General features: G+C 67.7%; 53 protein-coding genes and 2 pseudogenes. 18 read left to right on the forward strand and 37 right to left on the reverse strand.

Annotation, left to right across the window (positions count from 1 at the left end; translation table 11 throughout):
• Both FXF51_RS62215 and FXF51_RS49175 read right to left on the reverse strand, forming a co-directional pair.
• Positions 1–194: hypothetical protein (locus tag FXF51_RS62215; RefSeq protein WP_222871814.1), on the reverse strand; the 194-nt coding region annotated here is incomplete at its 3' end.
• A gap of 2 nt (positions 195–196) precedes the next feature.
• Positions 197–2005: a hypothetical protein gene (locus tag FXF51_RS49175; protein ID WP_148441736.1), complete on the reverse strand. Its 1809-nt coding sequence runs from the start codon at positions 2003–2005 to the stop codon at positions 197–199.
• Positions 2006–2342: 337 nt separating this feature from the next.
• On the opposite strand from FXF51_RS49175, the gene FXF51_RS49180 reads away from it, so the two are divergent.
• Complete coding sequence (locus FXF51_RS49180; protein WP_148441737.1) at positions 2343–5777, forward strand: ADP-ribosylglycohydrolase family protein; 3435 nt, start codon at positions 2343–2345, stop codon at positions 5775–5777.
• A complete protein-coding gene (locus FXF51_RS49185) occupies positions 5770–6573 on the forward strand; it encodes a carbohydrate kinase family protein (RefSeq protein WP_148441738.1) in 804 nt (267 codons plus the stop codon). Before FXF51_RS49180 ends, FXF51_RS49185 begins: the two co-directional genes overlap by 8 nt.
• Positions 6574–7346: 773 nt before the next feature.
• Here the strand turns inward: FXF51_RS49185 and FXF51_RS49190 are convergent.
• The 9 genes from FXF51_RS49190 to FXF51_RS49220 all read right to left on the reverse strand — a co-directional run bounded on the left by FXF51_RS49190 (position 7347) and on the right by FXF51_RS49220 (position 13346).
• Positions 7347–8321 carry a tyrosine-type recombinase/integrase gene (locus FXF51_RS49190; protein ID WP_262380378.1) on the reverse strand — a complete coding sequence of 325 codons (975 nt, stop codon included), beginning with the start codon at positions 8319–8321 and terminating at the stop codon, positions 7347–7349.
• Positions 8273–8710, reverse strand: a complete 438-nt coding sequence (locus tag FXF51_RS63210; RefSeq protein WP_262380379.1) for a hypothetical protein — start codon at positions 8708–8710, stop codon at positions 8273–8275. Before FXF51_RS63210 ends, FXF51_RS49190 begins: the two co-directional genes overlap by 49 nt.
• Positions 8707–8898, reverse strand: coding sequence for a helix-turn-helix transcriptional regulator (locus tag FXF51_RS49195; protein WP_148441739.1), 192 nt, complete (start codon positions 8896–8898; stop codon positions 8707–8709). The genes FXF51_RS63210 and FXF51_RS49195 overlap by 4 nt, the downstream gene beginning before the upstream one ends.
• On the reverse strand, positions 8895–10226 hold the full coding sequence (locus tag FXF51_RS49200) for a replication initiator (RefSeq protein ID WP_148441740.1): 1332 nt from the start codon (positions 10224–10226) through the stop codon (positions 8895–8897). Before FXF51_RS49200 ends, FXF51_RS49195 begins: the two co-directional genes overlap by 4 nt.
• Before the next feature lie 255 nt (positions 10227–10481).
• Positions 10482–10643, reverse strand: a complete 162-nt coding sequence (locus FXF51_RS61380; RefSeq protein ID WP_187414998.1) for a hypothetical protein — start codon at positions 10641–10643, stop codon at positions 10482–10484.
• 12 nt (positions 10644–10655) lie between these two features.
• The gene (locus FXF51_RS49205; protein ID WP_148441741.1) at positions 10656–10985 is read right to left on the reverse strand and encodes a hypothetical protein; all 330 of its coding nucleotides are present in this window, start codon (positions 10983–10985) and stop codon (positions 10656–10658) included.
• Positions 10986–10998: 13 nt separating this feature from the next.
• A complete protein-coding gene (locus FXF51_RS49210; RefSeq protein WP_148441742.1) occupies positions 10999–11646 on the reverse strand; it encodes a DUF2637 domain-containing protein in 648 nt (215 codons plus the stop codon).
• Between the two features lie 4 nt (positions 11647–11650).
• Complete coding sequence (locus tag FXF51_RS49215) at positions 11651–13021, reverse strand: FtsK/SpoIIIE domain-containing protein (RefSeq protein ID WP_262380380.1); 1371 nt, start codon at positions 13019–13021, stop codon at positions 11651–11653.
• Entirely contained in the window at positions 13014–13346 is a 333-nt protein-coding gene (locus tag FXF51_RS49220) for a hypothetical protein (RefSeq protein ID WP_148441743.1), read from the reverse strand. Before FXF51_RS49220 ends, FXF51_RS49215 begins: the two co-directional genes overlap by 8 nt.
• Before the next feature lie 145 nt (positions 13347–13491).
• Here FXF51_RS49220 and FXF51_RS49225 point away from each other — a divergent pair, with 145 nt between their 5' ends.
• Positions 13492–13878: a GntR family transcriptional regulator gene (locus FXF51_RS49225; protein WP_148441744.1), complete on the forward strand. Its 387-nt coding sequence runs from the start codon at positions 13492–13494 to the stop codon at positions 13876–13878.
• Between the two features lie 181 nt (positions 13879–14059).
• Here FXF51_RS49225 and FXF51_RS49230 read toward each other — a convergent pair whose 3' ends face one another.
• On the reverse strand, positions 14060–15274 hold the full coding sequence (locus tag FXF51_RS49230; protein WP_187414999.1) for a helix-turn-helix domain-containing protein: 1215 nt from the start codon (positions 15272–15274) through the stop codon (positions 14060–14062).
• A gap of 190 nt (positions 15275–15464) precedes the next feature.
• On the reverse strand, positions 15465–15752 hold the full coding sequence (locus tag FXF51_RS49235; protein ID WP_148441746.1) for a hypothetical protein: 288 nt from the start codon (positions 15750–15752) through the stop codon (positions 15465–15467).
• Between the two features lie 302 nt (positions 15753–16054).
• Here FXF51_RS49235 and FXF51_RS49240 point away from each other — a divergent pair, with 302 nt between their 5' ends.
• Together FXF51_RS49240 and FXF51_RS49245 are read left to right on the forward strand one after the other, a co-directional pair.
• The gene (locus tag FXF51_RS49240; protein ID WP_148441747.1) at positions 16055–16321 is read left to right on the forward strand and encodes a winged helix-turn-helix domain-containing protein; all 267 of its coding nucleotides are present in this window, start codon (positions 16055–16057) and stop codon (positions 16319–16321) included.
• Positions 16322–16374: 53 nt separating this feature from the next.
• Positions 16375–16838: pseudogene (locus FXF51_RS49245) on the forward strand (NUDIX domain-containing protein).
• Positions 16839–17102: 264 nt separating this feature from the next.
• Here the strand turns inward: FXF51_RS49245 and FXF51_RS49250 are convergent.
• The 5 genes from FXF51_RS49250 to FXF51_RS49275 all read right to left on the reverse strand — a co-directional run bounded on the left by FXF51_RS49250 (position 17103) and on the right by FXF51_RS49275 (position 26430).
• A complete protein-coding gene (locus FXF51_RS49250; protein WP_148441748.1) occupies positions 17103–18197 on the reverse strand; it encodes an ImmA/IrrE family metallo-endopeptidase in 1095 nt (364 codons plus the stop codon).
• A gap of 1108 nt (positions 18198–19305) precedes the next feature.
• Positions 19306–22245 (reverse strand): type I restriction endonuclease subunit R, encoded by a 2940-nt coding sequence (locus tag FXF51_RS49260; RefSeq protein ID WP_148441750.1) that lies wholly within the window; start codon positions 22243–22245, stop codon positions 19306–19308.
• Complete coding sequence (locus FXF51_RS49265) at positions 22242–23435, reverse strand: restriction endonuclease subunit S (protein WP_148441751.1); 1194 nt, start codon at positions 23433–23435, stop codon at positions 22242–22244. Before FXF51_RS49265 ends, FXF51_RS49260 begins: the two co-directional genes overlap by 4 nt.
• Positions 23432–24940, reverse strand: a complete 1509-nt coding sequence (locus FXF51_RS49270) for a class I SAM-dependent DNA methyltransferase (RefSeq protein ID WP_148441752.1) — start codon at positions 24938–24940, stop codon at positions 23432–23434. The genes FXF51_RS49265 and FXF51_RS49270 overlap by 4 nt, the downstream gene beginning before the upstream one ends.
• Positions 24937–26430 carry a type I restriction-modification system subunit M gene (locus tag FXF51_RS49275; RefSeq protein WP_148441753.1) on the reverse strand — a complete coding sequence of 498 codons (1494 nt, stop codon included), beginning with the start codon at positions 26428–26430 and terminating at the stop codon, positions 24937–24939. Before FXF51_RS49275 ends, FXF51_RS49270 begins: the two co-directional genes overlap by 4 nt.
• A gap of 197 nt (positions 26431–26627) precedes the next feature.
• Between FXF51_RS49275 and FXF51_RS49280 the strand changes: the two genes are divergently transcribed.
• Positions 26628–27713 carry an IS630 family transposase gene (locus FXF51_RS49280; protein WP_148441754.1) on the forward strand — a complete coding sequence of 362 codons (1086 nt, stop codon included), beginning with the start codon at positions 26628–26630 and terminating at the stop codon, positions 27711–27713.
• A gap of 672 nt (positions 27714–28385) precedes the next feature.
• On the forward strand, positions 28386–28955 hold the full coding sequence (locus FXF51_RS49285; protein WP_148441755.1) for a dihydrofolate reductase family protein: 570 nt from the start codon (positions 28386–28388) through the stop codon (positions 28953–28955).
• Here FXF51_RS49285 and FXF51_RS63215 read toward each other — a convergent pair.
• The gene (locus FXF51_RS63215) at positions 28924–29274 is read right to left on the reverse strand and encodes a serine hydrolase (protein WP_262380382.1); all 351 of its coding nucleotides are present in this window, start codon (positions 29272–29274) and stop codon (positions 28924–28926) included. The genes FXF51_RS49285 and FXF51_RS63215 overlap by 32 nt on opposite strands.
• A 422-nt stretch (positions 29275–29696) precedes the next feature.
• Here FXF51_RS63215 and FXF51_RS49295 point away from each other — a divergent pair, with 422 nt between their 5' ends.
• On the forward strand, positions 29697–30899 hold the full coding sequence (locus FXF51_RS49295; RefSeq protein WP_148441756.1) for a helix-turn-helix domain-containing protein: 1203 nt from the start codon (positions 29697–29699) through the stop codon (positions 30897–30899).
• 400 nt (positions 30900–31299) lie between these two features.
• On the opposite strand, the gene FXF51_RS49300 is transcribed toward FXF51_RS49295, so the two are convergent.
• Positions 31300–33288, reverse strand: a complete 1989-nt coding sequence (locus tag FXF51_RS49300) for a hypothetical protein (protein WP_148441757.1) — start codon at positions 33286–33288, stop codon at positions 31300–31302.
• A 223-nt stretch (positions 33289–33511) separates the two neighbouring features.
• On the opposite strand from FXF51_RS49300, the gene ppk2 reads away from it, so the two are divergent.
• On the forward strand, positions 33512–34339 hold the full coding sequence (ppk2, locus tag FXF51_RS49305) for a polyphosphate kinase 2 (protein ID WP_148441758.1): 828 nt from the start codon (positions 33512–33514) through the stop codon (positions 34337–34339).
• Between the two features lie 11 nt (positions 34340–34350).
• On the opposite strand, the gene FXF51_RS49310 is transcribed toward ppk2, so the two are convergent.
• Together FXF51_RS49310 and FXF51_RS49315 are read right to left on the reverse strand one after the other, a co-directional pair.
• Complete coding sequence (locus FXF51_RS49310; RefSeq protein WP_187415000.1) at positions 34351–36483, reverse strand: hypothetical protein; 2133 nt, start codon at positions 36481–36483, stop codon at positions 34351–34353.
• Positions 36484–36664: 181 nt separating this feature from the next.
• On the reverse strand, positions 36665–37009 hold the full coding sequence (locus tag FXF51_RS49315) for a hypothetical protein (protein WP_148441760.1): 345 nt from the start codon (positions 37007–37009) through the stop codon (positions 36665–36667).
• Positions 37010–37253: 244 nt separating this feature from the next.
• Between FXF51_RS49315 and FXF51_RS49320 the strand changes: the two genes are divergently transcribed.
• Complete coding sequence (locus FXF51_RS49320) at positions 37254–37817, forward strand: hypothetical protein (protein WP_148441761.1); 564 nt, start codon at positions 37254–37256, stop codon at positions 37815–37817.
• A gap of 58 nt (positions 37818–37875) precedes the next feature.
• On the opposite strand, the gene FXF51_RS49325 is transcribed toward FXF51_RS49320, so the two are convergent.
• Entirely contained in the window at positions 37876–38550 is a 675-nt protein-coding gene (locus FXF51_RS49325) for a DUF1851 domain-containing protein (RefSeq protein ID WP_148441762.1), read from the reverse strand.
• 129 nt (positions 38551–38679) lie between these two features.
• Between FXF51_RS49325 and FXF51_RS49330 the strand changes: the two genes are divergently transcribed.
• Together FXF51_RS49330 and FXF51_RS49335 are read left to right on the forward strand one after the other, a co-directional pair.
• The gene (locus FXF51_RS49330) at positions 38680–39702 is read left to right on the forward strand and encodes a hypothetical protein (protein WP_148441763.1); all 1023 of its coding nucleotides are present in this window, start codon (positions 38680–38682) and stop codon (positions 39700–39702) included.
• Positions 39703–39752: 50 nt separating this feature from the next.
• On the forward strand, positions 39753–40991 hold the full coding sequence (locus FXF51_RS49335) for a serine hydrolase domain-containing protein (protein WP_148441764.1): 1239 nt from the start codon (positions 39753–39755) through the stop codon (positions 40989–40991).
• A gap of 108 nt (positions 40992–41099) precedes the next feature.
• On the opposite strand, the gene FXF51_RS49340 is transcribed toward FXF51_RS49335, so the two are convergent.
• On the reverse strand, positions 41100–41849 hold the full coding sequence (locus FXF51_RS49340) for a DeoR/GlpR family DNA-binding transcription regulator (protein ID WP_148441765.1): 750 nt from the start codon (positions 41847–41849) through the stop codon (positions 41100–41102).
• A gap of 101 nt (positions 41850–41950) precedes the next feature.
• Here FXF51_RS49340 and FXF51_RS49345 point away from each other — a divergent pair, with 101 nt between their 5' ends.
• The gene (locus FXF51_RS49345) at positions 41951–42418 is read left to right on the forward strand and encodes a S26 family signal peptidase (protein ID WP_222871815.1); all 468 of its coding nucleotides are present in this window, start codon (positions 41951–41953) and stop codon (positions 42416–42418) included.
• Here FXF51_RS49345 and FXF51_RS49350 read toward each other — a convergent pair.
• From FXF51_RS49350 to FXF51_RS61385, 4 genes are read right to left on the reverse strand one after another with little or no spacing between them, the layout of a single operon-like run.
• The gene (locus FXF51_RS49350) at positions 42325–44217 is read right to left on the reverse strand and encodes an ABC transporter ATP-binding protein (protein ID WP_148441766.1); all 1893 of its coding nucleotides are present in this window, start codon (positions 44215–44217) and stop codon (positions 42325–42327) included. The genes FXF51_RS49345 and FXF51_RS49350 overlap by 94 nt on opposite strands.
• 5 nt (positions 44218–44222) lie before the next feature.
• Positions 44223–44759 (reverse strand): TlpA family protein disulfide reductase, encoded by a 537-nt coding sequence (locus tag FXF51_RS49355; RefSeq protein ID WP_148441767.1) that lies wholly within the window; start codon positions 44757–44759, stop codon positions 44223–44225.
• Between the two features lie 16 nt (positions 44760–44775).
• On the reverse strand, positions 44776–45333 hold the full coding sequence (locus FXF51_RS49360) for a MauE/DoxX family redox-associated membrane protein (RefSeq protein WP_148441768.1): 558 nt from the start codon (positions 45331–45333) through the stop codon (positions 44776–44778).
• Positions 45334–45358: 25 nt separating this feature from the next.
• The gene (locus tag FXF51_RS61385; RefSeq protein ID WP_187415001.1) at positions 45359–45499 is read right to left on the reverse strand and encodes a hypothetical protein; all 141 of its coding nucleotides are present in this window, start codon (positions 45497–45499) and stop codon (positions 45359–45361) included.
• A gap of 218 nt (positions 45500–45717) precedes the next feature.
• Here FXF51_RS61385 and FXF51_RS49365 point away from each other — a divergent pair, with 218 nt between their 5' ends.
• Both FXF51_RS49365 and FXF51_RS49370 read left to right on the forward strand, forming a co-directional pair.
• Positions 45718–46644: a helix-turn-helix transcriptional regulator gene (locus FXF51_RS49365; protein ID WP_148441769.1), complete on the forward strand. Its 927-nt coding sequence runs from the start codon at positions 45718–45720 to the stop codon at positions 46642–46644.
• Between the two features lie 30 nt (positions 46645–46674).
• Positions 46675–47157 (forward strand): hypothetical protein, encoded by a 483-nt coding sequence (locus FXF51_RS49370; protein ID WP_148441770.1) that lies wholly within the window; start codon positions 46675–46677, stop codon positions 47155–47157.
• Here the strand turns inward: FXF51_RS49370 and FXF51_RS49375 are convergent.
• Positions 47102–47536 carry a DUF6086 family protein gene (locus tag FXF51_RS49375; RefSeq protein WP_148441771.1) on the reverse strand — a complete coding sequence of 145 codons (435 nt, stop codon included), beginning with the start codon at positions 47534–47536 and terminating at the stop codon, positions 47102–47104. The two genes, FXF51_RS49370 and FXF51_RS49375, sit on opposite strands and share 56 nt — an antisense overlap.
• Before the next feature lie 76 nt (positions 47537–47612).
• Complete coding sequence (locus tag FXF51_RS49380) at positions 47613–48665, reverse strand: aldo/keto reductase (protein ID WP_148441772.1); 1053 nt, start codon at positions 48663–48665, stop codon at positions 47613–47615.
• A 49-nt stretch (positions 48666–48714) separates the two neighbouring features.
• On the opposite strand from FXF51_RS49380, the gene FXF51_RS49385 reads away from it, so the two are divergent.
• Positions 48715–49110 (forward strand): MerR family transcriptional regulator, encoded by a 396-nt coding sequence (locus tag FXF51_RS49385; protein WP_187415002.1) that lies wholly within the window; start codon positions 48715–48717, stop codon positions 49108–49110.
• Between the two features lie 2 nt (positions 49111–49112).
• Here the strand turns inward: FXF51_RS49385 and FXF51_RS49390 are convergent, their stop codons facing one another.
• Together FXF51_RS49390 and FXF51_RS49395 are read right to left on the reverse strand one after the other, a co-directional pair.
• Positions 49113–49862 (reverse strand): phosphotransferase family protein, encoded by a 750-nt coding sequence (locus FXF51_RS49390; RefSeq protein WP_148441773.1) that lies wholly within the window; start codon positions 49860–49862, stop codon positions 49113–49115.
• 42 nt (positions 49863–49904) lie between these two features.
• The gene (locus FXF51_RS49395; protein ID WP_262380389.1) at positions 49905–50471 is read right to left on the reverse strand and encodes a TetR/AcrR family transcriptional regulator; all 567 of its coding nucleotides are present in this window, start codon (positions 50469–50471) and stop codon (positions 49905–49907) included.
• 115 nt (positions 50472–50586) lie between these two features.
• Between FXF51_RS49395 and FXF51_RS49400 the strand changes: the two genes are divergently transcribed.
• Positions 50587–51144 carry a hypothetical protein gene (locus FXF51_RS49400; protein WP_148441775.1) on the forward strand — a complete coding sequence of 186 codons (558 nt, stop codon included), beginning with the start codon at positions 50587–50589 and terminating at the stop codon, positions 51142–51144.
• 17 nt (positions 51145–51161) lie between these two features.
• Here FXF51_RS49400 and FXF51_RS49405 read toward each other — a convergent pair whose 3' ends face one another.
• Together FXF51_RS49405 and FXF51_RS49410 are read right to left on the reverse strand one after the other, a co-directional pair.
• Entirely contained in the window at positions 51162–51548 is a 387-nt protein-coding gene (locus FXF51_RS49405) for a hypothetical protein (protein ID WP_262380390.1), read from the reverse strand.
• Complete coding sequence (locus FXF51_RS49410) at positions 51545–52489, reverse strand: haloalkane dehalogenase (protein ID WP_222871816.1); 945 nt, start codon at positions 52487–52489, stop codon at positions 51545–51547. The genes FXF51_RS49405 and FXF51_RS49410 overlap by 4 nt, the downstream gene beginning before the upstream one ends.
• A 142-nt stretch (positions 52490–52631) precedes the next feature.
• On the opposite strand from FXF51_RS49410, the gene FXF51_RS49415 reads away from it, so the two are divergent.
• Complete coding sequence (locus tag FXF51_RS49415; RefSeq protein WP_148441776.1) at positions 52632–53189, forward strand: dihydrofolate reductase family protein; 558 nt, start codon at positions 52632–52634, stop codon at positions 53187–53189.
• 71 nt (positions 53190–53260) lie between these two features.
• Here FXF51_RS49415 and FXF51_RS49420 read toward each other — a convergent pair whose 3' ends face one another.
• From FXF51_RS49420 to FXF51_RS63225, 3 genes and pseudogenes are all read right to left on the reverse strand, one after another.
• The gene (locus FXF51_RS49420) at positions 53261–54106 is read right to left on the reverse strand and encodes a YceI family protein (RefSeq protein ID WP_148441777.1); all 846 of its coding nucleotides are present in this window, start codon (positions 54104–54106) and stop codon (positions 53261–53263) included.
• A gap of 69 nt (positions 54107–54175) precedes the next feature.
• A complete protein-coding gene (locus FXF51_RS63220; RefSeq protein ID WP_262380397.1) occupies positions 54176–54829 on the reverse strand; it encodes a collagen binding domain-containing protein in 654 nt (217 codons plus the stop codon).
• 177 nt (positions 54830–55006) lie between these two features.
• A pseudogene (locus tag FXF51_RS63225) lies at positions 55007–56473 on the reverse strand (MFS transporter); the annotation flags it as partial.
• Positions 56474–56587 lie beyond the last annotated feature (114 nt).

Below are 56587 nucleotides of genomic sequence, written 5' to 3' on the forward strand. Positions count from 1 at the left end.
ATCTCACGCTTGAGATGAACGGCATCGGCAAGGTAACGGTCCGCAGAGGCCCCCTTCCAGAAAGGATCGCTATCGGCTGGCCGCGATGGAACACCATCGAAAGTTTTGGCAAGCCTCTTGGCGTAGCCAACAAAGGCCGAGGCGAGCATCTCCTTTTCTGTCGCCTCACGGAGCAGCTGTTCCCTGGCAGCCAAGATCAACCACCTCTTTCCTTCAAGGCGCTCGTCAGAGCGCCATGCATTCGGCCCAACGCGGCATCTCTCAATGTGTTGTGCTGGTCTGACGTCGGCGCGCCCTGCCCGTTAGCCTTCATTGAGTCGATCATCGCATCTACTTGCAGGTTCACAAGCTTCGTGGCAACCGTCTCCGCACTATCCGGTGTCTTTCCATCCAAGTAATCTGTGATGATTTTCTTCAACCTGTCCTTGATGCCATCGAGCATCAGGGCCTTGCCAGTGCCAGGGATCTTGCCATCAACGGGCACGAACTGATCGATGTAGTCGATCGGGATCAGGAGGTTTCCGGCGAGGCAGTCCGCATACTGGTCATCGCTCCACTCCGCGTGCGTTGATCCAGACAGCAGCAGGTTCGCCAGCGCTCCTGCCCGTGCGGAGTAGTTATAGAACGCGGCCGCACTGTAGTTGTCCGGGCCAAAGGGGTTGAAGCGGCCCATATCCATTTCCTGGACGTACTTCTTTCCCAGCGCCATCAGGGCGCTTGCCGCGGCGGGGTCTTGCATGATTGCGCCGAAGAAGCGGGCAGTCACTGCCGGATCGAGGGTGTTCCATGGAGCTCGCGGCGCCAGATAGGGGGGCGGTAAGGGTGGGTTGGCTACTCCGTCCGCTAGCGCCTGCTTGTACGCCTCCTGCGCTCTCTTGTCCGCCTGCCCGCGGGCGAGCTCGTCGAGGATGGGTCCCATGTGCTTGGCCAAGACTCGACTGATGGGCGAGTTGGGGAAAGTACCGATTTCGCCGCCTAGCCAGAGGGAGTGCTCGGCTCCAAGGCTGTTGATGACCGTGACCCAGGCGCGTTCCCGCACTTGATCCGTCCCAAATCCTGGCTTCAGCGCCCCGTCCAAGGCCTGTGCCAGGGCTTCTTCGTAAGCAGGGACGCCGCTCGACCTGATGGTGTAGGCGTCAAGCAGAACCCCGGATTCCTTCGGGTGCTCGGCCAGGAATCGCTGAAATGCCTCGGGATTCGCAGCGAATGCCTTGGCCAGGTTGTACAGGTTCCAGTTGGGGTCCGTGGGAAACCCGTCGGAGTTCGGTGGGCGATTCAGAAGGTCGGTCGCCACCCGCGTGAGGAACGTACTCGACTGCGGAGCCAGCTTGACGAGAGCCGTCAGTATGTCCGAGGGGGCAGTCTCGACCATCTTCTGCCATTCCGGTCCGAGCCGCCCCGAGCTTTCTGCGCTGGCGAAGGCCTTGGCGAGCAGTCCTGGCGCACCGGCCCCGGCCCGCCTGCTCGCCTCTGGCGTCAGACCTCTGCGATCCCCGCTGGCTTGTGTGTTCATCCAGTCGCGGAACAATTTCTGGAAGATCTTGGGGCCGAGTGCAGCCAGCAGAGCCGCAGCGTAGGCGGGATCATCGACGCGGCCTTTGAGCGCCGCCATGGCCTTCTCCACCTCAGTCCAGCTCTGCTGGGAGAGGTGTTCATCGTGGTGCTTGAGCGCCTCGGTGATCGCTACCGCGTCCTTCTTGGCCGCCAGCGCCGCCTCTGTCTGATTGCTGAAGGGCAGAGTGGCGGCCAGCATGCCCTTCTGCTGTGTCGGGACCATCCGTTTGAGGATGTCCACACGCCACTTGAGGTCCTGCTGCGACTCGTGGAAGAACGCCCAGGTACGGTGCATCGCAGCAACGCCCGCGCGGCCGGCCCAGTCGGCACCGGCTTCGGCAATCGCCGCTTCGAGTCCTGACCGTGTTCTGCCGAGGACATCTTTCCCGGTCTCCATCTGGCGGATCAGCTTGTCAGCGCCGAGGGGATCGATCCCGACGAACTCCCCCATAGACCCCTCCCAGAGGGCATGGCTTACATGGCGAAAGTCAAGCACGCCCTGATACGCGAGGTAAACGCGTTATACAATCTCATTAGCTATTTGAACCGCCAATATACGGTCAGATCGCACAAGTCTTCGCATGACCGAATTTCGATCCAGGAGTCGGCTCGCCACAGCTGCCGTACTTCCTCAGCAGACAAGGTAGAGGGACAGGTCACGTCGGTGTAGAACCGAGTACGGCAGCTGAGCCGAGCCTGTCCAGGGCGTGGCATGATCCACGCCAGCCGTCCCAATTCTCGTCATCGTTGGAGACTCACATGCGAATTACACCCTTGCAGAGCTGACTGTGCCGATCTTCGAGGAAGACCTAGCCAAGTCCGTGGTAGGCCTAGACCGCTCGCTCGATCTATTCGCGAATCGCTTCGAGCTGACCCGGCATATCATCTCGCTCGTAAATGAGGATCCACCCGCAGAAAAGATCCTTTACCTCCACGGGCTTGGCGGCAACGGCAAGTCGTTGCTGTTGCGGCACCTGGAGCAGCGTTGCTGTCTGCGGACGGGCCAGTGGGCGGCCGTTCGCGACGCCTCCGACTCATTGCTGCTGGAACGACTGACCGAGCATGGCGTGCAGGTGCCCGTGGCAAGGATCGACTTCGGAGCACGGCCGGCGGGTGAGAACCGCCCGCAGGAGGCGTTCTCGGGGCTGTTCATGCTCAAGCGGCAACTTGCCCGCTACGGCATCGCGACTCCTCGCTTCGACTTCGCCGCCATCACCTATCTCCACAAGCTCGGCTTCGACATCGCTCACCGGGTGCCCGAGCTGTTCCCGCGAGGAGAGGCCGGCATCGCGCTGGACATCGCCGACGCCATCATGACGCTGCCGGTTCTGCGCGTGGGACAGCAGCTGTTCCAAATGATCAATGTGCGGATGGACAAGGTCTTCACCAGGAGACGGATGCAGCGCCGTGTCCCCCAGGAGGACGCCGAGCAGATTCTCACCCTCGTACCCGAGCCGGATCTCCTGCACGAACTCCCCCGCCTGTTCGCCAAGGACCTGAACGACGCCGCGAGCGACCATCCGCGCATCGTGCTGCTCTTCGACACCCATGAGGCATTCTTCGGCGAGGCGATCGGAGACCCGGACAGCCTGATCCACGCTGACAAGCTGATGCGCGACGAGTGGCTGCGCTGCCTCCTGGGCCACCTCGACCTGAGCGCCGGGATCGTCACCATCCTGGCGGGCCGTACCCGTCCGCCGTGGTCAGCGGCACCCGTCTTCCCCATCCCCGAGCGATATCTGGATCTCCGCTTGGTCGGCCACCTGAGCAACACCGACGCTCACCACTACCTGAGCATGGCCGGCATCACCGAATCGCCCATGCGCGAAGCCCTGGTCGAGTACTCCTCCACCGCACCCGACGAAGTACACCCATACTTCCTGGGCCTGTGCGCGGACGTCGCTCTCGCCGCAGGGTCACGCCTCAACCCTGCGGACTTCACCAGCCTGGTGGACAAGGAACGCGACCTGGCCCACCGATTGCTGCAGTGGACGCCTGCCGAAGCCGAGTACGGGATCCTCGCGGTCAGCGCGTGCCGAGCCTTCACCGCCGAGACCTTCCGCCACCTGGGACAGAAGCTGGACTTTCCCTGCGACCGCAGCGCGTTCAGCAGACTGACGGCTTTCTCTTTCATCGCCCCGTTGCGCGGAGGCACAGCCAGTGGATCCGACGCCTACACCATGCACAACATCTTGCGCCGATCACTGCAGAACGTCCGCCCGGCCGAGCTACGCCGCGCGCATGAAGTCCTGGTCCAGCACTACGGCGAGCGCGAGGAGTTCACCGCCGAGATGGAGACGGCCTATCACTTGAGCCATCTCGACCCAGCGCAGGGCGTGGCGGCCTGGGTGGTGCTCATGGATCGCAGCCTCGCCACCGGCCGCTTCGACCAGTGTCGCGCTCTCGCCGGTCTGCTCAGCGAACTGCGCATCCGTCGTGACGAGGACCGGGGCCGCTGCCTGTACCGAGTTGCCCGCGCCTACCTCGGTCTGGGTCATTGGAACCAAGCCGAAGCCCTGCTGAATGAGCTACCTCAGGGGTCTGCGCATGCCGAGCTCGTACGCGCTGAAGTAGCTTTCTGCAGGGGCGACTTCGAACGAGCCGAGCACCTAGCACAGACAGCCTTGGCTCTCGCGGAGGGGGACGCACGGCAGGGGTTCCTGTTCCGGTTGGCCGAGATCGAGCTGTACCAGGGGCGGTTCTCGGATGGATGCCGACATGCCACCGAAGGCATGAACAGCACGGCCGACCAGGCTCCATGGCTCAAGCTCCTCGGCGAGATCGAATACTTCTCCGGCAACGTCAACCGGGCGGACACACTCATCAACCAGGCGCTACAGGAGGTCATCGCCCGTCCTGCTCACCTTAGGGATCAAGCGCTTCACGCCGGCCTATTGCAGGACGCCGCCCTGGTCGCCGAGGCTACCGGCGCTTGGCGCATCGCGTTGGACAGTCAGAACAAGGCGCTCGCCATCCGCAAAGCCTCGGAGGACGCTCGCGGAATCGCCCAGTCCATGCATGGGCTGGGCAAGGCTCAGTGCGGCCTCGGGCTGCTGAAAGAGGCCGCTCACAGCCTTGCAGAAGCAGGTCGGATGGCCCGAGACCTTGGAGACGGTCTGCTCGCGGCGAAGATCACGCACAGCGAAGCCGACGTCCACTTGGCTAACGGCGACCACTCAGGCGCACGACGGCTGACTGAGCAGGCACTGATCGAGTTCAAGCACCATGGCACTCCGTACGACATCGCGTCCGGCCGGCTGTCGCTCGCACGCCTCATGCAGGGCCGCGAGCGCGTCCGCCATGCTGACATCGGACGGCGCCTCAGTGTTCAAGGAGGGTTCGACGTTTTGGACCAGTTGTTCTCTGACCAGGCGATCCCCTCCGCAGAGCGGATCCTCAGCGGGCTCATCGGGTTCTGCTGTGGTGACGCTCTCGGCGTACCGTGGGAGGGGAAGCCTCCCCAGGACATCGCCCTCACAGACGTCCTGACCGCCCGCGGAGAATGGCCGCCCGGCAGCACCTCGGACGACACCGAACAACTCATCCTGCTCGCCGAGAACCTGATCAGCACCGGCGGCTCAGAACGTGCCTTCCTGACCGCCCTCGCTGCGGCACTGCCCACCATGCACGGCGCCGGCCCGACCACGCGGCGAGCGGTCGCACGGTTCGAAGCGACTGGGTCCCTCACGGCAGACGGCGGAGGAACCAACGGCGCGATGATGCGCGTCCTGCCTGTCGGTTGGGCGGTACCCGCCACCGAAGCCCAGGACCGCCGCGAGCTGGTCGAGCGGATGACTAAGACCACCCACGCCGACGTGGGAGCCATCGCCACCGCCGGTGCAGTCGCCGGCATGGGATCGTGGGCCCTCGAAGGCTGTACCGTCCAGGAGCTGATCGCGGTTGCTGCCGAAGAACTGAATCACTTCGGCGTTCCCGGCGTCGAGGGGTGGGAACTGAGCCCGGACGGGGTGTCTCTAGACGTCATGGACACATTGGGAGCGGTCCTGCACGTGCTCGCCCTCCACGAGGAACCAGTTGACGCCATGCGGTACGCGGTCAGCCTCGGCGGGGACACTGACACCGTGGCTGCAATCGTTGGAGGCATCCTAAGCTGCCGCCAGAACGCGGTGGACATCCCATGGGCGTCGCAAGTCGTTCTCTCCTCGTCGTTGGAGACGCTCGCGCAAGGACTGCGGGCCAAGCGACGGGCTATGTATGCCTGACTTCTGGGTCATCGGGCCCATCGCCTGGGACCTCGCCATGTACGTCGACCACCTCCCCCACAGCGGCCACTTCGTCCAAGCCTCCGAGAGCGCCGAGCGTCCTGGGGGTACCGGCGCGAATGTCGCCACTGCGCTGAGTCAGGCCGGGGCGCGCGTGCACATGGTGGGCTACGTAGGGGCGGATGCCGCCGGACAGAAGATGACGGCGACGCTGACTGCGGCCGGGGTAGACATCGATCACGTACAGGTCCTGGACGGACACACCTCCTCCGTCGTCCTGCTCATCGAGCCCAACGGCGAGCGCACCATCTTGGGCATCCACCCTGATCTACTGCACGACATCACCATTCCCACTGCGGCCGTGGCGCCAGGGGACATCGTCTATTTCGCCGCCTGGCGCGACGTCTTCGCCCCTGCAGCCCAGGCCATGGCCGCCGCCGGAGCTGTGGTCACGAGCGTCCCGCCGGGCACGGTCCCGGCCATGCGGTACCTGATCGGGTCTCGCAACGAATTCACCGTCATTCCCGAGGACAGTACGGCGATTGTCACCGCGGGCGCCAGCGGTGTCACTGTGCATTCAGCAGGCGGCACCGATCATTTCCCAGCGGTCCCTACGGATGCCGTGGACGCAACCGGCGCCGGAGATGCCTTCGCCGCCGGCCTGCTCTGGGCGATCGGCGGAGAGAGACCGCTCGTTGAGGGGGTGCAGCTTGGACTTTCCTGGGCTGCCGCCACCGTACGGGTGAAGTCATCCGTACCCACCGAGACGCCCCAGGCGTGCCCCCCTTCGCTCTAGCCAAGATCAGTCAAGCAAGCGGCGGCACGCCCAATTGCGGATGCGGAACTTGGAGACGGCTGGCGGGAAAAGCTTGTCGCATCTCGCGACGATCAAGGACTGTGTCCGCTCCTCAGCGTCGTGCTTCGGGGCGGCGCGTCTGACTTCTGGCGTTCGACGTGGAACCGGTCGCGGCTCTACGTCCCGGCGGGCAGGCCGAGACGATCCGGAACGGGTGACTGCTCGTACCCGCCTTCTGGGCGATGAAGTCGTCTTGGGCTTCGGCTGCTTGAGAGTCGGGCTGGACCTCGCAGGAGAACGCACGCTGAACGTCGGCGAAGGCGTCGGCGTCGTAGCGGCCGGCGACGATTGAGCCATTACAGATGGCGGCGTGGCCGTCGGGACAGGGTCAACGCCGGATGAGCTGAGCGCGCTGCCGATGATTGACCAGGCGGCGAAGACTGCGCAGGTCGAGCAGCCGATCCCGAGCAGCACTTTGACGGCGCGATTCATACGCCAAGGAGATGATCTCTGTGGTGCAGTCGGAGGCGAGTACTTACGCCATTCGAGGGAGGTCGCCGTATCGCGTCGGGTTCGAGGGCGGATCGGCATACCGTACGGTGGTCGCCTCAGCGGTCCAGTTGAGTCGTGGTCCTTGTGCATTAGCCTCCTCTCGCTGCTTGTATGCCAGAGTGACGCAGCGTGCCGTCTCTGAAACGGAGCGACGCGGCATGTCGAGCAGCACGAAGTGAAATGGCCCCGGAAAACCGGGGCCGAAGGTGAATAACCTGGACTTACTCATCAAGAGCGTCATTGATCTTGTTATTGATCTGCTCTTGCTGGCCATCCATGCATTTGGCGTAGACCCGCAGCAGAACATCCACGCTGTGCCCGGCACGCTTGGCAACTTCGACGGCTGGGACGCCAGCGTTCAGCCAGAGCGACACCGCCGCGTGGCGGAGGTCGTACGGTCGGGCGGCGAGCGACGAGGCGATCTGTGCGGGGGTGAGAGCGAGTTTGCGGGTTTCCTGCCAGACGTAGGAGTGTGCCGAACTGGAGTAGGTGCCGCCCGTCCTCGTGGTGAAGATCCTTCCGTCGTCAGCGGTGCCGTACGCGGCGATGTGCTCGCGGAGTATGGCGACCAGGACGGGCGGGATGGGAATCTCTCGCGTCTCCTTGTCCGCGCGGTGCTTCAGGCTGCGCGACTCGTGGGTTTCGCCAGAGTTGGTCCAGCGCTTCGTTCCTTGGGGGCGCGCCTTCTCCAGGACGATCAAGCCCCAGCCTGCTTCCGGGAGAGTGCAGTTCCTCTGCCGGAGGTCGGCGGCCTCTTCGGGCCGAAGCGCGGCGTAGTAAATGCAGGCGAACAACGCCTGTAGCCGAGGGCCGCGCTTGCGTCCGACCTTGGGAATGGCGTCGAGGAGTTGCTTGGCTTGGGCGGGGTTGACCACAGTGCGCGGGTCGACCGCCGTCACGGCCTTCGGCACTGTCCACTTGATCCCGTCCAGCGGGTTGTTGCTGAAGACCTTCTGCTCTACCGCATGCTCAAGCAGGTGATGCAGTACGGCGCGCTTACGCCGCACGGTGTTGGCCCCGGCGGGCGCGCCGGCGAAGGTGACGGAGATGGCGGCGAGAGCCGTACGAAGGACGTGTGCCTCTCCCAGAGCCGACAGCGGAAGAGAGGCCCTTTCCAACCAGCTCAGGGCCGCTGTCTGCGTCGAAGTCAGGTCCGTACGCCGCTTCTCCGGCAGCAGGGCGTGAACTCGCAGCACCTCGCGCAGCGCTTCTGCCGAGGGACGGCGCGGGCGTCAGCGACCAGGGCGGGCACCAGTGACAGGAGCGCGTACGCGTCGGTCTCTCGCGTGCGCGCTGCGGACAGATCCCAGCGGCGGAGTACGTACGCCTGCGCGAACTGCAGGAAGGACGGTCCGGCGGCCTCCTGCTCCAGCATCGACACCGGCAGCCCGGTGGCGACGTCGAACTCCTCCCCCGCCTTGGCCGCCTGCCGAAGGTCGGACATGAAGGCGTTGGCCAGGCCCTTGGTTCGGAAGCTCTTGGACTTCTCCTTGCCCGCGACTCTCCAGCGGGCGACGTAGACCGCCATTCCACGGTTCGATCGCTGCTGGACCTGACTGAACTTCACGTCGTAGGTGGTGTTCACGCGGCCTCCCGTCGAGAGTCGAGCCAGGCGATAAGGTCGCTCCGCCAGACGCGGAGTTCGAGGTTGGGCAGTTGAACGCAGACGGGCGCGCGGCCGAGCTCGCGCCAGCGGTAGAAGGTGCGGCGGGAGACTCCGCCCAGTTCGGTGAGGACCTGAGGAACGGTCAGCAGCTCGTCGCTTCTGCTCATTGAGGATCACCGACCATCTGAGGCAGGCGGACGCCGGTTATGGCTGCGGCGAGGAGCTGTTCGCCCAGGGAGAGGCCCTGTCCGGCGTACTCCCAGTGGGCGACGACCAGGACGGTGTCCTCCTCGAACAGAGGGAGTCGTCCGGTGGTGATCTCTTCGGTGCGCATGTGTTCTTCGCGAGCGGCGCGGAGTGCGCCGAGGGTGGTGGAGTAGCGGCGGCTCTTCGTGGAGAAGTGGCCGCGGAAGCCGAGCATGTGGGCCCAGTGAATGAGCCGGAGCTCGGCCAGGGCGGGTTGGGTACCGAGGTTCATGCAGGCGGCGATCAGCCGACGCGCGTGCTCCCGCACCGGGAGAGCCTTCAAGTCGTCGAGAGGTTGGATTCGCCGGTCCAGGGTGCCGACGCATTCGGCGGCTTTGGTGGCGTACTTGGCGATGTAGGCGGCTACGGCCTGGTCGGTGAGGTCCCCGTCCATGGTGATCTGGCGGCTGTCGAGCTGGGTGCCCCAGCGGAAGACGCGGCTCAGCGGCTTGACCTCTGCCGTCACGGCGGCGGCCGCGTGTTGTACGGCTTGGACGAGCGTGTCTGCCGTGGCCCACATCGGTGGTGGCGTCCCCGGACCGTCCAGGCCGTCGAGGCGGATGACGGCATGGAAGTGGACGACGCCGCGGCGCTGGTACTCGGCGACCTTGGCGAAGGCGATGCTGACGTGCTCGCGCAGGGCCTTGACGGTCAGGCCGTTGAGGCGGGCGAAGCGGCGACGCAGGGCGAGCGTGAAGCGGCGCCACAGCTCAGGGCTGATGGCGTTGAACAGGACCGAGCCGTCGTAGTCGTAGCAGTCGGGGCACAGCGGCTCCCCAAGGCAGGGATCGTCTGCGCCGTGCCGATTGGTGCAGGACATCGTCCGTCCGTGCGGGCACGTCTCGGCGTCGCGGCGGGCGTGGCAGGGCAGGACCTTGCCGTTCTTCTCCCGTCGTGCATGTACGACTCCGAAGGACGGCGCGGTAAGGGTCACGAACAGGCACGGGTGCGAGTTGACCGTCTCGGGCACGCCCTTGCCGCCGACGAGGCCGGCGCGGACGAGTTGGTAGGTGTCGGCGCGGTAGACCTCGGCGCAGGCCGGGCAGCGCGAGGCGCGGCGCGTCTTGCACGACACCCGAAGGACCCCGTTGGGCTCGGTGTTGGTGCTGTAGCGGTGTAGAAGGTGGCCGGTGGCCTGGTCCCAGTGTTCGACCTTGCCGCGCAGGTGAATGGGCTGTCGGCAGCCGCCGGTGCGCTTGATCTGGCAGGCCCAGCGGTTGTAATCGGGGTCATGAAGTCGGGAGATCATCCCGGCTATGGCGTGCTGGTGGTGCAAGATGGATCCGTCCTGTCCGGATGTGCTCTGGGTGGGATGGCCCCTCACCTGGCGCGGAACTTGGCGGTTGTGTGGCCAGGTGAGGGGATCTCGGCTATGCGCCGTGGTTGTCGATTCCGGTGCCGTGGCAGTCGCGGCAGGTGTCGCCGTCTCCGTCGAGGCCCGAGCCGTTGCAGGTGCAGCAGCAGCCGGGCGCGATCAGGACTTGTCGCTCTTCCGGCCTCATGATCAGCGGCTCTCGCGCGGAGTGATCTTGAGGTAGATGCGGTAGTGGCGCGGTCTGTTCCTGGCGGGGAAGGCCCGCGACATGGACGTGACCGTGAAGTTCTGGCGTAGGTGGATCAGGCCGAGGGTGAGTTCGGCGCGGTTGCCTTCGAGGCGGATGCGCATGGTGCGTACCTCCTAAATGTCGGTCTGGATGCAGTCGCGGTAGCTGTCCACGGCGGCGTGGCGAGCACGGGCGACGGCCAGGATGGCGGTGAACTCGTAGGTGACCGGTCCGAAGGAGATGCCGGTCATGTAGTGGCCGTGAGGAAGGTGGTCGGGGTCGATCCCCGTACCGAGCAGGGCGGCGACCTTGTCGACCTCGGCGCGCAGCTGGTCGTCGGGGCCGTTAGCGGGGAAGCCGCGTATGATGACGGGTGCTACGGAGGTCGGTACTTGCGGGTTGGCCTTGAGGAAACCGGCCAGGGCGATCAGTCCGGCGATGAGGACGTCTCGGTCGTTGTGCATGGTGATGCGCCTTTCAGGTGGTCTCTGCGACGGTTGGGATGGTGCGGAGTAGGTCGGAGGCGAGCTGATCGGATACGCCCAGACGGGCGCGGAGGACGTCGCGGGTGATGGGCTTGCCGTGCCTGGCGTGGTGTTCGTCGGCCACTCGCCGGGCGTAGTCGATCAGCGCCGGTGAAGGGCCGGGCCGGTCGTTCTCGGCCGGGGCCAGAGCAGGAGGATCGTCCGCAGGGACGTCGGTTGAGGACGGTTCGAAGATTTCCGGGGACGATGCCGGACGAGGGCCGGACGTACGGCGTTCGAGCATCGAGACGGCGACGAGGAAGGCGGCGGCCGGGGTGGCGGCGGTGATCCAGCCCCAGACGGTCGGGTCCGCTTGTTGCAGGTTGGCGGCCAGGGACAGGACGATGCCTCCGGTCAGGACGAGTACGGGCCAGGACGTCAGGCCGCGTTGCTGGCGGCCGGTCTTCTTGTCGCGTTGGCGTTCGCGGGCGGCCATGACACAGGTCAGGTCGATGCAGACGGCGATCGCCCAGGCCATCCAGCCGGACTGCCCGTGCTCACTGGCGGTGTCACGGATGTGGGTGAAGGACCCAGCTCCGGCGATGAGGGCCAGGACGAGAACGGGACCGGTGTCCATCAGCCAGTGGGCGAGGCGTCGCATGAGGTCAGGCCTTCCGCGGGTCCGGAATGGAGTCGAGGAACTCGGCGAGGTCGGCGTCCGTCGGTGGCGTGGTGTGGCCGGAGACGACACCGGCCCAGGGCGGGGTACGGTCCGCGTAGGCGGTGGCGGCGTGCTCGGCGGCTTGTTCGCTGACGTAGAAGGAGCGAGCGCGGTACCACTGGCCGTCCTGAGAGGCGACGATGGCGACGCCGGGTGTCTCGGCGGGGATGGCCCGTGCTGAGGCGAGGGCTGCGGGGTCGAGGTCGCCGAGGGTCATGTTGGCGGTTTCTGGGTCGTTGACGCGGTGGCAGATCCGTCCGGAGCACTGGGCCCGCAGGGCGGTGACCCCGGGGCCGAGGTCGGAGCCGATCCGTTGACCGCAGCAGAACAGGTAGATGCCGAAGGCCCGGCCGAGTTGGGCCACCCGCAGGAGAGCTGTCGAGGTCTTGGCGATCTCGTCCTTCTCGCTCTTGCCGGCCATCAGGTAGAGCTCGGCCAGCTCGTCGACCAGGACGACGATGGGCACGGGCCGCTGCTCGTCCGGAAGTTGCCAGATGTTGCGCGCGCCGGCCTCGCGGCATAGGGCCATGCGGCTGGTCATCAGGTTGACGAGGTCATCGAGCAGGGTGGTGCACTCAGCTCGCGTGGTGCCCAGCGCGGAGAGCCGAGGGTTGTACGGGGTGAACTCCACGCCGCCCTTGAGGTCGAAGCCGACCAGGGCGACGGGTTGCGGAGCGAGTCCTTGGACCAGGGCGTTGGCCAGATTGGACTTGCCGGATTGTGTGGCCCCGGCGTTGATGTAGTGCGGGACGGTCCTGAAGTCGATGATCCACGGGCCGCCGGTCTCCAGACGGCCCACGATCACCTTGAGCAGTTCGGGTGAGGTGGGCAGGACCTCGACCCGGACGAGCGGATCGCGGACGGTGGCGGACAGGACGACCCGTCCGGGACGGGATGACGAGACGCGTATCGCGTGCACACCCCACGAGTGTGCGAGGCGTTCGGCGGCGTCGGAGTAGTCGGCGGGGATCTGGCCTTCCAGGGTGTGCAGGGTGACGCGCCAGCCGTACCGCGTGGGCTTGGGCAGCCACATGAACGGCTTGGTGTCCACGGCGATGCGCTGCCACTTGCGCCGGACGCGGACGACGCCGGTCGAGGCGACCAGGCCGGGGACGGTGGTGAACCAGAAGCGCTGCCGCTTCTTGGTGAGGTTGCAGCCGAGGGCGATCTTGCGCCAGCGCGCCCGTACGCTGATCGCGGTCAGCGGGAAGGCCGCCACGAGCCAGAACGACGGGTAGTGCCAGCGGCGCCAGGCCCAGAGCCCGGCCGCGACGGCGGCCAGGACTCCGAGCACGATGAGCGTGTTGTCAGACACGGAGCGACTCCGTGTCCACCGGTAGGAGCGCGGCGGCGCGGTAGGAAATGCCCCACCGACCGGCGATCTCCCAGACGTACCCGACCAGGCCAGTCGGGTTGATCTGCTGACCGGCGCTGATCGGGGGCTCCCCCGAGGTGCCGATCTTGACGAGCTCGATCCGGCCGAACTCGTCCTCGACCGAGGTGGTGATCTCGTAGACGGTGTTGCCGTGCTTGTCGGTCTTGATCTCTCCGGTGTCCTTGTTGAGCAGGCGCGGCTTGGGCGCCTTCACGCAGGTGATCACGAGCTTGGAGGTGTCGACGGGGATCGGGATGGTACGCACGAGAGCTGGTCTCCTTCAGAGGCTGATGTTCTAGTTACTAAGATACCTAGGTATCTAGCTCTGTAAACCGAGTTTGCTGACTTGGATCGAGATTGCTTACAGGTTGCCCAGAGACCTAGGCACCTAGAACCGCTAAAGTTGGGGTATGGCAACCGACCGGCGCCGGCCGTACCTGCGAATCGCCGAGGACATCCGGCGCGACATCGCATCGGGCCGCTACGCGGTCGGCGAGCGCCTCCCCGTGGCGCGTGAACTGGCTGAACAGTACGGCGTTGCCATGATGACGATCGGCAACGCCCTGGCCGTCCTCCGCGATGAAGGACTCATCGAGACCCGCCAGGGCGCCGGCAGCTTCGTCAGCCGGTCCCCCGACGACGAGACCGCCGGCCCGGCCCCTGGCGAGCACAGCGAAGAGTTCCGCATCATCTCCGAGCAGCTGAGCGAGATCCGTCAGCACATGAACAAGCTGACAGTCAGGCTGGACGAGCTAGACGCCCGGACTCGTCCTGATCAAGCCGAGAAGCGATCCTGACGGTACGCCGCTGGAGTTCGGCCAGGTCGACCGTGATCTCCGCGAGCTCGCGTAGCAGGATCTGTCGTTCCATCTCACTGAGACCCACGTACCACCCCATTGTGTAGGCAGGACGCCGAAGCGTCCCCGGGTTACCTGACGGGTGGGGAGCCACTGCGCGGTTAGCTCTCCGATGTCGTGCTCAGAGCAGCCGCATCACTTTTGCGAGGTTGAGAATCTCGCGCTGACGATGCAGGTTGCCGCTGTCCCTCAGGTCGCGCACGATGTTGCGGACCAGTGGACGGTTCCGGACGTGCTGAGGCGCGATCCGGTCGGCACGAAGCAGAGCGTCTGCCGCTTGGTTGTCCTTCCTGTTCATGTGGTAGCCAGCCGCGGTACAGGTCCAGTAGTGGGCCTGGCGTTCGGACGAGGCGATCTGAGCGACTTCGACGTGCTCGGCACGGGAGATGACCTCGCGAGGCCGGCCCAGCTCCATGCTGACCTCAACCGCGTGGATCGTGGTGTTCACCCGGTTGAACTGCGTTTGGAAGACGTTGCCGTCGCGCGGGAGGGTTTCGGCGACCCGGTGAGCCTCCTCAAGATGCCCCTCAGCCTCTCGTTGATCCCACAGCCGGGAGTACGCCACGGCGGCCCGCAGGTGCAGAGCGCCCCACATCGCCTTGATCGTGTCGCTTCCGCCTACATGAGGTTCGAGCTGATCGAGTGCTGACAGGGCCGCGTCCTTGGCGGGGTCGAGCTGCGCTTCGTGCAGCCACACACCGCACAGATCCCAACTCGCCGCGGCGACCAGGTCCGGAGCGCCGACCCGTTGCGCGGCCACGAGTTCACGCTGCACGGCGGTCCAGCCGAGGTCATGATGCCCCAGCAGGTTGGACGACACTCGCGCCATGTGGCAGACGCGCAGCATCAGTGCTTCGGCCTGGTCGCGATCGGCCGACGAGTCGTTGGTGATGGCGATGAGATCGGCGAGGATGCCGGGCAACACCTCGCCCAGAGCGGTGAACCTGGCGTCCTGGCGGAGCCGCTCGGCGAGACCCACGTTGGCTTCAAGCTCCTGCAGCGGACGAGGTTCTCGGGTCGTCCGGAGCAACACCCCGCTGGGCAACGAAGCCTGCTGAAGTGCGAGCCGTAGCGCCGGCACCGCCGAGTGGCCGGAGTCGAGTTCCGTCGTCTCGTGCTGGTACGGCTGACCGGTGAGCTCCGCGACCTCCACCCCGAGCACCTCGGCGAGCTGCCCGACCACGCTCATGCGGTCAAGCGGCATCCGCCCGTTCTCCACTTTCGACAGCCAGGAGACGGACCGGCCGACCTTTCCGGCGAGGGTGGCCTGGTCCCATCCCTTGCGGTGACGAGCCCGCGCGATCCGCTGGCCCTGCGTCACGTACTCTGTTGCCACGTCCGAGCCCTCCCTCTCGCCGTTGCTTGCTTCGACGATAAGACGGATGGCCTGCGGCACTGGCAGAAAAACTGCCAGTCGGAGGGCATGCGAAACCGCAGGTCGGCCTTCGACCTGCGGAAACGCTCGTCACAGATCAGTTGCTAATCGTGACGCTACGTGTGCGGGGACTTGGGACATTCGGCGCGTCTTACCTCGCTTCCCCGTTGATGAGCTGCCGCCAGAGCGTCTCGGCTTCGCTGACCCGGACCTTCGGGCTCTCGGCGATGGCCCAGGGTTTGACGGATCGGTCGTATCGCCGAATGAAGCCCTGCCCGCCGGCCCGGCAGTCCTCGAAGACCAGCGCCAGGCATTCGCAGGTGTAGCCCCGGACGCGGGCCGCTTCTGGATGCCGCTGAACCGGGGTCCACCTCACCGGCACCGCGTCCGGGCCAGGAGAGGCGGGGTGCGTGCCGTGGAAGTCATGGTCATCTGCCACAGGGGGTCACCGTCCTTCGTGACGCGCGATCTCCGGCAAGGCGTCGTCGACGCCCAAAGAAACCGCAACCGATGAACAGGCGTTGGTGAGCGAGGAGCCAACTCCAAACGCAGCGTGCGCACTTACGGGCGGCAGGCCGGCGCGCAGCTGCGAAGCCCCACCCGGCGGGGCCCTGGACCATCACTCACCAACGCCATACCTCCAAGCTAGCAAGCCTGTAACCCCCTGTCTATTCCATGGAGCTTCGTGAAGCTACACGATCCGCCGTGAAGGGTCGTGAAACGCCCTCCTACTCTCGTAGCGTGGCCAAATATGTCGAGCACACGCGCACCTGGGAGTTCGACGAGGACCGCTCCCGCTGGGAACAGATCCTCGAAGTGCTGAACGCGCGCATCGACTCGGGCGAGTGGGGCCCCAAGTTCAAGATCTCCGAAGTCAAGCTCATGGAAGAGTTCGGAGTCGCCCGCCCCACCATCCGCAAAGCCATGGAACGCCTCAGAGCGGCCGACAAGGTCTATACCGTCCCGAACCTGGGCAGCTTCGTGAAGACCAAGGCCGAGGCCGAATAGGCAAGGACGCCGATGGCCTCGCGGTGGTCTCTCGGGAGATAGGGTCCGGGGACGTGAGCCAGCGGATCGACTACCACAACGACCCAAGCGCGCCTGCCGCGAACAGCCTCGTCCCGTCCGTGAACGTCGTAGTCACCAACGAGGCCGGCGAACTGCTGCTCATCCGCCGCTCCGACAACGGCAACTGGGCGGTGCCATCGACCTCGGAGAGTCCATCCCCCAGGCGGCCATCAGGGAGACATTGGAAGAGACTGGGATCACCTGCGAGATCACGGGCCTGGTCGGCACGTACAGCGACCCCGGTCACGTGATCCACTACACCAGCAACGACGAGGTACGCCAGGAGTTCTCCATCGTGCTCGCAGCCAGGCCCGTCCGCGGCCGGCCGACGCCGAGCAGCGAGTCCCGAGAAGTTCGCTGGGTGCCGCGGCATGAGGTCGCCAACTACGGCATGGACCGCTCAATGCAACTCAGGATCAACCACCACCTGCAAGGACACACCCCGTACATCGGCTGAGGCACGCCACACCCGTCAAGGATCAACCGAGATCGGCGCCCCTAACGTAGAGCGACAAAGGACCAGGTCAGAGGCATTATCGATCACCGGATGAGACTTTTCTCTACGTCTTCAAGGGCAGCCCGCCTACGGCGGTCTGCCGCACGTTGGGCGGTCGCTGGCCGCGCTGCGGCTCTCCGGCCGGTCGCGGCCAGCGCCGCCCACGTAGCCAACCACGGAATTCAGTAGCCCGAATCAATCTTCTACCGCAAAGCGCACAAGCCACTAAAATGCGCTTTCTAGATCAACCTTCCTCTTAAGGCCATTCCCTTGCCTTGGCGGCCATATACCTTCATGTTGAAGGCGGCCGACAACGATCCCCGGCGACACACCGATTTCATTAGCAAATACGCGAACGGAGCTGAGAGATTTAAGCGTGCGAAGCTTCGCATGATGCTTCCTCGGAATCAGCAGATCACCCGAAAATCTGTTCGCTTCCGCCTCCTTGGGGTCGTCGGTAGGAGCGCCGTCCTCTATCCAGGTGTCGCCTCTTCCATGCAGTAGGATGTGGCCGATTTCGTGAAAAAAGGTAAACCAAAGATGGTCCTCAGTCTTGTAGCGGAGACTAAGAAGGAGCATTGCCTTGTCGCCGGAGATCCATCTCGTAGCCCCGCTTGCGCGCGCGCCAGTAATTTCTGCCACGAACACCACTGCTACGCCGAACTGGGAACAGATATCACGCATTATCGGCGCTATAAATGCAGGGGGCTGAGAAGAAAGCTGCCGCAGTCGAGGCAATGCATCCCGAAGACCCGAACCGTCGAACGGCTGACACTCAATATCGCGCGCGGCGAGTTCACCAAGTCGAAGCCAAGAAGCGACCGCACCAGGGCTAGCATTAAATGATTTAGTCTGCCGGAAAGCAGCGACTGGGTTTTCATATAGATCACGCCATGTCTTCAAATGCGCGACACCGAAGAATCCAAGCAGCTGTTGAACCCGCGAGATTTTATCTTTCGGCTCTTCTGGGAGAATCCCCCGTTTGACTAGTTCGCGAACCGGCATTTCATCGAGCCATGAAACCGCCTCCAACAGCTCATGCTCTATTCGCAATCGCTGTTGAGCGGACTGATAGTCAGCCTCGAGACGATTCCAGAGCTTTGCAGGCATACCAGTTACGAGCTCCAGCCGTTGAGCAATCTCGCGGCTTAGCGGCACAAGGCCCTGAATCAACCGATTAACATGTTTCGCACTAAGGCCAAGCCTGGTTGCAAGTTCACGCTGAGTCATACCTAGCTCGTCGAGATACTCGCGGATAGTCTCTCCAGGAGGCACGGCGTAGTCGGGGGCGCCAGAAGGATGGAACTTAGTTGTAGTCATCTCTTACGCTCCTTTCATTCTGCGTGGTCATCCGTGGTAATCGACGACTTCTATGACTAATACGGCGTCATCTTCTCCTAGGCCGTGGTCTACCTTCTCTTTAGATGTCATGAGCCGGAACACGAGCCGCCAGCCCTGATGGAGATCCATCGCATGGCAGCCCGCATACTCGCCGTGTAAGGGGTGGCAACGCCCAGGCATGCGGAAGAGGTCATCCAGGGTGTCCGCCACGCGGAGGGCCTGGAGACGTTGCCCAAGTTTCCGAGCCCCTTCGGCACCGTAGACCTTGCGCATCTCCCGGTCTGACTGGCACCGGAGCTGGAGACGACTGTCCGCATAGAACACCTCCAACTGTGCCAGCCTCTCCTAGTATTAACCAATCTGGTAAACGAAAAACTCCCCTGCCTGGACACGATAGCGTCACCTTCCGTCGTCCGGACCGAGTTCGCCGTCAGCATAGGCCCCACAGTTGGCTCATCACGGTGGGCAACCCGCAGCTCCGGGCCGCCTGCAGCAGGACCTGGGTGTGGGGCGGAACTGCGTGGTATCAGAATGGCGCGTACAAGGCACCGTGCCAGCTGGGAAGCCTCTAGTGCAGCACCCCAGCGGAGTACCTCAGGCGAGGCCTCGTCGAACAGGCCGACAGCGCCGAGCAACTGACAGGTGAGGTATCGGCATCAGGCTTACTTGTCTAGCGCCACTGGGTTCCTCGGCGCAGACCGCTGTGCCTACCTTCTGCCGCCTGCCCTATCGGCTGCCGCGCCGCTTCCGCTCCCCGGACCTGGCGGCCCTGCGCTCCGGGTCTACTTGCCGCCGGGATTCACGGGTTGCCGTGGTCTGCTTACAGCAACGCCGTCTCACGCAGCCTGATCGTCCTGTGACGGCGTCGCACGCACGATTGCGCAGCAGCACTGGCCCTCGACCACGATCCTCCGCACCCGTTTCCGTGGAGGCAATCCAGCGCAACGTGGATCTTGCTCCTGCCCGGAATCAAGGATCGGCCCGGACAACGCCGGAGCCCCGTCCGTGATCGGCAGCAGCGTCAGATCTAGGTGTCCTCATACGAAGCCTCGGAGAACCTTTCCCTCCCAAGCAGCACAAGGAGCAGCTAGTAGTACTCACGGATGTATCCCAGTGCCCTCCCGAAGACATCCTGGTCGCGGATCTTGAACTTGATATAGAGCGCCTTGCGGAGCGCCTGTTGGACGAGGCGATCGCCTTCGTTGGTACCCTGCCAGCCATCAAAGCGGACGGTACGGACGACGGAGTCGATCTCGTCGACGACCTTTTCGGCGAGGATCGGAGTCTCCTCGTCCTTGAGTGACTCAAAGAGGACGGTCAAGGCGGCCTTGCCGAGCTCCTCGCGGGACACCTCAGCGGCGGCCTTCTCCGCTGCGACCGTGTCGCGCGCCAGCGCGAAGAGCTCCTTGAGGAACTCCAGCGATGCCTGCTGAGAGTGAGCGTACTTCTTCCGCAGAGCATTTAATCGCTGGCCAAGCTCGATGAAGGCCGGGTTACCGACGTGCTTGGAGATGCGGGCAATGATCCACTTTTCGACCTCGACGGGGTCGATGTCCTTGCGCTTGCCGGTCATCAGGTCCTCGATGACCTGCGCATCGAGGATGATGGTCTCCAGGTCGGTGCGGGGGACCTCGACGGTGACGTGCTCGTATATGAGCTCAAGCGTCTTGGCGCCCAGCGTGTGCCAGACCAGCCGGCCAGTGACGTCAGCGGGCTGAACAGACTGGTAGACGTGGGTCAGCCAGCGGTAGTCCAACTCGTACTCAGACAGGATCGGGTCCGGAGAGAGGGTCTCCCACAGCTGGGCAACGATGCTGTACGCCGCTCCGAAGGCGTCGCGGGACACTTCGGAGTCAATCGCGGTCTGCGCCTGGATCAGGCCCTCGTAGCCACCGACCGTGCGGTCGACGCCCGGGAAGAACGCCAGAGCAGCCTCAATCGCGGGGCCAAGTTGCTCGCGGAGTACAGCGATATTGGAGATGATCTGCTGAACGGACTTGTCGTCGAACTTGAGGGCTTTGGCGACGTCGTCGAAGATGCCGAGGTAGTCCACTATCAGGCCGTGGGTCTTCACGGGCGGGTAGACCCGATTGGTGCGGCAGATTGCCTGGAGCAGGGTGTGCTCACGCAGGGGCTTGTCAATGTACTGGGTGTAGAGGATCGGGGCGTCGAAGCCGGTGAGCAGCTTTGCGGTCACAATGATGATCTTCAACGGGTCGGCCGGGTCGTTGAAGCGGGCGGTGATCCCCTCCAACTCATCCCGACCGGGCGTCCACTGCTTCCATGCTGGCTTGTCTCCGCGGCTGGTGGACATCACGATCGTGGAAACGTCCGAACCGAGCAGGCGGTCGAGCTCTTCCTTGTACGCCACGCAGGTGACCTTGTCATAGACCACGACCTGCGCCTTGAGACCCTGTGGCTCGACCTTCGTTGTGAAGTGCTCGGCGATGTCGGCGGCGATCTTGCGAACCCGGACGGGGGCTTTGATCAGCGCCTCTAGGGAGGCGGCCTTCTTCGACAGGGTGGCGCGGTCCTCCTCGGTGAGCCCGTGACGGGCGGCGAGCTCGTCGAAGGCCGCGTCGATCGACTCCTCGTCCAGGTGGATCTCCGACAGTCGCGGCTCGAAGTGAAGCGGCAGGGTGGCGCCGTCGCGGATGGAATCGGAGAAGGAGTAGCGCGAGAGATACCCTTGCTCGTCCGCCTCGGAGCCAAACCACATGAACGTATTGCGGTCGCGTTTGTTGATCGGCGTCCCAGTCAGCCCGAACAGGAACGCGTTAGGCAGCGCCTCGCGCATTTTGCGGCCGTAGTCTCCCTCTTGGGAGCGGTGAGCCTCGTCGACCAGCACGATGATGTTGTCGCGCGCATCCAGCACACCAGGTGCTTCGCCGAACTTGTGGATCGTGGTGATGATAATTTTTCGCGCCCCCGCTGCCAGGAGCTCCTGTAGCTCCCGGCGGGACTCGGTAGAGACCAGGTTCGGTACGTCCGAGGCATTGAACGTCGCGGTGATCTGGGTGTCCAGGTCGATCCGGTCGACCACGATGATCACCGTCGGCGAGGTCAGCCCCGCCATCGCACGCAACTTCTGCGAGGTGAACACCATCAGCAGCGACTTCCCCGAGCCTTGGAAGTGCCAAATCAGCCCCTGCTTGATCCGCCCGTGCAGCACTCGCTCCACTATCAGATTGGTCGCCTGCACTTGCTGGAACCGCGCGATCACCTTGATCTTGCGGTGCTTCTTATCGGTCGCAAAGAGCGTGAAGAACCGCAGGAAGTCCAAGATCGCATCGGGATTCAGTACGCCCTCGACCGCCTCCTTGACCGCCGCAAGGTCTAGCTTCACCGGCGTGTGGTCGTCACCGGACTCATCCGCTCGCCACGGCCCCCACAGCTCCACTGGCATCCCGACCGACCCGTAGCGAAAGTCCTTACCCTCCGTGGCGAAGTTGAGCACGTTCGGCACAAAGAACGCCGGCACATTGACCTCGTAGTCCTCCTTAACCTGCGCGGCCGCGTCGATCCAGGAGTACGCCGGCCGCACCGGCGACTTCGCCTCCCCCACGACCAACGGGAAGCCGTTGCACCAGATCACCAAGTCGAAGCGCCGTTCCAGTCGCCCGACCCTGCAGGTCACCTCGGTGGAGACGATCCAGTTGTTCGCACTGTGCTCGTTGGGGTGATCGAAGTCGATCAGTTTGACGGTGACATGCTCGCCATCGGGCCCGAATGGCATCGTTTTTTGCCCGGTCAGCCATGCCGCAAACACCTCGTTCGCCACCACCGGATTCGGCGTGTTGCGCGCGGAGATTAAAATCGCGCGCAGTTGGTAGATCACCTCATCGGCCAGATCCGGGTTCGCCTCAATGGTCGGATTGAGGCTGATTAACGCCTCCCGCACCTGCTGCTCTAGCATCACTTGATCGGCGCGGCGCGGAAGATGATTCCCCGGCACAAACTGCACATCGACCGAGCTCACCAGATCCCGGACGAAGTCGCGGACAGTATTCGCCTCGTTGAAGGTCACTCGACACCCCCGAAGATCTCGCCCTGAAGGCTTCTATGGAGCGCGTGGAGTTTTGAGCTTTCCCTTGCCACACTCGTGAGTGCGTCTTCGAACGAATCCACACGACTGAGCAAGTGGATCTGATCATCAATAGAAGGCACCACGATGCTGCGCGCGATGTAGTCCTTAACTGACAGATTCGTGATGTTGGTCGTCTTCTTTGCGTAATTCCGAGTAACACCAGTCGCCCAGTCATGTCGCAGACGCCAGAATAGGAAGTGCGGCTCCACAACTTCCCGGTTCGGCCGAAGCAGCCGTTGAAAGTCGGTGGGTATGCAGGGAGCCAGCTCTCCGCGAGCGATCACGACGCGCCCGACTGGTTGCGAGGGCGAGCCTCCAGATCGCTCAAGAATAATGTCCCCGTCACGAACAAGGCGCACATCGGCCTGCCGTCTGCTCACGGAACGAACAGGCGACCCATCAGTTGCCAGTTGGGTCGCGCCATCCGCATACACGCGTGGCCCAAGCGCTAGTACATCAACCTCAGCCTCGCCCTTTGGTGAGCCCCAGATACCACCAATGACGTCGGTACAGAGGTCAACGATCTTTACCCGTGGTCCAGGGGCCGCCCGGAACGCGTGAGCGAGGAAACGCTGAAGCGCGGCCTCGATTGCCGATACCTGACGATCCAATTCGGCTCTGTGGCGTTCCATCGCCCAGAGGAGGTCAGCGAGACGCTGCTGTTCGTCGACGGCAGGGAGGCCGAATTCGTAGTTCGCCAACTCCGTCCAGTTGATGTACGGGTTGACCGAACCTCGGGAGTTGGTAACTGCGTACGAGTGGAAGACCTCAGCACTGAGGACGAACGGCAAAAACCGCTGGAGCAGGACAGACTCATCACGGCTCTCCAGCACGAAGGTCTTTTCTCCAGTGACGCCCTCGAACTCCGGGACGGCTGTCTTACGCAGGTAGGAGCGCCGTGAGACGTAGAGCACGTGGCCAGGCTTGAACCGCTTGTAAAACATCGGCCCGATCGGGTCGCGCCCGATGACGCCCCACTGGGTGATCGCGAGTTCGTTGCTAGGGATGTGCTCACCCGCGAGGAAGCGTTCGAGTCCAGACGTCTCGGCATCGACGCGATCGGTGACGTGCTTGGCAACGTCGCCGAGGGCGACGCGTTTCCAGGCGGACTTGTCTAGGTTGAGGTTCACTGGGACACCTCCTCGCCGAGCATGGCCAGGACTTCCTCGACCGCCCGGTCGGACTCCGCTGCGGCCGCACGCCACTTCCTCAGTGCGACATCGAGCGACTCACCATCAGCGCTAGTGCTACTGCCCGTCGCTGAGGTGACGTACGAGGAGATGGCCAGCGAGTACCCACGCTCGCGAACCTCATCAATGGTCGCCACGGCTGCGAAGCCGTCGACGGCCTCGAAAGCCTGATAGGCATCGAGGATCCTCGTCTGGTTCGCTGCGCGGAGGAATGACTGCGTCCGCTCGCGCGCAACCTCCTTGCTCGCATCGATCAGCAGAATCCTGCCTCGCCTGCCACGTGGCTTCTGCGTGCGCAGGATGACAACGGCTGCTGGCATCGGCGAGTTGTAGAACAGCCCTTCGCCAAGCCCGAGCACGCACTCAACCATGTCGGATTTGACCAAGCCCTCCCGCACGACGACTTCGTCGCGACGGAACAGCACACCGTGCGGCAGGAGGATCGCAGCACGGCCGGTTCTCGGGTCGAGGCTCTTCGCGATGTGCTGCAGGAAAGCGTAGTCAGCCCGGTTCTGTGGTGGGACGCCCCACATGTTGCGGCCGTAGGGATCCTTGCTGAAAGCGGCCCGGTTCCAAGCCTTGATGGAGTAGGGCGGGTTGGCCAGGACGACGTCAAAGGTCCGCAGCCGGCCATGGGCGTCGAGGAACGCGGGGCGGGCGAGGGTGTCGCCGTGGGCGATGTGGCCGTCGGCGATGCCGTGGAGAAAGAGGTTCATCTTCGCGATCGCCGAGGTGCCGTAGTTGAGCTCCTGGCCATACAGGCGCAGGTTGCGCCACTCCTTGCCCTGGCGCTTTAGCTCGGCGACGGTGGAGATGAGCATGCCGCCGGTGCCGCAGGTGGGATCATAGACCGACTCCCCCGGCTCCGGCTGGAGCAGCATTGTCATCAGGTGCACCAGGGTGCGATTGGTGTAGAACTCCTGGGCGGTGTGCCCGGAGTCGTCGGCGAACTTCTTGATCAAGTACTCATAGCCCTGCCCGAGCTCATCCTCGGGCAGGTTCGCCACCGACAGCGTCTTGGTCGAGAAGTGCTCGACCAGGTCCGAGAGGGTCGAGTCCGGGAGCAGGTCCTTGTTAGTCCACTCGCCGTCGCCGAAGACGCCGGTGAGGGTGTCGGGGTTAGCGGACTCGATGGCCCGCATCGCGGCCTTGAGTGCGTTGCCGACATTGCTGGTGACTTTGCGCAGGTCGCCCCAGTGGGCGCCGTCGGGGATGGCGAAACGGTGGTTCTCCGGGAGGTCGGCCAGGTCCTCGTCGCCGTACACTTCCAGGGCGGCGGCGTGCTCCTCGTCGTAGACATCGGAGAGGCGCTTGAGGAAGACCATCGGGAAGATGTATTGCTTGTAGTCGCCGGCGTCGATCAGCCCCCTCAGCAGCACTGCGGCACCCCACAGATGGGACTCCAGTTCCCGCTGGGTGATCTGCTTCGGGCTCGTCGTGGTCATGCGCCTAGCCTCCACTTCGCCAGCTCAGCCTCCAGCGCTGCGCGAGTCTCGCGGGCCTTCGCGTGCGCGGTATCCAGGTCGACCAAGGCCTGCTCCAGGGTGATCTGCTCACCGACCGCGGCCGGCTTGACGTACAGTGGGATGTTCAGGTTCCAGCCGTTGACCTTGATGTCGTCCAGGGTCGCGACCGCGGCCAGGCCGAGTTGGTCGGCGTACTCCTGATACGCCTTCAGGAGGGTCTCGGCATGGTCGGGTTCGAGGGTGTTCTGGTTGCGGCCGCGCCTGAAGAGCAACTCTCCGTTGACGAAGAGCACCTTGTTCTGCTGCTCGGCGTGGCGCTGACGGCGCAGGATCAGCACGCAGGCGGCCAGGCCAGCGCCGTAGAACAGGTTGGGCGCTAGGCCGATGACGGCCTCCACGAAGCCGGCCTTGAGGATGTGCTCGCGGACGCGACCCTCGGCGCCCTGACGGAACAGGGCGCCCTGTGGGAGGACGACCGCCACCCTTCCTCCGGTGGGTGCAGCGGAGGTAAGCATGTGCTGGACCCAGGCCCAGTCGGCGTACCCCTTCGGCGGCACCCCGCCCGACTCGTTACGACCCCACGGATCGGATGCCCACTGCTCGTGGCCCCAGTTCTTCAGGGAAAATGGGGGGTTGGCGATCACGCAGTCGAACCTGGCCAGCCGGCCGTGGTCAAAGTAGGCCGGATCGCGCAGCGTGTCACCACGCTCGATGTGGAAGTCCTCCACGCCGTGCAACAGTAGGTTCATCCGCGCGATCGCGGAAGTGGTGAGCACCTTCTCCTGGCCATACAACTTGCCGAGCACGGTCTTCGGATCACCGCCGCGGGCCTTGATGTGCTGGATGACTTCGATCAGCATTCCACCGGTGCCACAGGCCGGGTCGTAGACCGTCTCGCCCTCCTGGGGGTCGAGGATGTTGACCAGTAGCGCGACCACTTCGCGCGGCGTGTAGTACTCGCCTGCCTTCTTGTTGGACTGGTCGGCGAACCGCTTGATCAGGTACTCGTATGCCTGCCCCAGTACGTCGGGGGCGGCCTGGGAGATCGAAAGGGTCTTGGTCGAGAAGTGCTCGATCAGGTCAATCAGCTTGCTGTCCGGGAGCTTGTCCTTGTTGGTCCAGCTCGCACCGCCAAAGATGCCATACAGCGTGCCCTGGTTGGCTTGTTCGATTCCGCGGAACGCGGTCTTGAGCGCCGCACCAACGTTTTCCGCGCGCTCGCGCACGTCTTCCCAGTGGCATCCTTCGGGGATGATGAACCGGTGGTTCTCCTCGAACGCCGCATACATGTGGTCGCCACCGGATTCGTCCAGCGCGCGGGCGTACTCCTCGTCGTACACATCGCTGATCCGCTTGAAGAACATCAACGGGAAGATATACGCCTTGAAGTCCGCTTGGTCGATGCTGCCCCGCAGCAGATCAGCCGCTCTCGCCAGATACGACTCCAACTCTCCTAGCGTCAGCGGCACCGGAAGCTCCTGTTCTCCAACACCGACCCCACTCGATCACTGCCCGTTTCCATACTTGGCTTGTTCAGTTTGCTCGGCTCGCCATCCGACGAGCACGTGTCGGAGCCTAGCGGGATCTGCCGACAATCTGGCTGCCGCGGGGCTTCCGTTCCTCGGGCCTAGTGTTCCGGTCTTGAGTTTCGTCATCTAATGGAGGGATGGCGGGCAGACCACGACGTCCGCTCGTGCTGAGCGTGGACGAGCGACGGACGCTGCAGGGATGGGCCACACGCGGGAAGACCGCGCAGGTGCTGGCCCACCGGTCGCGGATCATCTTGCTGTGTGCCGATGGCCTGGACAACACTGCGGTTGCCGGGCAGCTGGGCATCTCGCGGGACACGGTGGGCAAGTGGCGCAACCGGTTCATCGATCGGCGGCTGGACGGGCTCACCGATGAGCCGCGGCCCGGTGCACCGCGCACCCTCACCGATGCGCAGGTGGAGGAGGTGGTGGTGCGCACGCTGGAAGAGGTGCCCGAGGGAGCGACCCACTGGTCCCGGCGGGAGCTGGCCGCCCGGGTGGGCATCTCGCCCTCCAGCGTGCGACGCATCTGGCAGGCGTTCGGCCTGCAACCACATCTGGTGGAGGAATTCAAGATCTCCACTGATCCGCTGCTGATCGACAAGATCCGCGACGTGGTCGGCCTGTACCTGTCCCCGCCCGAGCACGCGGTGGTCTTCTCGGCCGACGAAAAGCCGCACATCCAGGCGATCGAGCGGTCCGCGCCGGTGCTGCCGATGATGCCCGGCACGCCCGAGCGGCGCAGCCACGACTACCACCGGCACGGCACCATCGACCTGTTCGCGGCGCTGAACGTGGCCACCGGAAAGGTGATCGGCAAGTTATCGCCCCAGCATCGCGCGGTGGACTTCCGCGACTTCCTGGATGAGATCTTCCACCAGGTCGAGCCGGCCCTGGAGATCCACGTGATCTGCGACAACCTGTCCACTCACAAGGCCCCGGTGGTCCACAAATGGCTCCTCGAACACCCCACCGTCCACCTGCACTTCACCCCCACCTACTCATCGTGGATCAACCAGGTCGAACGATGGTTCGCCGAACTACAGCGCCGCCGCCTCGATCGCGGCGTGTTCTGCTCCCTCGACGAACTCACCACCGCGCTGCAGGAATGGCTCAAGCACTGGAACGAGAACGCCCGTCCCTTCACCTGGACCAAGAACGCCGACCAGATCATCGGAGCCATCGGCCGCTACTGCGCTCGAATTTCTGGACCGGGACACTAGCGGCCCTGCGGTACGGGTCCCCTTGCCACCGGATGACGTGGTGCTCTCCCTCTGGGCTGGGGATATACAGGGGATGATCTTCCTCGACGCGGACCGCCCGTAGGACGTTCGCCCAGCTCAGCCTGGCTAAGGAGCCACAGAAGCACGCACTCTCCTAAAGCGGGTGCCGCAGGTTCGAATCCTGCCGGGGGCACCAGGTTCGACCAGCATCTGCGCCAAACACGTGCGCAAAACCGAGGCGTGCAAGGATCATGGTCCCCGCGCCAGAATCTCGTGCGACGCCCTTCACCATGCAGAAGATCCACGTGAGGTCCGAAATGTCCGAGTCGGCGAAAGTGGTCCAAAACGGCTTCGGTGCCTGATGAATACGTAGGTCAGCGCGAGCGCTCCCCGCGCACGCGGGGATGAGCCAAGCTTCAGGCCGCTCAGGCGGCGGGCCAGGTGGCGTCCCCCACGCACGCGGGGATGGTCCTGGGCCGGCAGCGTCTATCCGGTCCGGGAGAGCCTTGCCACCGCCGGCGCAACGTTCGGCACAACCTTGCATCAGGGCTCCTGTCCGGATCGACTTGCCGATTCCGGACTCACCTTGCGGAGTCCACTCTCACTCTGCGCCGATGAGTTGCGGGCAGCCGAGTGGTCCAACTCCTCAGGACAACATTTCAGGAGGTCTGCATGGGTGCCGTGTTGCTGTACAAGAGCATGTCGCTGGACGGCTTCGTCGCCGGCCCGGACATCGGCGCGGAGCATCCCATGGGCAAGGGCGGCATGCGCCTGCACAAGTGGATGTTCACCGACCAGCCCGACCCGCGCGACAAGGAGGTACTCGCTACGATGTCCGCCTCGGTCGGCGCGGTCGTGGTCGGCAAGCGCACGTTCGACGTCGGCCTGCCGCACTGGCAGGACACCCCTTACCCGGCACCGACCTTCGTGCTCACCCACCACACCCGCGACGAACTCGTCATGAAGAGCGCAACGTTCACCTTCGTCACCGACGGCATCGAGGCAACCCTGAAAGCCGCCCAGACCGCGGCCGGCGACAAGAACGTGATCGTGATGGGCGCCCAAACAGGACGGCAGTTCCTGCACGGCGGACTGCTGGATGAACTGCTGATCAACCTCGTGCCGGTCGTTCTGGGCTCGGGAAGCCGACTCCTGGAAGACCTGGGCCACATCGAATTGATACGCACAGAGGTCATTGCCACCGACGCGGTCACGCACCTACGGTTCCAGGTCGTGAAGTAAACGGACTACGACACGGAATTGCGGAGCGGACGCTCGGCCCGCGCGGGCCGATGATCAGCCGCTGCATCTCCTCGGCGATGGTGCGGCCGGTGACCTTCTCGATGAGGAGCCGGGCCAGGACGTAGTTGGTGTAGCTCCAGTCGGTGCCGGGCTCGAAGCGGGCGGGCTTGGACAGGGCCAGCCGGACCAGTTCTTCGGGCTGGTAGGTGTGGAAGCGGTTGTCCACCCATTCCTTGCCTGCCTCGGCCCGGTCCTGCTGCCGCAGCAGCTTCACCGACGCGGTCAGCGCGGGCAGCGCCTGGTCGGCGAGGCCGGCCACGCTCTTGTGGTTGAGGCCGTTGGGCGCCTTGGGCGAGCACGTGCCCGGTCAGGCCGGTCGCGGAGGTCAGAGCCAGGCTGCCCTGGGTGCCGACCCGGTGTGCGGAACCGGCGGCACCGGCGGCGGACATCAGCGCGACGGCGCCCCAGGCGGCGGTGCGCAAGGTGTGCTGGTCCTGAGCGGTGAGGGACATGGCGGTGCTCCTTGAAGGTTGGTCCGGCTTGTCGGCGCCGGGGGTCGGTGGCGACGACAGGAACGTTACGGCTATTGCCACACCTCTGGCAATTTTTTGTCAAGGATGTGGCGTACTCCGCATCAGAGCTGGCAACAACTTGTCTCGCGTGTGGCAAGTGGGCTACCCTCGGGGCCTGACGCACCCCTCCGGACGTCGCGCGAAGCCACCCCAACCCGGGAGTTCGGACATGCTCGAACAACCAGTCTTCGGCCGCCGCCTCAGGCAACTGAGAACCGAACGCGGCCTCACCCTGGCCGCTCTCGCAGGCGAAGGCATGTCCACCGGCTACCTGTCCCGGCTGGAATCCGGCGCCCGCCAGCCCACCGAACGCGCCATCGCCCACCTGGCCGCACAACTCGGCATCAGCCCCGCCGAACTCACCCAGTCCACCACGACCTCCCTGGCCCAGAGCCTGACCCTGGCCACCGGCCTCAGCCAGGACGAAGTCGGCCAGACCCTCAGCCAAGCCCTGAAAGTCTCGGGCGGTGAGGATCCGCTGCTGCGCTGGCAGGCGCTCTGGCAGGTCGCCGAATGGCACCAGTGGCGGCAGGAGTACCCCGAGCAGCGGGCGCACCTCGACGAGCTGGTCACGCTCAGCGAGCAGATCGGGCTGCCCGAGCTGCAGTCCAGGGCACTGGCGGCGCTGTCGCGCTGCATGCGCAGCACCGGAGAGATCGCCGGCGCCGTCGACGTCGCGGCACGCGCCCACGAGCTGGCCCGACGCGAAGCGCTGCCCGCACGCGTGCAGACCTCCACTCTGCTCGCCCTGGTCTCGGCGCTGGCCGAGGCCGGACGGCTGCCCGACGCCGCCCGGCACGCCGACGAGCTGCTCACCGTGGCGAGCGAGGTCTCGGGCGCGCTGTGGGCGCAGGCCGTGTGGACCGTGGCCAACGTCCGGGTCCGCCAGGGCGACCGCGACACCGGCGCGGAGTTGATGAACCAGGCCATCGACGGCTTCGACGGCCGCGATGACCTGATCATCTGGATGCGGCTGCGCCTCGGCGCCGCCCGGCTCGACCTCCTGGCCGTTCCGCCCAGAACGGAGTCCGCCCGGCAGCGCGTCCAAGAGGTCCAGGCCGCGCTGCCGTTCGCGGCGTCGACCGCCATCGAGCAGCAGCTGCTGGCGGTGCGCGCCCGCATCGCCGTCCTGACCGGCGACCTCGACGAGGCCCGCACCGTCCTGGACCGGCTGATCGGCTTCGACGACCTGCTCACCTACCAGGAGCGGACCAGGCTCGACGTGCTCCGCAACCGCGTCCTGCTCCTGGAGGGCGAGAAGGACACCGCGCTCGACGGGCTGCGCACGCTCGCCGAGCAGGCCCAGCAGAACGGCAACATGGACCTGGCCGCGGAGATCTGGCGGCTCGTCGCCGAATCCCTGGCCCAGTAGGAGTGCTTTCCCGCTGGTCCGCCGCCCGCCCCGCGAGCCGGCGAATTCCGGTCGGGCTCCGTCCGCTTCATCGGAGCCCTCATGGTGGCCACGGCAGGCTGGGTACCGAAGACAGTCGTCGCCAGGCCACCCCGCCGCACCCCTCCGGAGTGACCTCGCCCTCGCCGCCCTGCTGGCCGACGATGCTCACTCCTCGCCCGGCCAGGCCGAGCAGTCGAACGGGGCGGATGACGGCTGACCACCGGCCTGCGACGTCGCGCCGCGCACCGCGGTGTGTCATGACGCCCGGCCTCGTCAGGATGGCGGTGCCTTGCCTTCTTCGCCGCGCCGCATGCCGCGTTCGTGGCCTTGGCAGGATCTTGACGCCTCATGGACCTCGGCGCGCAGGTCAGGAATCAGGTCAGTGTTTGCGCTTCTTCCGGCGGCCTCGGGCGCCCGGCGGCCGGGTGGGGACGAGGCGGAGGGGATGCCGGGCGGTCTTGCGGAGCGGCTCGGCCACCAGCTCGCGTAGCTCCCGCAGCCCGACGGCATCGGGGTGCCCCGACGCCAGGATCGCCTCCACGAACTCGTACGCGTCCCCACCTCCCATCCTTCTGAGCTGCTCGGTCAACCCCTCAGGCCCGGCGAGCTCCAGCGCCGACAGGAAGTTCTCCGCTCCCATGAGCAGGTGTTCCCGCTCACTCAACGCCCCGGGATCCATTTCCCCGTCATCGATGAGCAGCGTCCACACGGCAGGCCCCAGGACCGGATCGTGACGGAGGTCGTGCAGGAGCCGCTTGCCGGGAAGAGCCTCGGCCAGAACGCGCAGCATCGCCGCCACGCGGGTACGGAACGGGCAAGCCCGTACGGCCTCCAGCAACGTCTCGACGTCCTGCCCCAGGCGGGCCAGCCACCCCTGGAGCTCCGCGGCGGCGTCCTGCGGCGGATAGTGCTGGGCGAGCACCCCGAGCAGTTCGGCCGGCGGGGCTGCGGCGAGTTCGCCGAGGAGAGGAGCGTCGCGGCCCTCGGCGAGGAGGCGGTCGCGGACGCCGCGGAGGCCGAGCGGGGTGAGGCGGATCAGCGGGAGGTCGGGCTCGGCGAGGGCGGTACGCAGGCGTTCGGTCGCCTCCGGCGAGAAGACGTGGTCGAGGTCGGTCGCGTAGAGGGGGTCGGAGGGGCCGCAGGTGAGCTCCACTGCTCCGAGGTCGGACAGGGCCTCGAACATGCGTCCCAGGTCCCGGGCGACCTCGCGGCGCCAGAGATCACGCAGGCGCTCGTCCTCCTGGTCGAGAACGAAGTACTCCTGGCAGGCCAGCCACACCGTCTCTTCGAGCCGGACCAACGGCATCTCGTCCAGCCCGTACATGGAGTTGAGCACGTCCGGCAGGATCTCCTCGAAGATCTCGGCCAGGATGGGCTCGGGACGCCAGGTCGCGACGGGCACGGTGACCACCCGGCCCAGCTCCGGCAGCACCTCGAACGCGCGCCGCCACAGCGCCTCCGGGTCGCGCAGCAGAGGCGCGGCCTTGGCCACGCGGAAGAGCCGGCCCTTGCTGGTGCGGGTCAGGCGGAGCTTCTTGGCCCAGGCGAGCAGCAGGTTGAGCTGCGGCAGATCGGTGGCGCTGCGGACGCGCAACTCGTCCTCGCCGGTGCCCAGCAGGGCCGACACCTCAAGGGCGTCGGCGACGCGGAGGTTGCCCGCGGCGGTGAGGGCGCGGCCGTCCTTGCCCACCCAGTCGGCCAGGGTGATGAGACGCTGCACGGTCTGGCTCCGCGCGGCGGCCTCCGCCAGCTCGGAGGCGGGCGGCAGGGAGACAGGCGGCTGAGGGAAGGCGCGTTCCTCCTCGATGCCGCCGTACAGGAAGCGGTTCTGCATGATCTGGTCGAGCACCTGCTCGTCGTACGGAACGCGACCGGCGTCCAGATCGCCCTTGAACCGTTCGAACGCGCCCGGCAGAGTGAGATCGACGCCCTGGTCGAGAGCCGTATGCGCCCAGAACGTCGCCACCCCCCGCAGTGTGGGGTCGTCGAGCGCGGCCGCGTACTCCGCCCGTGTGCTCTCGATGATCTCCTCCGCCTCCGCGAGCGTGGCGCCGCGCGGGTCGCGCAGGCCCGTGACGTCGAGAAAGCGCAGGTACGTGCGCAGTGTCGCCGGGGCGAGGTCAAGCTCCTCTCGTGGAGCCGTCACCTTGTACGGCACGTACCGCAGCAGGAAGAACCTGATGCCCGCACCGTCCCAGTACGCCAGCCGCCCGTCGCGGCTCTCGTGCCGCGCGTCGACGGCGGCGGAGAGCAGCAGGTCATCGACCGGATAACTGTGCTCCTCCGCCCAGCTGACACACCGCCGGATCAGCAAGTCCTTGGCGGCCTCGAACTCCTCGGCCTCTTCGGGCTCGAACCAGGTACGCACCAACCCAGCCTCCCATTTCTTCAGGGTCACCGCCTCGCCAGGCGGTGAGATGGCTGTGCCGGGTCGCCGAATCCCCCGCTGTGGGGGATGACATCGCCCTGTCGGCGGCTCGATGCTGACGCGGTCTGCTCCGCGAGCGCTCGGCCGAGGCCGAGAGCATCGAAGGGGGCGCGGGGACCGCGGCGCAGAGTCTGTGGACCGTGAGTGCCGAGAGGTGAGCGACATGGCCAAGAAGAACAAGAAGCGCCAGGTGTCGGAGACTGCCGCCGACACGGCTCAGAAGCTCAAGCGCAAGGACTACGAGGCGGAGATGCGGCGTCTGCACGGCGAGCTGGTCGCCATGCAGGAGTGGGTCAAGAGCACGGGGACGAAGGTCTGCATCGTGTTCGAGGGGCGGGACACCGCCGGCAAGGGAGGCACGATCAAACGGATCACCGAACGGGTCAGCCCCCGCGTGTTCCGGGTCGTCGCCCTGCCCGCCCCGACCGAGCGCGAGAAGTCACAGATGTACATGCAGCGGTACGTTCCCTACTTCCCGGCCGCCGGCGAGGTCGTGATCTTCGACCGCAGCTGGTACAACCGCGCCGGGGTCGAGCGGGTGATGGGCTTCTGCAAGCCGGAGGAGACCGAGCAGTTCCTCAAGCTGGTGCCGTCGTTCGAGAAGGCCATGGTCGACTCGGGGATCCTGCTGCTCAAGTACTGGCTGGAGGTCAGCCCCACCGAGCAGACGCGGCGGCTGAAGAGCCGCATCCATGACCCGCGCAAGGTCTGGAAGCTGTCGGACATGGATTTGAAGTCCTACAGCCGCTGGTACGACTACTCCCGGGCCCGCGACGCCATGTTCGCCACCACCGACACCGCCTGGGCGCCCTGGTACATCGCCCGTACCGACGACAAGCAGCGAGGGCGGCTGAACATCATCAGCCACCTGCTGAGCCAGATTCCCTACAAGCCACTCGCCCACAGGGAGTTCGCCCTGCCCAGGCGGCAGCGGGCCGACGGCTATGTGGAACCCAAGCTTCCGCTGAAGTACATTCCCACTCCTTATTGATCGGGGTCAGGTCAGTTCATGGCGTCGAGGGCTTCCCGGCAGCGGCGGAGCAGCTTCTCGTCGTCGGCGATCTGCGCGCTGCCGTATCCGCTGTCGGACGCGTTGTGCCTGCGCGCACGTCCCAGCTCGGCCTCCAGGAGCGGCCGGGCCTGCGCCGCGGCCCGCCCGAGTTCCGCGCAGAGCTCGGCCGCCTCCGTCCGGGTGTGCCTGTTGAGCTCCCACACGCGCGCCACCACCGGCGGCGCCACCTCGGCGTCGCCGGTCAGCCGGTACAGGGCGCGGACGGCCGCCAGCGGGACCCAGCCGTGCGGGTCCTTGCGCTTGGCCAGGCGCCGCAGCAGGGCGATTCTGGGCTTCGCGGCCCGCTCCCGCTCCGCCATCGCAGGGGCCATCTCGCCGAGGAGGCCCATCGCTGCCATGACGGCGTACTTGTCGTCTCCGCCGAGGTGACGGTCCGCGACCGTGACGGCCGCTTCCACGTCTCCTGTGACCAGCCATAACGCCTTCGCCGCCCGGATGGCGGGGCCTCGCTCGGGCGAGGCCGCGGTCTCCCGCAGGATCGGCGCGCACTCGGCGGCGGCGGGCCCGATCGCCGTGATCGCCGCCAGCCAGCCCTCGGTGACCGGCTGGCCGAGCAGGTCGGGCAGGGCCTCGACGGCCGCAGGCCCGATCCTGGACAGCGCCCAGGAGATGCTCTCAAGGCGGTGATCAGCGGGCAGGTCGCGCAGGCGGCGGCACAGCAGGGGCAGCAGGGGCGCGGCCCGTGGTCCGAAGTCGCCCACGAGCTGGGCCACGTCCCTGGGCAGGTGCTCGCGCTCCAGGGCCCAGGCCAGCATCGGCAGCGCGCGGTCGTCCCCCGTGCCGCTCAGCGCGTGCAACGCCGGGCTCACGGTCGGCTGGCCGCCAGGCCAGTCGATCACCCACGGCAGCTCCGCGTCTTCCGGCCTCGTGTGGTCGGCCACGCGCCTGTCCGTGGCGGACAGGACCTCCGCCAGGGCGTCCGCGGCGGGCGCCGCCAGCTCGTCCAGGTCCTTCAGTACGTCGATCGCCCTCGCCATCACCACGGTGCCCGGCCGCCCGCTTCCGCTGCCGTCGAGCACGCGTTCGCCGAGGACGGTGATGAGCCCGGCGTAGTCGCCGCGCCAGTTCGCGAACAAGACGTGCGCCGGGCCCATGGCGTCCACCTGGCACTCCCAGTCGGGTGAGCGCAGCAGGGCCGTGAGGAGGCGTACACGATCGTCCACGCGGTCGCCCAAGCCTTTGGACACGGCATGCACGAGCTCGCCCGCCCGTGGCGCGCGCCGGCCCGCGTCGCGTTCCGCACGTGCCCGCCGCAGCGCGCCGATCAGGGTCGGGGTCTCGACGTCCGCGGGTGGCGGGGAGGCCGGAGGTGTACCGGTTTCGTACAGGGCGGTGAGCAGGTCGAGCGCCTCGCCGACCGCGACCGCCGGGCCGCCGCCCAGCGAGGCCAGCTCCGCCAGCGCCACCAGCCTGACCTGCGGATCCTCCTCCGCCGCCGAGACCTTCCCCAGCCAGTCGCGCACGTCCTCCGCGCCGGTCTGTACGTCTCCCGCCCCAGCCTGTGCGTCGTCCGCATCGCTCTGGCGGCGGCCCAGTGCGGCCCCAGTGCGCACGATGGCTTCCCGTACGCTCGGATCGCCCTCGCTCCCCAGGCGGCCGGTCAGGCTCGTCACCGCGGCCCGCGCCTCGTCCACGCAGGCGGCCAGCAACCCGGCCACGGCCTCGCGCACCTTCGGGTCGGGGTCGCCGAGCAGGCGCTCCCACAGCGGGAACGCGGCGGTCACGGCTCCGTTGGCCTTCTTGTACGGCCCGCTCAGCTCGGTCGGATCCTCGGCCGAGGCGATGCTCGCCAGCAACTCCACCACCTCCGCCCGGCCCGCCAACGCGGGGGCCGCGGCGATGCGGAGGAGGAAGGGGATCGCCGCCAGGGTGCACGGGTAGACGTCACCCTGGTGGTGCACGGCGCCGTACATGCCGTCGAGGGCCGTCTCCCGTACGGCGGGATCGGGGCCGGCCAGGCCGCGAAGCAAGTCCGGGACCTCCGTGGCGGGGCCGTAGGCGTGACGCATGCGGCTCCACCGGACGTCGCTCAGCCCGGCGAACAGGTCCACTTCGTTTGCCATGGTGGAGATCCTGCCGTAGCCCACCGACATTCCCGGCCGACGGGCGCGGAGCCGGCCACCGCCGAAGCGCACTGCCGTGGCCGCTGGTCCCCTTGCCTTCCCTCGGCAGCCGAGCGGATCAACGCTGTGCACACGGGTGGGCCTGGGGGCATCTCACCCTGGGCGGATCAACCAGCGGGCCTTACCGGTCGAAATCCGAGAGCGCCCGCCGCGCGACGGTCCGTAGTTCCTGCCAGGCGAGGGCCGTTGTGACCGCCTCCTCAGTCCAGAGCTCAGGACCATGCTCAGTCATGCGGCTCAGCTTCGCGTCGACTGGTAGCAGCGCCTCAAGTGCCTCCTGACTCAGCAGGCCGTCGTGTGTCTTCGCCTGGGCCAGATGCAGTGCGTCGTCGAACTCGAGCGCCAGCTCGTCGACGTCGACACGCAGACTACGCACATGCTCCAACTGCCTCTCGGCGTCCCAGCCCAGCCGGCTGAGGACAGTGCGGATCCAGCGACGGAACTCGGGCTCCTGTTCGCCGGTCATTGAATGACTCCCCACCACAAGCGGGCTGTCACGCACCGTGAGAAATCCTGGTCGCCATCAACGCCGCCCACCGCTGCGACACCTCGATTCCCAGCGAACTCACAGCGACTGGCCTTGGCGTCAGGCTCCGTCATACCAACGGCTCTTGACCGCCGTCAGCATCCGTGTCTAGATCGAAAAGGCCCCCCGCCGCACCCCTCCGGAGGACCCCGCACATGGCCGCAGCAGTGACCCTCAGGCCCCGATGACCCGGCCGGACCACCCGACCACCCAGCGACAGGCGTTACGGATCTCCACCGTCCTGGCCGGGCTCCTCAACCTCGCCCTCGCCGCCCTGCTGGCCGGCATCCCGTCCAGCTCCCCCACCCTCGACGAAGTGCCCACCCCCGAGAACCACGCCGCCGCCCCGCTGCCCGCCGTCGCCGTTCCCGTCCAGCTCACCGCCTCCCCCGGCAGGAGCACGACGCGAACGCGTCGCCCCGCCACCGCCCCGACGATCACACCGGCCCGCAAGCACAGCAGCCACCGCCCGACGGCCACTCCCCGCCCTCAGCGCTCCACCCGCACGGCGCCGGCCAGACCGACCCTGGTGACCGCCGCACCAACCGCCTCGCGCCGCCCGACGCCGGCGACGTCCAGCCCCGCCGAGGCCGGAGAGGCGCCGAAGCCGTCCAGCACGCCGGAACCGGACGCAGCCGCCCAGCACACCCCGCCGGGACAGACCCGAGAACCACCGGGACAGGCGAACAAGGAGAACAACCAGGACACTCACACCCCGCCCGGCCAAGCCAAGAAGTCCGAAGGCTAGCTGCCCGGCGAATACCGGTACGCCATGTCGTGTTGCGGCAAGAGCGAGGCCGGCGCCATCACCCGCGACCCGCACACCAGGCAGGCACGGCATCGGCGGCGTCCCCGATGGCGATGTCGCCGATCTTCGTGCCCGGCGCCAGCTTCGCTGTCCCTCGCCGGAGTTCTCCAGCGAGGTGCCAGTACCTCGCGATGTCGCATCGGCCCAGGTTGGCCAGTCCGTCCTCACCGCCCAGGAAGAGCGGGACGTCGTAACCCACGCACTCACCGAACCCCAAGGGCGCCGCATCGGTGGCACGCCACTGCTCGTGGAAGCTCTTGGCCAAGGCTTCGTCCGCGTACTCGACCAGTTCGCCGTCGTGAAACTCGGAAAAGGGCACCGGAATCTCCAGCACCTGCCCTGTCCCCGGCTCCAGCATGAGCACCGAAGGGTCTTCCGTCCCCTGTACGCGTAGGTCCAGGGAGAACTGCCGCCCCAGCCAGTCGAACCCGAAGCAGGAGAGCTCACCGAACTCGGGAAAGGCATGGGCGGCGAAGACGTCGGCCTCCGCGCGGGATCTCCACGTGTGGATCCGGTAGAGGCCGCCGTCGAAAGTGGACCCGCCGAACTCCGACAACAGGCGGTCGGCCGCTGGGTGGCGTTCCTCGGCTTGGGGAGCGTGGCCACCGGTTCCCGCTGTCAGCTCGAAGGCTCGCAGGAACCGATCCAGCATCCTGTTGACCTCATCTTCCACCCAAGAGAAAAGAACTATATCCCCTTATGTCCAGGTTGTGATGAGGTCATGCCGAGCCGGTGATCACGTCCATGGGCCACAGACCTGGTGACCAGCAGAGTTGCACTCAGACGATGCGAGGGAGTCATCATGAGTACGCAGCTCTTGCGCCAGGAACAGAAGACCGCCACCTGGCACGGCCCGCTCGGCTGGTGCGCGGCCGCGATGGCGGTGCTGGCGACCGTCAGCGCCCTGGGGCTGGTGATCGACGAGCGCACGCTGCTGGGCCAGAGCGTGTGGCTCAAGCCGTTCAAGTTCGCGATCTCCTTCGGCCTGTACGCCGGGACCCTGGCCTGGATGATCAGCCAGGCCGGGCGGTGGCGGCGGACGTTGTGGTGGCTGGGCACGGTGACCGTGGCGGGGTTCCTCGTTCCTGAGATCTCGGCCATCACCTTCCAGGCGGCCCGCGGCGTCCCCAGTCACTTCAACTTCTCCACCGGCCTGGACGAGACCGTGTTCATGGTCATGGGCGGCGCCGCCTACCTGGGCTGGCTGATGACCTTCGCGCTGGGGGTCTTCCTGGTGGCGCAGCGGCGGGTGGATCGGGCGATGGCGTGGGCGATCCCGCTGGGGCTGGTCATCTCGCTGGCCGGCATGTCGGTCGGTTATCTGATGACCGCTCCCACCCCGGCGCAGGCGGAGGATCTGGCGAGCGGGCTGCGGTTGGCCACGATCGGGGCGCACAGCGTGGGGGCTCCGGACGGGGGCGCGGCCATGCCGGTTACCGGATGGGAGACGGGTGCCGGTGATCTGCGGGTGGCGCACTTCGTCGGGCTGCATGCCATGCAGGTGATTCCGCTGGTCGCTATCGGGTTGAAGCTGGCGTGCCGCCGCGTTCCCGTGCTGGCGTGCCGCCGCTTTCCCGTGCCGGCCTGCCGCCGCGTTCCCGTGCTGGGGGACGTCCGCACGGCGTTGGTGGTCATCGCGGCGTTCGGTTACGCGGGGGTCACCGCGCTGGTGTTGTGGCAGGCGCAGCGCGGTCAGGCGCTGGTCCAGCCTGACGGGCTGACCGTCGTAGCCGTGGCGGCTCTGGTCGCGGTGGTGTCCGCCTGCGTGACCGCGGTGATCAAGTTCGCCGCCGGCACCCGGGAAGTGCCCCGACAGACACCATGACATCCGTAAGATATGCGACTCAAGCATCGGATGCTACATAAGGGGCATAAGTGACGGGCCTTTCCCGCAGGACTCTTCTCGCGGCGGCGCCGGCGGCCGCGCTGATCGCCGGACGACCGGCGCAGGCGGCGCCGCCCACCCCTGTCGTACGCACATCGGGAACCGCGCCGACCCAGCTGGCCGGGTACGACAACGTGCTCAAGAAGTTCGTCCTGGCTCGCCAGATCAGGGCCGCACAGCTTGCCGTCATGAAGAACGGCAAGATCCTGCTCGCCCGCGGCTACTGCTACGACGACTACTCCAGGCTGCCGGCCACCCCGACGCCCACGTCGTTGTTCCGGATCGCCAGCCTGAGCAAGAACATCACCTCGGCCGCCGTCATGCGCCTCGTGCAGGACGGCAAGCTGAGCCTGTCGGCCAAGGTCACCCAACTGCTCGGCCTCACCCCGGCCGACGCCAGGATGGAGCAGGTCACCGTCCTGCGCCTCATGCAGCACCTCGGCGGCTGGGACCGCGACGTCTCCAAGGACCAGCTCTGGCTGGACCACACCATCTCGGCCGCGCTCGACGTGCCGCTGCCGATCGGGCATGACGACATCATCCGGTACGCCACCGCCCGCCCGCTCGACCACGCCCCGGGCACCAAGATGGTCTACAGCAACTACGGGTACCTGCTGCTCGGCCGGATCATCGAGAAGGTCTCGGGGCTGCCCTACGAGGCGTACGTCCAGAGCAAGCTGCTCCAGCCGCTCGGCATCACCCGCATGCAGCTCGGCGGGAGCCTGCGGAGCGAGGCCGTGGCCGGCGAGGTCAGGTACGAGTCGCAGTACACGAACAAGACCGTGCTGGACACCTCCGGCACCACCGTCCCGTACCCGTACGGCGGCTTCAACATGCCCAACCAGGACGCCAACGGCGGCTGGCTGGCCTCCGCCGTGGACCTGGTCCGCTGGACCCTCGCCTTCGACCGGCCGGGCACCGTGCTGAGCTCCACCTCGATCGCCAAGCTGGTGGCCAAGCCGGAGATCGGGGTCAACGAGTACGGCTCCTGGTACGGCGGCGGGTGGTGGTGCCGCCAGGTCACCGGCCACCTCAACACCTGGCACAACGGCTCGATGCCCGGCACGTTCGCCTACCTGGCGCGGCTGCAGAACGGGTTCAGCTATGCCGTGCTGTTCAACCGGCGTGAGGAGAGCGGGTCGCTCGACTACGACGGGATCGATGACGACATGAACAAGGTGACCGTGTCGTCCTGGCCGACCACCGATCTGACCTCGAAGTACTTCTGACCCGCGGGCGGCGCCCGGTACGCGGCCCCGGCCCGACGGCGCCGATCAGGTCGGCGTCAGTGCCGAGCGGCTGGCGGAGCATCCGGCGGCAGGCGTACGGGAGCCACGTCAGGAGGCGTGAATGACGGGCACGTCGAGCGCCCGCAGTGTGGCGTTGCCGGGATCGACGTCGGTGACGATCCCCGCGACCTCCGTCAGCGGCAGGACGGCGAACCGGGAGGCGGCGCCGATCTTCTCCGCGCTGCCCAGCACGTAGGTGTCCGCGGCCTGCCTGGCCAGGGCGCGTTTCATGGCGGCCTCGTCGGCGTCGCCGGTGGTCAGCCCCGCCTCGGGATGGATCCCTGTCACGCCGAGGAGGAAGAGGTCGGCGCTCAGGCCGCGGGCGGCCTCCGCCGCGGCGGCGCCGCAGGCGACCATGGAGTGCTTGAACAACCGGCCGCCGATCAGGTAGACCTCCACGTCGCGGTGCTCGGCCAGCGCGCTGCCCACGGTGGGGCTGTGCGTGATGACGGTGGCGCGCAGGTCGAGCGGGAGTGCGCGGACGACCGCGAGCGCGGTGGTGCCGCCGTCCAGGATGGCGGTGCTGCCGGGCTGGATCAGTGCGGCGGCGGCGGCGGCCACGCGTTGTTTGCCGGACACTTCGACGCCCTGGCGGGTGGCGTAGTCGGCGATGGCGGGAGAGACGGGCAGCGCGCCGCCGTACACGCGCTGGCACAAGCCCGCGGCGGCGAGGTCACGCAGGTCGCGGCGGATGCTGTCCTCGGAGATGCCGAGCTCGGCGGCGAGGTCCTTGGCGATGATCCGGCCGTCCTGGTGGAGGCGGTCCAGGAGCAGTTCACGGCGTTGGGCGGCCAGCATGCACGTTTCTCCTTGTTTTTTCCGATTGTAGTGGCGCGTCGTGATGGTTCCGATCGCAGGCAGGGCCGCTTGATCGTCTCCGACGATCTAGAGTGAGGCCCGTGTGGTACGCGTTCATCGACGTCGCGGTGCTAGCCGTCGTCGCGGTCGTCGCCCGGCGCCGTCTCGTCGTGGTCCAGGTGAGCGGTGTGAGCATGTCGCCGACCTACCGTCCGGGTGACCGGGTGCTGGTCCGCCGGACCGGCGCGGTGCGGCGGGGCCAGGTGGTGGTCTTCGAGTCGACGCGGCCGTCGGGGTGGGGCACGGGCCCGCCGGCGCCTCCGTGGGCGATCAAGCGGGTGACCGCGCTGCCGGGCGACCCCGTTCCGGCCGACGTGGCGGAGGCGGTGGCGGCGAGGCCCGGCGCGTGCGTGCCCGAGGGTGCGCTCGTGGTGGTGGGGGACGGCACGTCGAGCGCCGACTCACGGGTGTACGGCTACCTGCCGGCCGACCGGCTGCTCGGCGTGGTGGTACGCAGGCTGTCCCCCGGCCCGCCGGCTGCTGAGCGGTCGGGAGAAACGGCCTCGTAGCCGTCGGGGGATCCGGTCGCGTAGCCGTCGGCCTGCAGCGTGAACAGGCGGGCGTACTCGCCGCCCATGGCCATGAGCTCGTCGTGCGTGCCGCGTTCCGCGATCCGCCCCTCGCTCAGCACCACGATGAGGTCGGCGGCGCGCACGGTGCCCAGCCGGTGCGAGATGAGCACGCTCGTGCGCTCGCCCCGGTAGGCCCGCAGGCTGGTGTGCACCTCGTGCTCGGCCTGGGCGTCGAGACCCGAGCTGGGCTCGTCCAGGATGAGCAGGTCCTGGCGCTGCCGCAAAAACGCGCGGGCCAGCGCCAGGCGCTGCCACTGCCCGCCGGACAGGGAGACCCCGGCCTGCTCGTCGCGGTCGCCGAACAGGCGGCTGAGCATGGTGTCGTACCCGCGCGGCAGCGCGGTGATCGTCTCGTGGACGCCCGCGCGGCGGGCCGAGTCGCGGACCTGCTCGCCGTCCGCCGTCAGGTCGCCCAGCCCGATGTTCTCGGCGGCGGTGAGGTCGTAGTCCATGTAGTCCTGGAACACCGCGCCGATCCGGCCGCGCAGGTCGGCCGGGTCCGCGTCGCGCAGGTCCACCCCGTCCCAGGTGAGGCGTCCGCGGATCGGGTCGTACATCCGGCACAGCAGCTTGACCAGGGTGCTCTTGCCCGCGCCGTTCACCCCGACGAGGGCCACCGTCCGGCCGGAGGGGATGAACAGGTCCACCCCGCGCAGGATCCAGGGGTGCTCCTCGCTGTAGCGGAACCACACGTCGCGCAGCTCGATCCCGTCGCGCAGCGCGGGCAGCGCGGCGGGCTCGCGCGGAACGGGCAGGTCGGGCTCGGCCGCCACCACGTCCGTGTAGTGGCCGAACATCAGCAGCGCGTTGTGCACGTCCGCCCACTGGCTGACGATCGCGGTCAGTGCCGCCTGCACGCCCGCGACGGCGGCGACGAAGACCGTCACGTCGCCCACGCTGATGCCGCCAGAGGCGGCGCTGAGGATGGCCCACAGCAGCCCGCCGGCCGCGACGACGCTCCCGAGCAGCGCCATCACGCCCTGGCTGCGCAGGGCACGGCGGTCCACGTCGCGTTCGGCCCGGTTGATGCCGCGCACCTCGTCAAGCATCCGGTTGCGCAGGTGGTCGCCCAGGCCGAACAGCCGCACCTCCTTGGCCGCCTCCGGCCGGGTGAGCAGGTCGCCGTAGAACACCTGGCGCCGCATGGCGGGCGTGATGTCCCACATGACCTCGGCGCGCTTGCGGCTGAGCACGAGCTGGATGCGTACGGAGGGCAGCGCGGCGACGACGATGACGGCGACCATGAGCGGGTTGACGGCGGCCAGGGTGACGGTGAAGCCCGCGAGGGTGATGACCGCCTGGCCGATCGCCAGCGCGCCGACGACCAGGCGGTCCGGCGCGCTGTGACTCGACTCGTACGCCAGCCGCAGCGTGTCGTGGAAGCCCGGCGTCTCGAACCGGCTGAGCCCGGGATGGCGGTTGACCGCCCGGAACAGCCGGTCGTAGATGAGCAGGCAGATCGACCTGCGCAGTTGCGCCTTGGCGTAGTCGGACACGTGCGGCAGCACGATGACGGCCAGGCCGCTGAGGGCGAGCCCGCACGCCGCCGGCGCGAGCGCGGCGAACCCGTCGCCCCTGACGAGCGCGTCGAGGACGAGTTTCGTCAGCCAGGCGGTCGCGACCGGCGCCAGCCCGCCGAGTACGCCGAGGACGGCCGCGCCGACGGCGGCCACCGGGTGGGCCTTCCAGGCGAGGGCGGCGGCGACGCGGATCCGGCCGGGCATGGGGGTCGCCATGCCGGTCAGACGCTCGCGGGGATCGGGAGCTCGTCCGTGGAGTGCGCCGACGCCGTCACGGCGCCCGCGCCGTCCACGAGGTAGAAGCCGGGGAACGGCGGGCGTCCGAAGGCCGTGTACAGCCGGCCGTCGCGCTCCTCGGTGACCACGGTCGCCAGGGCGGCGAGGGCGGTGGTGAACGTCTCCGCCTTCGGCCCGCCGCCCACGACCAGCGCCAGGACACGGCCGCGGCCCAGGTGGCGGACCCGCTCGGCGAACTCGGGCAGGTGTTCGTCGCAGGCGGAGCAGTCGGTGGAGAACATGCCGACGACGGTCGTGCCGCCTGCGGCTTCGAAGGTGGCCCGGCTGACGGCCGCGCCGGTGGTGTCCGTCGCGGTGAAGTCAGGGAGTCTGGTGCCCGGCGGGGTGAAGGCGGGCGGCGAGACCACGGCCCGCAGGACGTTCGCGTGCTCGCGCAGGCGGCGGACCACGGCCAGCAGCAGCAACAGGTTGACGGCGCTCAGCAGGCCGACGAAGACGACGGCGGCCACGAGGAAGGACATCGGCGTCCCTTACGGTTCAGCGAGGCGGGGGTGGGACCGGGTTCAGGAGGTCGGCGAGGTCGTCGGTGAAGACGGCGAACAGCGCGATCAGGCCGCCGGCGGCGAGTGCCAGGACCGCTCCGGCGGGGTGCGTCTGCGCGCCCGCCTGCGCGGACGAGGCCTGTGCGAACGAGGCTGCCAGGCCGGTGACGGCCACCGCGATCAGGACGGCGTTGCGGACGAGGTGCCGGCTGCTCAACGGCGCCGACGAGGTGCTGAAGCAGTTGCAGGGGGTTCGGCTGCCCGAGCGGAGCGCGTACCGGATGCCGAGGGAGAAGGCCAGCAGCACGGCACCGGCCAGGCCCAGCCCGGCCGGTGCTGTGAACTCCGTCGTCAGCAGCAGGACGGTGGCCGATTCAACGGCGACCACCGTGGCGGGCAGCGCGGCCTGAACCCGGCCGCGCGGCAGCGGGACGAGCGCCGGCACCGATCGCCGGAACGCCTCGAACGCCTCCCGCCCGCGCACCTTGCCGGCCACCGCCGCCAGGAAGACGATCCCCAGGGCGCAGCGGGCGGCCAGCGCGACGTACTCCATGCCGCTGATCCGTTCGGCCGGAGGCTCAGCGGCAGTAGGTCTTGCCGGCGTAGATGCAGCAGCGGATGCCGGTCGAGGTCCACCAGCAGGGCTCGGCCTCGGCGGTGGTGGTGGGCAGCAACCTGCTCAGCAGCCGATCGCTCATCTCGTTGAGTGCACGGAACACAGGGATCCTCCTCTTGTGCGAGCCGGCGGTGGGGGAATGCCAGCTAAAGGCCGACATACGCGATTTGGGTGATCAGCGCCGCCGACACCTGGACAATAACCACGGATGATCAACTGAAGTAAGCAGTCGGGGCCGACAGCAAGCTGCAATGCCGTGCAGCTTGCTGTCACAGGCGCACCACCAGCCGCGCCGGCCCCTTTCGCTACATCGGGAGCCACATGAGCCTCAGCAGTCTCGGACTGACCGACTTCGAGGAGATCGTTTACCACGACCTCCTGTGCGGCCGCGAAACGACGGCGTGCGACCCGGACGGCCTGCGAGCCGCGCTGCAGCGGCTCTCGGCGCTCGGCCTCATCCGCTTCGACCCTGCGGGCCGGCCCGTCGCCGTCGAGCCGGAGATCGGGATCAGCCGCCTCATCCGGCGGCGGCTGCTGGAGACGAACGCCGAACAGCGCCGCATCTCGGCGGCGTGGGAGGCGGTGCACCTGCTGAGCGCGCAACAGCGCGGGCCCGACCGCACGGTCGCCGTCGAGCAGATCGACGGCGCCGACCGGATCAACGAACGCATCTGGTCACTGGCGCTCGACGCGCAGGAGGTGCTGGCCATGCAGCCAGAACGCTACCAGCCGTGCCTCGGCAGGCTGCCCGTCCACCTCCAGCGGCTCGGGGAGGGCGCCCGCTGGCGCACCATCGTCTCCCGGCAGAGCCTGCTCGACCCGGAGCTCATGGAGTACTGCGTCACGCTGCACCGCGCCGGCGACCACCACCGGCTCGTCGACGACGACGGGCAGCAGATGGTGATCGTCGACCGTTCGGTGGTCTTCGTCCCCAGCGAGCCCGGCGGCGGCGAGCGGAGCGCGTTGATGATCTCGCAGGCGGGGGTCGTGGCGACGATGGCGGACCTGTTCGAGCGCGTCTGGGCCAACGCGCAGGACCTCGAACCCCGCGACGCGCCCGACCTGACCATGCGCGAGCGGCGGGTGCTGTATCTGCTGGCCGGCACCCGTAAGGACGAGGTGGCGGCCAGGGAGATGGGGGTGAGTCTGCGGACGTACCGGCGGCACGTGGCCGAGCTGCTCGAACGGCTCGGCGCCGCCAATCGGTTCCAGGGGGCTCTGCTCGCCAAGCAGCAGGGGTGGATCTGAGCCTGAGACGAACCCATTCCCTACGTTTCGATGGTGGTGCTCGGTGGCGCGCTGGCCACGATGACGCTGGTGATGCGGGCCGACGAACGCACGTCCGTCGTCCGCGTCATCAAGCAGGTCGGCGCCGGTCAGCCCTTCGGCCCCGACGCGCTGCAGGAGGCGCGCGTCGCCGACGACGGAGCCGCGTACTGGCCCTGGCCGGAGCGCGAGAAGGTGGCGGCGGCCGTGGCGACGGTCACGGTGCTGCCGGGCACGTTGCTCACCTGGCCGATGATCACGGGTGGTGACGGCGGTGCGGTCGCGGGGCGGGCGGTCAGGGTGGGGCTGGCGCTCAAGCCCGGCCAGGCGCCCTATGACCTGCAGCGGGGGGAGCGGGTTCAGCTCATCCACGTGCCAGGCCGCAGGCAGGCTTCCGACGTGCCGGTTCTGGTGGCGGAGGAGGCGATCGTGGACGGCGTTAGCTACACGTCCGGGTCGGCCGATGTGGCATCGCCCGGGCATGCCGCGCTGTAAGCTCCGCCCAACGCCCGGCGCTGCCCTCCGGCAGTCCGGCCGCAAGCCCGCTCACCTGGACATCCCGCCAGCCGTCGCGCTCTGATCGGTGGGGTTCGGCGCCGCCGCGCTGGACGAGCACCAGTGCGGTGGCGATGAAGCCCTCCATGAGGGCGTGCAGGATGGGATGGTTCGTCCGCTCGTAGCGCTCGACCAGGGCGCTCACGAAGGCGGTGAAGACCTCCAGGTCGATCCGGCACTCGTCGTTCTCCATCGGCCCGAGCCCGGTAGGGAGGCCCGTTTCCGGTGCGAGGGCGTCGGCTGATCGCAGGAACAGCGCGGACACCCCGTTCGACGGGTTCCAGAGGACTTGCTCGCCGACCTGGTAATACTGGCTCACCACACCTCCTGCCGGGAATGCCTGTCATCCGCCCATGATGAGCCCGACGATAGCCGCGAAGCCAGCGGACGCCCGGTCAGCTCGCGGCGGCGCGATCCCCCACGGGGCGGCGGCGCAGGGCGGGGTCGATCAAGGGGGCCGGGCTCCAGAGGCCGACCGGGTGGTAGATGTTGGTGCCGGGCGGGACGAGCTCGTCGATCCGGTCGAGCACGCTGTCGTCGAGCACCAGCGAAGCCCCCTTCAGCAGGCCTTCGAGCTGCTCCATGGTGCGCGGCCCGAGGATGACCGAGGTGACGGCCGGGTGGGACGCGGCGAAGGCGATGGCCAGCGCGGGCAGGGTGCAGCCGATCTCGTCCGCCAGTTTCACCAGCTCCTCGACGACGTCCAGCTTGGCCGCGTTGACCGGGATGGACGGGTCGAAGCGTTCCGGCGCGCGGGCGGCGCGGCCCTGCGCCAGGTCGACGTGCCGGCCCTTGCGGTAGCGGCCGGTCAGGAAGCCCCAGCCGAGCGGGCTGTAGGTGAGCACGCCCAGGCCGAGCCGCTGCGCGGTGGGCAGGACGTCGCCCTCGATGCCTCGGGCCAGGATGTTGTACGGCGGCTGCTCGGTGCGGAAGCGGTAGAGGCCGCGCTGCCGGGCCACGTGGTAGGCCTCGACCGTCTCGTGGGCCGGGAAGGCGGAGCTGCCGAAGGCGCGGATCTTGCCCTGCCGCACCAGGTCGGTCAGGGCGGAGAGGGTCTCCTCGATGTCGGTGCGGTGGTCGGGGCGGTGGATCTGGTAGAGGTCGATCCAGTCGGTACGCAGCCGCTTGAGGCTCGCCTCGACCTCGCGCACGATCCAGCGCCGCGAGTTGCCGCCCCTGTTGGGCCCCTCCCCCATCGGGAAGTGCACCTTGGTGGCCAGGACGACGTCGTCCCGCCGCCCCTGCAGCGCCTTGCCGACGATCTCCTCGGACTCGCCCGCCGAGTACATGTCGGCGGTGTCGACGAAGTTGATGCCGTGGTCGAGGGCGGTGTGGATGATGCGGATGCTGTCTTCGTGGTCGGGGTTGCCGGCCGAGCCGAACATCATGGTGCCCAGGCAGTGGGTGCTGACCTCGATACCGGTGCCGCCGAGGATGCGATGTCTCATGCTTCGGAACCGTAGAACCTAGAGCCGACTCTAGGGCAAACTGGGCCGCATGTCGGGTTTGAGCATCGGCCAGGTCGCCGAGCGCACCGGGCTCAGCGTGCACACGCTCCGCTTCTACGAGCGGGAGGGGCTGCTGGCCCAGCCGGTGAGCCGGGGGGTCGCGGGGCACCGGGTCTACAGCGAGGACGACATCGGCTGGCTGGGTGTGTGCATGCGGCTGCGGGCGTCCGGCATGCCGTTGACCGACATCCGGCGCTACACCGAGCTGGTCAGGGCCGGGCAGGGCAACGAGGTGGAGCGGCTGGAGGTGCTGCGCGAGCATCGGGATCGGGTGGTCGCGCAGATGCGTGAGCTGGACGAGTGCCTCAAGCTGATCTCCCACAAGGTGGCGATCTACGAGGGTCGTCTGGGTCTGCGGGACGGCGTCACGGAGTGCACGCCCTGACGTCAACCCCTCGACGCCGCGGACATCAGCACGTCCACCTCACAACCCGGCAGGGCCGGGTCGAAGCCGTGCTCGACCAGCCACCGAATCGCCAGCAGGCTGCGCAACGACCACCCCGCACGGATCACGTCGAGATCGGCGCCATCACCGTAGCCGGCCACGACGTCGGCGAGGTGCTCCTCGTGCCCGAGCGTCAAGGTGGCCAGGTCGTACAGGGGATCGCCCTGGCCCGCCTCCGACCAGTCGATCACGCCGGTGACCTCGTCACCGTCGACGAACACGTGCGTGATCTGCAGGTCTCCGTGCGTGAACACCGGGGCGCCCGGCCGCAGTGCGTCCTCGGCGATGCGGCGGTTGCGCTTGACGACGTCGGCGGGAAGGACGTCGTTGGCGATGAGCCAGGCGCATTCGTCATCGAGGCGCGACGCCTCCTCCTCCAGGTTCCGGCCGCCCGGCCAGGGCGGCGGCGGGGCGTCGTGCAGCGTGCGGGCGGCGGCGCCCGCCGCGGCCCAGGCCGCCGGGGAGGCGTTCGACGGCTCGCCCAGGCGGCCGAGTGCCGTGCCGGGGACGGCGGCGAGCGCCAGGACGGGCGGGTTGCGCCACAGGACTCGCGGGGTCGGGATCGGCGCCAGGGCCATCGCCTCGACCTCGACGTCGATGCGCGTCTGGACGCTGTCGATCTTCAGGAAGACGTCGCCCGCGCGTAACGTCGCGCGTTCGCTGTGTGCGACGACGACCTCGATCTCGTTCACATCGGCCCATTATGGCGAGGACGCCTCCCGGCGTCGCCATATTTATCCCTGGACGCCGCCCCCGATGACGGCCTGGCTGCTGCGGAGGAACGAGGCCGCGACGGCCGCCGGCTCGTCAAGGTATCCGGCGACCATGGCGCCGTCCCGGATCAACATGAGATCGTCGGCGGCCTCCGCCGGGTTCCGGACCCCGAGCGGAGCGATGAGCTGCTCGAACGTCGCCCTGTTCCAGCGGCGATGCGCGTCCACGGCCTTGCGGATCGGGCTGTCGGGGTCGGGGTACTCGGCGGCGGCGTTGATGAAGGGGCAGCCGCGGAAGCCGGGCGCGCAGGCTATGGCCCCGATCGCCTCGGAGATCACCCGCAGCGTGGCCTCGACGTCGCCGTCGCCCTGCTTGACGGCCTGGCCGATGCCGTCCCGCTCCAGTGCGGCGCGGCGTTCGAGGTAGGCGACGACGAGCTCGTCCTTGCTCTTGAAGTGCCGGTAGAACGTCACCTTCGTGGTGGCGGCGAGGTCGATGACCTTGTCGACGCTCACCGCGCGCAGCCCGTGCGCGTAGAACAGCTCGCTCGCGGCTTCGAGGAGTCGTTCGCGCATGGGGCTGACCATGCCCGAGATCATACGCGCCCCTCCTCTTGCGCCGGTCGTCCTGCCGGGCTAACGTCAGCACCGGTAGAGTTACTAGTCATTCTACCTACTCCGAGTGTAAGAAGAAGGACAGAGAATGACCACCGCCACCGACACGAACACCCGCCCCACCGCCGCGGCGTTGCGGAACCTCTACGTGACGCGCTTCGTGTTCGCCCTCGTCTGGGCGATCCTGCTGTTCCTGACCGGGCCGTCCACCGGCCCGGCGAGCGTGGCGCTGCTCGTCGTCTACCCCCTGTTCGACGTCGCCGCCGCCATCGTGGACCTGCGCTCGTCCAGGACCGCCCGCCCCACCGCGGCCCTGTACGTCAACCTGGCCCTCAGCCTGCTCACCGCCATCGGCCTGGCCGTCACTGCCGGCACGGGCGTGACGGCGGTGTTGCGCGTGTGGGGCGTCTGGGCCATCACCGCCGGGATCGTGCAGCTCGTCGTGGCCGTCGGCCGCCGCGGGCTCGGCGGCCAGTGGCCGATGATCCTCAGCGGGGGGATCTCCACGCTCGCCGGGACGGGGTTCATCCTCCAGTCCGGTACGCCGGCCGCGTCCCTGACCAGCCTCGCCGGGTACGCGACCGTCGGCGGCGTCTTCTTCCTCGTCTCCGCCCTCCGCCTGCACCGCACCGCCAGGAACGGCTGAACCCCGTTGCGGCGGCCTCAGGAGCGGCGGCCCGACCAGGCCCGGATGACCAGCATGACGCTCCCGCCGAACAGCAGCGTGCCAACAGGCACGTGCAGCTCGGGAACGTGCAGGTCACCGAGCGCCGCCGCGGCCAGGGACAGGACGAGCATGAACGCGCTGCCGGCGACGAACCGCGGCGACCCGCCGCCCGGCCGCCACACCAGGACCGCGACGAGCAACTGGGCCGCCGCCGTGGCTACGACCGCCAGCGCCGTGACGCCGTGCAGCGTCCGCCCGTCAGGTGAGGCCAGCAGCGTCCCTGCCGTGGTCGCCTGGATCAGCAGGGCCACCGCCTGGAGGATCACCGTGACCCGCAGCGCCAGGAGGAACCGGGGCCTGGTGGCGAACGTGCTCCCGGTCACGGGGCGCTCCCGATGAAGCCCGCGATGGCCTCGGCCAGCCGCCGCGGCTGATCCTCCTGGAGGAAGTGCCCGGCGTCGGCGATCGTGACGTGCGGCTGCCCCTTGGCACCCGGGATACGCTCGGCCATCCGCTCGCCGTGGACGCGGCTCACCGGGTCGTGCTCGCCGAACGCGCACAGGAACGGGATGTCGAGCGTCTCCAGCACGCGCCACGCCTCGCGGTTGCCCGGGGCGGCCTCGTCCCGCGGGGAGATCGGCACGAGCAGCGGGAACTGCCGCGCGCCCTGGAGGTAGGGCTCGCCAGGGAACGGCGCGTCGTAGGCGGCCAGCACGGCGGGGTCCGCGCCGGCGCGGAGGTTGCGCGCGAGGACCGCGGCCACGCTGAACGGGTTCGAGCGCTGGCTGGACTGCAGCCAGTGAACGAAGAACGGGCCCATGTCCTGGTCGCCGGCGGGCAGCATCGTGTTGGTGGCCACGGCGCGGCGGAAGCGGCCGGGATGCTCGGCGAGCAGCCGCAGCCCGAGCAGGCCACCCCAGTCGTGGCAGACCAGCGTGACCCCGTCCAGGTCGAGCGGGCCGAACACGAGGGCCCGCAACCAGTCGAGATGGGCCTGGTAGGTGTAGTCGAAGCGGTCGGCGGGCTTGTCGGAGCGTCCGAACCCGACCAGGTCCGGCGCGACACACCGGTGACCGGCCGCCACCAGCGGCGGGATGATGTCACGCCAGAGGTAGCTCCAGGTCGGCTCGCCGTGCAGGAGCAGCACGGTCTCCCCCGACGGCTCACCGGCGGGGCGTTCGTCGAGGTAGTGCATGCGCAGGACGGTGCCGTGGCCGTCGCCCGCGTCGATCTCGGCGTAGTGCGGCTGGAACGGGTAGCCGGGAAGGCCGTCGAAGCGGTCGTCCGGGGTTCTCAGCACCCGCATGGGTTGCGTGCTTGTCATGCCTCCCAAGAGGCCGGGCGGGCCGGAAAGGTGACACGCCCGTGCGCGTTAAGGACGGCGGGAGGAGGACCTTAAGACATCCGTAAGCCGGCTCCGAGAAGCTACAGGCACATCAAAGAGCCGGACCACAGGAGAAAACGTCATGAGGACCATCGCCGCCAGCCTGTTCATCTCCCTCGACGGCGTCGTCGAGGAGCCCGGAGACTGGCACTTCCCCTACTTCAACGACGAGATGGGCGCGGCCGTGGGCAGCCAGATGGCCGACACCCTGCTGCTGGGCCGCAAGACCTACGACAGCTTCGCCGGCGCCTGGCCCGCCATCGAGGCCGAGGGCGGCGAGGACGCCGACTACGCCAAGATCCTCGGCGACTCACGCAAGATCGTCGTCTCGCGGCAGGCGCTGGAGTTCACCTGGCGCAACACCGAGCTGCTGCAGGGCGACCTGACCGAGGCCGTCACCGCGCTGAAGAACGAGGACGGCGGGCGCATCGCGGTCAGCGGCTCGGTCTCGGTGGTCCGGCAGCTGCTGCAGGCCGGGCTGCTGGACGAGCTGCACCTGCTGGTGCACCCGATCGCGGTGCGCAAGGGCGAGCGGCTCTTCGACGAGGCAGACACCACCGTCCCGCTGGAGCTGGTCAAGTCGGAGACGTTCTCGACGGGTGTGCTGTATCTCGTCTACCGTCCCGCGAAGGCGTCCTGACCACGAAGGCACGGTGAGGTCGTGTCAGCGGACGCGTCAGGCCGCCGGCTGGAGCGCCCATCGCAGGCGAGCTAGGGCAGAGCAGTCCCCTGTACGGCCTGGATGTCCAGCTCGACCTTGACCGTGGCGCCGACCAGGTTGATCCCGGCCCGCACTACCTGGTTGTACGTCATCGCGAAATCCTCGCGACGCAACTCCGTCTCCGCGTGGAAGGCCGCCCGCAGGCCGCCCCACGGGTCCGGGCCGGTGCCGAGGTAGGCCAGGTCGAGGTCCACGGGCCGCGTCACCCCGGCGAGGGTCAGCGTCCCGTGGACGGTCCACCGGTCGGGGCCCGCCGGGCTGAGCCCGGTGCCGCGGTAGGAGATCATCGGATGCGCGGCCACGCTCAGGAAGTCGGCCGAGCGCAGGTGGTCGTCCCTGGTGGCGTTGCCGGTGTCGATCGAGGCGGCGGCGATGTCCGCGGCCACCCTGGACGCCGCCGGGCTCGCGCCGACCTCGATCCGCCCGGCGAACTGCCGGAACCGCCCGCGCACGGTGCTGAGCCCGAGGTGCTGGGCGGTCGCGGCGATCGTGCAGTGCGCGGGGTCGAGCGTCCAGGGGCCGGGCGGCGGCAGGTCGGAGCCGCCCTGCCTGGCCAGCACCACGGTGCCCAGCTCGGCCACGCCGGACGCGGTCACGATGGCCGTCAGCGCGGCCGGCGTGTAGCCGATCGCGGTGGCGACGGCCGTGTACACGCCGGGCCGCAGCGGGCCGCTCGACACGACCCCGTCGGCGTCGGCCTCCGCCCGGACGACCTGCTGCCCGGACGTGTCGGTCACCGTGACGACCGCGTGCTGCACGGCCCATCCGTCCTTCGTGCGGACGGCGGCGCGCAGCCCCCGCCGGCCGGTCGGAAGGTTGTGCTGGCTGGTGTCCATGGTGCGTGCTCCTGCTCTCCCCCTGCTCGTACGTCCCGAGCAGCGCCTCGTTCGAAAGACCTGGGACGGTCAGTCCTTGTGGGCCAGCCACAGGTCGCGGTCGTCGTCGTCCCGGCCGTTGATGGTCACGGTGTCGGCGACGGGCGGGTAGCCGGTGGCGATGAGGGTGTACTGGCCGCCGGTCAGGTCGGCGAAGGCGTACGCGCCGTCGTCGGCCGTGGTCGTGGTGCCGACCACGTTCCCCGCCGCGTCCAGCAGCGTGACCCGGGCGTCGGCCAGCGGGACCCCGTCGCGGACCCGTACGGTGCCGCGGATCCGGGTGCCCGGCCGCAGCTCGACGTCCTGCCTGGTCTGGCCGGTGCCGTGGGTCTCGACGAAGACGGCCGTCGGGCGGTAGGTGTCGGCGCTGACAGCGAGGGTGTAGTGGCCCGCGGTCATCCCGGAGAAGGAGTAGGCGCCGTCCGGGTCGGTGGTGCTCGTGGACAGCACCTCGCCGCGGACGTCGGTGAGGACGAGGACCGCGCCGGGCACCGGCTTGCCCTCCAGGTCGCGTACGGTGCCGATGAGCTTGCTGGATCCGGCGAGGATGAGGTTGAAGTCGAGCGGCTGTTCGCCCACGACGAGGGTGGCCACCTGGGGGTCGCGGTGGGCGGCGGAGGCGATCAGGACGTAGGTGCCGGTGCCGGGCGTCCAGATGCTGTAGCCGCCGTCGGCCAGGCTCATGGCCCTGCCGAGCTGGTGGCCGCGCAGGTCGATCAGGGTCAGCGTGGCGTGGCCGACCGGCTGGCCGTCGTCGCCGCTGACGAAGCCGCGGATCTCGACCGCGCCTTCCGCCGGGCGGGCCGCGTCGGGGATGGCGTACGCGAGCTGGGGCTCGTCCTCTGTGAAGGCCGGAGCAACCGGGGCCGGCTGAGTGACCGGGGCTGGAGCGTGGTGGGAGACCGCGGGGACAGCGGACGGGTTGCGGCGCGGCAGGAAGGCGGCGAGCAGGAAGGACAGCAGGGCGGCGCCGGCTCCGATGGCCAGCACGACGCGGAACCCGTCCTCGGACGGCAGCTCGACCGGCCCGAACCGGGTGGTCAGCTCGGCCAGGATGACCCCGGCGACGGCGCTGGACACGGAGGTGCCGATCGCCCGCATCAGGGTGTTGAGGCTGTTGGCGGCGGCCGTCTCGGACACCGGCACCGCGCCCATGACGAGGGCGGGCATGGAGGCGTACGCGAAGCCGATGCCGGCCCCGATCACGCAGGAGACCAGGACGAGCTGCCAGACCTCGGACATCAGCACGATGTTGAGGCCGTAACCGGCGGCCACGATGATCGCGCCGAGCATCAGCGTCACCTTCGGCCCGTAGGCGGCGGACAGGCGGGCCGCGACCGGCGCCAGCAGCAGCATGACCACGCCGGACGGCGCCATGACCAGGCCCGCGGCCAGCACCGACTGGCCGAGCCCGTACCCGGTGGCCTCGGGCAGCTGGAGAAGCTGCGGCAGCACCAGCGACATCGCGAACATCGCGAAGCCGAGCATGATGGAGGCGAGGTTGGTGAACAGCACCTGGCGCCGGGCGGTGGTGCGCAGGTCCACCATCGGCTCGCGGGTGCGCAGCTCCCACCAGCCCCACAGCAGCAGCACCACGACCGCCACGGCGAACAGGCTGATGGTGAGCGCGTCGCCCCAGCCCCAGTCGGCGCCCTTGGAGATGGCCAGGAGCAGGCACACCAGCGCGCCGGACAGCCCGATGGCGCCGACGAAGTCGAAGCGTCCGCCGCTGCGTACCGCGGATTCCGGCACCAGCGTCAGCACCAGGACGAACGCGACGGCCCCGAGCGCCGCCGCGGTCCAGAACAGGACGTGCCAGTCGAAGTTCTCGGCGATGAGGGCGGCGGCGGGCAGGCCGAGCGCGCCGCCCACGCCGAGGGAGGCGCTCATGGAGGCGATGGCGGAGCCGAGGCGTTCGGCGGGCAGCTCGTCGCGCATGATGCTGATGCCGAGCGGGATGACGCCCGAGGCCAGGCCCTGCAGCGCCCGTCCGACGATCATGGGGGTCAGTGAGTCGCTGAGGCCGCACAGGACGGATCCGGCGATCAGCAGGAACAGGCTGACCAGCAGCATGCGCCGCTTGCCGTACATGTCGCCCAGCCGCCCCATCACGGGTGTCGCGGCGGCGCTGGCGAGCAGCGTGGCGGTGATCGCCCAGGCGGCGTCGGCGGCCGAGGCGTTCAGCAGCTTGGGCAGCTCGGGCACCAGCGGGATCACCAGGGTCTGCATCAGCGACACCGCGATCCCGCTGAAGGCGAGCACCACCACGAAGGTGCTCGCCCTCGGCGGGCTCGCCGCGTGCGCGGCGCGGCCGGGGTTGTCAGTCATTCGGGAAAGCCTCCGTTGCGGCGGGGGAAGTCAACGTCCAAGGATTAAATCAATCACTTGAGTTAACATTAGCAGCGGCGATCTGGTCACCAACCGCAGGATGGAGGTTTGGCG

It is taken from the genome of Nonomuraea sp. PA05 (assembly GCF_008086045.1).
GTDB classification, from domain to species: Bacteria; Actinomycetota; Actinomycetes; order Streptosporangiales; family Streptosporangiaceae; genus Nonomuraea; species Nonomuraea monospora.

Bases quoted from the DNA above. Each gene is read 5' to 3' on its own strand.
- FXF51_RS49175 (WP_148441736.1), bottom strand. From the start codon at position 2,005: ATGGGGGAGTTCGTCGGGATCGATCCCCTCGGCGCTGACAAGCTGATC.
- FXF51_RS49185 (WP_148441738.1), top strand. From the start codon at position 5,770: ATGCCTGACTTCTGGGTCATCGGGCCCATCGCCTGGGACCTCGCCATG.
- FXF51_RS49195 (WP_148441739.1), bottom strand. From the start codon at position 8,898: ATGAGCAGAAGCGACGAGCTGCTGACCGTTCCTCAGGTCCTCACCGAA.
- FXF51_RS49200 (WP_148441740.1), bottom strand. From the start codon at position 10,226: ATGATCTCCCGACTTCATGACCCCGATTACAACCGCTGGGCCTGCCAG.
- FXF51_RS61380 (WP_187414998.1), bottom strand. From the start codon at position 10,643: ATGCGCATCCGCCTCGAAGGCAACCGCGCCGAACTCACCCTCGGCCTG.
- FXF51_RS49205 (WP_148441741.1), bottom strand. From the start codon at position 10,985: ATGCACAACGACCGAGACGTCCTCATCGCCGGACTGATCGCCCTGGCC.
- FXF51_RS49210 (WP_148441742.1), bottom strand. From the start codon at position 11,646: ATGCGACGCCTCGCCCACTGGCTGATGGACACCGGTCCCGTTCTCGTC.
- FXF51_RS49225 (WP_148441744.1), top strand. From the start codon at position 13,492: ATGGCAACCGACCGGCGCCGGCCGTACCTGCGAATCGCCGAGGACATC.
- FXF51_RS49250 (WP_148441748.1), bottom strand. From the start codon at position 18,197: ATGACTACAACTAAGTTCCATCCTTCTGGCGCCCCCGACTACGCCGTG.
- FXF51_RS49270 (WP_148441752.1), bottom strand. From the start codon at position 24,940: ATGACCACGACGAGCCCGAAGCAGATCACCCAGCGGGAACTGGAGTCC.
- FXF51_RS49280 (WP_148441754.1), top strand. From the start codon at position 26,628: ATGGCGGGCAGACCACGACGTCCGCTCGTGCTGAGCGTGGACGAGCGA.
- FXF51_RS49285 (WP_148441755.1), top strand. From the start codon at position 28,386: ATGGGTGCCGTGTTGCTGTACAAGAGCATGTCGCTGGACGGCTTCGTC.
- FXF51_RS49295 (WP_148441756.1), top strand. From the start codon at position 29,697: ATGCTCGAACAACCAGTCTTCGGCCGCCGCCTCAGGCAACTGAGAACC.
- ppk2 (WP_148441758.1), top strand. From the start codon at position 33,512: ATGGCCAAGAAGAACAAGAAGCGCCAGGTGTCGGAGACTGCCGCCGAC.
- FXF51_RS49310 (WP_187415000.1), bottom strand. From the start codon at position 36,483: ATGGCAAACGAAGTGGACCTGTTCGCCGGGCTGAGCGACGTCCGGTGG.
- FXF51_RS49315 (WP_148441760.1), bottom strand. From the start codon at position 37,009: ATGACCGGCGAACAGGAGCCCGAGTTCCGTCGCTGGATCCGCACTGTC.
- FXF51_RS49320 (WP_148441761.1), top strand. From the start codon at position 37,254: ATGACCCGGCCGGACCACCCGACCACCCAGCGACAGGCGTTACGGATC.
- FXF51_RS49330 (WP_148441763.1), top strand. From the start codon at position 38,680: ATGAGTACGCAGCTCTTGCGCCAGGAACAGAAGACCGCCACCTGGCAC.
- FXF51_RS49340 (WP_148441765.1), bottom strand. From the start codon at position 41,849: ATGCTGGCCGCCCAACGCCGTGAACTGCTCCTGGACCGCCTCCACCAG.
- FXF51_RS49350 (WP_148441766.1), bottom strand. From the start codon at position 44,217: ATGGCGACCCCCATGCCCGGCCGGATCCGCGTCGCCGCCGCCCTCGCC.
- FXF51_RS49355 (WP_148441767.1), bottom strand. From the start codon at position 44,759: ATGTCCTTCCTCGTGGCCGCCGTCGTCTTCGTCGGCCTGCTGAGCGCC.
- FXF51_RS49360 (WP_148441768.1), bottom strand. From the start codon at position 45,333: ATGGAGTACGTCGCGCTGGCCGCCCGCTGCGCCCTGGGGATCGTCTTC.
- FXF51_RS49365 (WP_148441769.1), top strand. From the start codon at position 45,718: ATGAGCCTCAGCAGTCTCGGACTGACCGACTTCGAGGAGATCGTTTAC.
- FXF51_RS49370 (WP_148441770.1), top strand. From the start codon at position 46,675: ATGGTGGTGCTCGGTGGCGCGCTGGCCACGATGACGCTGGTGATGCGG.
- FXF51_RS49380 (WP_148441772.1), bottom strand. From the start codon at position 48,665: ATGAGACATCGCATCCTCGGCGGCACCGGTATCGAGGTCAGCACCCAC.
- FXF51_RS49385 (WP_187415002.1), top strand. From the start codon at position 48,715: ATGTCGGGTTTGAGCATCGGCCAGGTCGCCGAGCGCACCGGGCTCAGC.
- FXF51_RS49395 (WP_262380389.1), bottom strand. From the start codon at position 50,471: ATGGTCAGCCCCATGCGCGAACGACTCCTCGAAGCCGCGAGCGAGCTG.
- FXF51_RS49400 (WP_148441775.1), top strand. From the start codon at position 50,587: ATGACCACCGCCACCGACACGAACACCCGCCCCACCGCCGCGGCGTTG.
- FXF51_RS49410 (WP_222871816.1), bottom strand. From the start codon at position 52,489: ATGACAAGCACGCAACCCATGCGGGTGCTGAGAACCCCGGACGACCGC.
- FXF51_RS49415 (WP_148441776.1), top strand. From the start codon at position 52,632: ATGAGGACCATCGCCGCCAGCCTGTTCATCTCCCTCGACGGCGTCGTC.
- FXF51_RS49420 (WP_148441777.1), bottom strand. From the start codon at position 54,106: ATGGACACCAGCCAGCACAACCTTCCGACCGGCCGGCGGGGGCTGCGC.
- FXF51_RS63220 (WP_262380397.1), bottom strand. From the start codon at position 54,829: ATGAGCCTGGCCGACGGCGGCTACAGCATCTGGACGCCCGGCACCGGC.